A 56,994-nucleotide genomic window follows, 5' to 3' on the forward strand; every position below is an offset into this window, starting at 1 on the left:
GGTTCAGCCGGATCGGGGTAATCACCCGGTACCAGAGGACCAGCGCGGTGACGACGCCGTAGAGCCCGTACCAGAAGGTCTTCGCGGACGGCTCCACGGCGAACTCGTTGCCGGTGGTGATCTGGTGCCAGAACGTCAGGTACATCACCGCGTACGTCAGCAGGTGCACGTGGTACCAGCTGTCGTACGGCAGCCGGCGGCGGACCGGGCCGATCGAGAGGAAGGCGATCAGGAACAGCAGACCCGTGCCGATGGCGGCCTTGCCCATGTCCGGCAGCTGATCGATCGAGGTGATCGTCTGCTGGACGATGTCGCCGAGGCCCTTGCCCGCCTGGAGGGCGTAGCCCCACATGATGAGGAAAACGTGGGCGACGACCAGGCTGACGGTGTAGCGCCCGCTCATCGCGTGCCAGCGGGCGACCCGGTCCGAACCCACCCGGCGCTCCAGCGCGGGCACCCGGGCCATCTGCAGCACGACGAGGGCCATCAGATAGCCGCCCAGCAGACCGGTGATGCGGCCCGCGGCGATGATCCGGCCGGTGGTGTCCGAGATGGACGGTGTGTTGTTCCACCACAACCACAGCACGGCCACCGCGCCCGCCCCCACGGCGAGCAGCAGGGGCACGGCGGGGGAGCGGCGCGGACGGATGCGGCGCATCGTCTGGCGTCGGGCGGCACGTCCGCCTGCGAGCGTGGTGGTCACGGTTCCTCCGTGGGACTTGACCCTTGGCCCACACATACGTGCCGTGAGACGGGAGCGTTCAGCGGTATCCGGAGGTAGAGGGCAGGAAGCGGGGCGGCAGCGTGCGGCCGTCACCCGTCCTGGGGTGTGGAGGCGGGTGTGGAGGCGGGTGTGGAGGAGGGGAACGGGGACGGAGGCAGCGGCAGGGGCAGTCCGGGGAGGCCGTCGAGGCTCGTCGCGACGTGGTCCTTCTTGGTGAAGTACGCGTCCAGCGAGGCGTCGTCCTCGCGTGCGAACCGCTTCCCGTGCAGGTCGCGGTCCGCCTCGTACGCCATGAATGGGGACGGCGTAGCCGCAGGTGTCGCGGATGAGGTCGGCGGTCACGACGACGACCGCGCGCAGGCCGTGGACCGCCGGATCGATGGCGGGGAAGCGGGCGAGCAGTCCCGGAAAACGCGGGTCGTCCCGGAAGACGGGCTCGCCGCGGCCGTGCACGCGCACGATGGCGGGCGGCCCCTGGAAGGCGCACCACATCAGGGTGATGCGGCCGTTCTCCCGCAGATGGGCGATGGTCTCGGCGTTGGAACCGGCGAAGTCGAGGTAGGCCACGGTGAGTTCGTCGAGAACCGCGAAGGACCCCGTGAGGCCCTTGGGCGAGAGGCTGACCGCGCCGTCGACGGACAGGGGTGCGGTCGCGGTGAAGAAGACCGGCTGCGCCTCGATGAACGTGAGCAGACGGCCGTCTATACGCTCATAGATCTTTCCCGTGCCGCCGAGTATGGACCCGGTTCGTTCGCCTGTCTGAGGAAAAGGAAAGCGGTGGAGAGGGAGTCCGGCCGGTGCGGGGAACCCGCCCGTGGCCGCCCCGGCCGGCGTGTGCGGGACGGCCACGGCGCGTGTCACGTCACTTGGTGAGCGTGCAGGCGGCCAGGGAGCCGAGTCCGGCGGGGCGTTCGGCGGTGCGGCCGATGGCGGTGGCGATGCGGTTGATGACGGCGACGCGCTTGTCTTCCAGGGGGCCGAGGACGGCGTTCTGGACGAAGTCGGGTCCGCCCTGGCCGGCGGTGTCGACGAGGCGCCGGTTGGCTTCGTCGATCTGGGCGTCGAGCTGGCCGAGGTTGCGGTCGACCTCGGCCTGGGCGGAGGCAGGGATCGCGGGAAGCTCCGGGGCGACGGAGGGGCAGCTGACCGTGCCCGGTCCCGCGAGTGTCCGGGCGTTCGCCTCGTTGTCGTCGGACGACTCGCCGGCGAGGGCGGATCCGGCGATCACCGCACCGGACAGCGCCACCGCGGCGGCGCCGCCGATGAGACCGACGCGACGCTTGTTGTACTTCGGAAGAGCCCTGGACATGCGCATGCCTCACTCGGTTCGGGTTCGGGGTTGCGTGGGGGAGGGCCGGTTGTGCCGACGCGGCGCCTGCGTCCGGCGGGAGATACGGGAAAGCGATTACCCGTGTTCAACCCTCCGCCGGATCAACCCCGGACTCCGCCCGAAATCGACCCTTCGGATCCGATTCGGGCCCTCCGGGCGGAGCTGGATTGACGAATCATGCGCTCTTCTGCATACTCATGCATGTCAGCGAATGCACTGTAAGGAGAATCCCGTGACCGAGCGCGTCGTACTCGCCTATTCGGGCGGTCTGGACACCTCCGTCGCCATCGGCTGGATCGCCGAGGAGACGGGCGCCGAGGTCATCGCCGTCGCGGTCGACGTCGGCCAGGGCGGCGAGGACCTGGACGTCATCCGCAAGCGCGCGCTCGCCTGCGGTGCCGTCGAGGCCGAGGTCGCGGACGCCAAGGACGAGTTCGCCGACGAGTACTGCCTCCCGGCGATCAAGGCCAACGCCCTCTACATGGACCGCTACCCGCTGGTCTCCGCGCTGTCCCGGCCGACGATCGTCAAGCACCTCGTCGCCGCCGCGCACAAGCACGGCGCCGGCATCGTCGCCCACGGCTGCACCGGCAAGGGCAACGACCAGGTCCGTTTCGAGGCCGGCATCGTCGCCCTCGCCCCCGACCTGAAGTGCATCGCCCCGGTCCGTGACTACGCCATGACCCGCGACAAGGCCATCACCTTCTGCGAGACCAAGGGCCTGCCGATCGCGACCACGAAGAAGTCGCCGTACTCCATCGACCAGAACGTGTTCGGGCGCGCCGTCGAGACCGGCTTCCTCGAGGACATCTGGAACGCGCCGATCGAGGACGTCTACGAGTACACGCAGAACCCCGCCGTGGCGCGCGAGGCCGACGAGGTCGTCATCACCTTCAAGGAGGGCGTGCCGGTCGCCGTCGACGGCAAGCCCGTCACCGTCCTCCAGGCCATCCAGCAGCTCAACGAGCGCGCGGGCGCCCAGGGCGTCGGCCGGATCGACATGGTCGAGGACCGCCTCGTCGGCATCAAGTCACGCGAGGTGTACGAGGCTCCCGGCGCCATCGCGCTGATCACGGCCCACCAGGAGCTGGAGAACGTCACCGTCGAGCGCGAACTCGCCCGCTACAAGCGGCAGGTCGAGCAGCGCTGGGGCGAACTGGTCTACGACGGCCAGTGGTTCTCCCCGCTCAAGCGCGCCCTGGACGGCTTCATCACCGAGGCCAGCCAGCACGTCAACGGTGACGTCCGGATGACGCTGCACGGGGGCCGGGCCGTCGTCACCGGCCGACGCTCCGAGTCGTCCCTGTACGACTTCAACCTCGCCACCTACGACACCGGCGACACGTTCGACCAGGCGGCGGCCAAGGGCTTCATCGACATCTACAGCTTGTCGTCGAAGATCGCCGCCAAGCGCGATCTGGCCTGACCGGCTGACGACCCGTCACGCACTACTCTGGCACCGCCTCCTCACTCTTCTGCGCCCGGGTGAGGAGGCGGTGGCGCATCCATGATGCGGCCCGTCCACGATCTGCCTGTCTTCGAGGAGCAACACAAGTGAGCAGCAACAGCGGTGACGTACGGCTCTGGGGCGGCCGCTTCGCCGACGGTCCCGCCGAGGCCCTGGCCAAGCTGTCCGCGTCCGTCCACTTCGACTGGCGGCTCGCGCCCTACGACATCGCCGGTTCGAGGGCGCACGCGCGCGTGCTGCACAAGGCCGGTCTGCTCACCGAGGACGAGCTCACCCGCATGATCGAGGGCCTCGGCCGGCTGGAGGGGGACGTCGCCGACGGCTCGTTCACCGGCACCATCGCCGACGAGGACGTGCACACCGCCCTGGAGCGCGGCCTGCTGGAGCGCCTCGGCCCCGACCTGGGCGGCAAACTGCGCGCCGGACGGTCGAGGAACGACCAGGTCGCGACCCTGTTCCGGATGTACCTGCGGGACCACGCCCGTACGCTCGGCGGCCTGATCGCCGATCTCCAGGACGCCCTGGTGGGTCTCGCCGAGGCCCACCAGGACGTGGCCATGCCCGGCCGCACCCACCTCCAGCACGCCCAGCCGGTGCTCTTCGCCCACCATGTCCTCGCCCACGTCCAGGGTCTGTCCCGGGACGCCGAACGGCTGCGCCAGTGGGACGAGCGGACCGCGGTGTCGCCGTACGGCTCGGGCGCGCTGGCCGGCAGCAGCCTCGGGCTGGACCCCGAGGCGGTCGCCCGCGACCTGGGTTTCGAGCACGGCAGCGTGGCCAACTCCATCGACGGCACCGCATCCCGGGACTTCGTCGCCGAGTTCGCCTTCATCACCGCGATGATCGGCGTCAACCTCTCCCGGATCGCCGAGGAGGTCATCATCTGGAACACGAAGGAGTTCTCCTTCGTGACCCTGCACGACGCCTTCTCCACCGGCTCGTCGATCATGCCGCAGAAGAAGAACCCGGACATCGCGGAGCTGGCGCGCGGCAAGTCGGGCCGGTTGATCGGCAACCTGACCGGTCTGATGGCCACCCTCAAGGCCCTCCCGCTCGCGTACAACCGCGACCTCCAGGAGGACAAGGAGCCGGTCTTCGACTCCATCGACCAGCTGGAGATCCTGCTTCCGGCCTTCACCGGGATGATGGCCACCCTCACCGTGCATCGCGAACGCATGGAGGAGCTGGCCCCGGCCGGGTTCTCGCTGGCCACCGACATCGCCGAGTGGCTGGTCAAGCAGGGTGTGCCGTTCCGCGTCGCGCACGAGGTGGCCGGCGAGTGCGTCAAGGCCGCCGAGGCCGAGGGCAAGGAACTCGACGAGCTGACCGACGAGCAGTTCGTGAGGATCTCCGCCCACCTCACCCCCGAGGTGCGCACCGTCCTCGACGTCCCCGGCGCCCTCGCCTCCCGGGACGGCCGCGGCGGCACGGCACCGGGCGCGGTCGCCGCCCAGCTCGACGAGGTGAAGGCCGACGTGGCCGCCCAGCACGCCTGGGCCAACGCCAAGAGCAAGCAGGACGCCGAGAAGTAGACCGGTCGCCGGGAGGCCGCCGGTCCGGTTCCGGAAGGGCATCGCGGGTTACGTTGGTCGGGCAGCCGCAAGGAGCCGATCGATCGGAGCCCCGATGCCCTTCGCCAAACTGGCTTCGGCCACCACCCCGACCTGCCACATCGGCCTGGGACTCGCCGCTGTCGGCCGGCCCGGCTACATCAACCTGGGCCGCGACGACGACCTCGGCGGCGACCGCAGCGTCGAGGCCCTGCGCACCCGCACCCACGACCTCCTCGACGCCGCCTACGCCCAGGGCGTCCGCTACTTCGACGCGGCCCGCTCGTACGGCAGGTCGGAGGAGTTCCTCGCGGGCTGGCTGACGAAACGGCCCGACGCCGACGACGTCGTCATCGGCAGCAAATGGGGCTACACGTACACCGCGGACTGGTCCACCGACGCCGAGCACCACGAGAGCAAGGAGCACTCCCTCGCCGCCTACGAGCGGCAGCGCGCCGAGTCCGACGCGCTGCTCGGGGACCGGCTCGACCTCTACCAGATCCACTCGGTGACCCCGGACAGTCCCGCTCTCACCGACAAGGACCTCCACGTCCGGCTCGCCGAGGCGGCGGCCCGGGGCCTCACCGTCGGCTTCTCCACCAGCGGTCCGGCCCAGGCCGACGCCGTCCGCGCCGCGCTCGCCGTCACCGTCGACGGCGAACCCCTCTTCCGCACCGTCCAGTCGACCTACAACGCGCTGGAGACCTCCGTCGAGTCCGCACTGGCCGAGGCCCATGACGCGGGGCTCACGGTGATCGTCAAGGAGGGAATGGCCAACGGGCGGCTGGCCGGGGCCCACGCTCCCGACGCGCTCAGGTCCGTCGCCGAGGAGACCGGTCTGGCGTGCGACGCCGTCGCCCTCGCGCTCGTACTGCGCCGGCCGTGGGCGGGCGTGGTCCTCTCCGGCGCCGCCACCACCGCGCAGCTCGCCTCCAACCTGCACGCGGCGGTCGTCGACCTCGACGACGAGCAGCTCGCCCGCCTCGCCGCGCTGCCCGAGGACCCGCACGCGTACTGGGAGCGGCGCGGACGGCTGGCCTGGCACTGAGGAGCCCACCGCCCCGGTGTTCCTCCGACGACGGGCCGTCGCCAAAGCGGCCCGGTTCCCGCCGCGGGGCCGGGCGCCCGTGTGGTCGCGGCGCCCGGCCCCGCGGAAGTTCCGGGGCGCCGGGCGTCAGGCCGCCTTCGCCTTGCTGGCGTACATGTCCACGTACTCCTGGCCGGACAGGCGCATGACCTCGGTCATCACCGAGTCGGTCACGGCCCGCAGGACGTAGCGGTCGCGGTCCATGCCCTCGTAGCGGGAGAACTCCATCGCCTCGCCGAAGCGGACCGTGACCCTGCCCGGCCGGGGCAGGCCCGCGCCGCCCGGCTGGAGTTTGTCGGTGCCGATCATGGCGAACGGAACGACGGGCGCGCCGGTCATCAGGGTGAGCCGTGCGATACCGGTGCGGCCCCGGTAGAGACGGCCGTCGGGGGAGCGGGTGCCCTCCGGGTAGATGCCGAAGACCTTGCCCTCCTCCAGTACCTGACGGCCGGTCATCAGCGCCGCGACCCCGCCCCGGCCGCCGTCGCGGTCGACCGGGATCATGCCGACGCCGGTGAAGAACCAGGCCATCAGCCGGCCCTTGAGCCCCTTGCCGGTGACGTACTCGTCCTTGCCGATGAAGAAGACCTGACGCCCGCAGACCAGAGGCAGGAACATCGAGTCGATGAAGGTGAGATGGTTGCCCGCCAGGATCACCGGACCGTCACCCGGGATGTGCTCCAGGCCCTCCACCCGTGGGCGGAACATCAGGCGCATGACCGGGCCGAGCATTGCCTTGATGAGCGCGAAGCGGGACAACGGGTCCTCCGGTGTCGGGGATGCGGTATGGGTCTGTGCAGGTAAGGACATTACTCGCGGCGGAGGGGGCCCCGCACGCCGGGTTCACCTGGTATCGCACGATGTCCACGCATGTTCACCTGCGGTGACACGGTGTTGCGCGGCCGTAACACGCGCGCCGGGATGTGAGGCATGTCGCGTCCGCGAAGCCGGCGACGGCGGTCCGGGGAGCGGACCGGGGTGCGGACCGCCGTCGGCCGGGGCACGGGCACGGCCGGATGGAACCACGCGCGTCCCGCGGAGCGCGGGAGGCGCGCCGCCGGCCGCCCGGACCGGCCGGGTGCCCCGGCGCGGCGCTGACGACCCCGACGGAATGTCACACGTTCTGTCCCCTACGTCCTTTCGGGCCGGGGCCGGCCCGCGCGGCACCCCGTACAGCCGTATCCCCCCGTGTGTTCCGGCCGCGGTATCCCGTTCGTCATGTACGCGCCCTTACGATCGCCCCGCACTGACGGTCAACGGCAGGAGGGTCCCCATGGGAACGCATGAGTCGGGCGAGCGGACAGAAACAACGGCGTCCGGCGGAACCGGACGGCGGGCGCTCCTCGGCGCGGCGGTGCTCGGTGCGGGCGGCACGGTCCTCGGGCTGAGCGGCACGGCGGGAGCCGCGGGGCCCCGGCACGGCGGGCGAGGGCTGAAGGGCCTGCCCGTCCCGACGATCATCGGTCACCGGGGAGCCAGCGGCTACCGGCCCGAGCACACCTTCGGCGCCTACGACCTGGCCCTCGACCTGGGCGCAGACATCGTCGAGGCCGGCGACCTGGTGCCCACCAGGGACGGCCACCTCGTCTGCCGCCACGAGCCGGAGATCGGCGGCACCACGGACGTCGCGGATCACCCCGAGTTCGCCGACCGCAAGCGTACGAAGCTGCTCGACGGCGTCTCTGTCACCGGCTGGTTCACCGAGGACTTCACCCTCGCCGAACTGAAGCGGCTCCGCGCCGTCGAGCGCATTCCGGCCAACCGCCCGCACAACACCCTCTACGACGGCCGGTGGGAGATTCCCACCTTCGAAGAGGTGCTCCGCTGGCAGAACGAGCAGACCCGGGGGCGCGGCAAGCAGGTCTGGATCTATCCCGAGCTCAAGCACCCCACCTACTTCCGCAAGCTGGGCCTGGGCACCGAGGAACTCCTCGCCCGACTGCTGCGCAGGCACGGCAAGGACAAGAAGAACTCGCCCGTCGTCATCCAGTCCTTCGAGCCCACCAGCATCCAGCGGATGAGCCGGCTCGTCGGCAACCCGCTCGCCGTGCTGCTCTCCGGTGCGAACAGCCGCCCCTGGGACTTCGCCGAGAACGGTGATCCTCGCACGGTGGCCGACCTCGTCACGCCGAAGGGGCTCAAGGAGATCGCCTCCTACGCGCAGGGCATCGGCCCGACCCTGGACCTGATCATCCCCAAGGACGCGGCAGGAAACCTCACCGAGCCCACCACCCTGGTCCGCGACGCGCACCGGGCCGGCCTGGTCCTGCACCCCTACACGATGCGCAACGAGAACCCCTTCCTGCCCGCGGACTTCCGCAAGGGCAGCGACCCCGACGCATACGGTGACGTCTTCGGCGCCTTCCGGACCTACTTCGCCACCGGCATCGACGGCGTCTTCACCGACCACCCGGACACGGGTCTGCTGGCCCGCGAGGACTTCCGCACCGGCTGAGTTCGAACAGTGCCGGCCCCTGTCGTCAACCGCCGAGCCGTTCCGCCCCGGTTGGGGTGAGTTCCGGCCGCCACGGGCAACCCGGCCCGGGGCGGCCGGCGTCGTTGCGCGTATGACGCACGACCTGGTCACCGTCCTTGGCCCGCTGCTCGCCGCGGAGGCCTCCGCCGAGGCGTACGCGTCCGGCGCCGAACCCGCCGACCTGGAACAGACGGTCTGGCTGCGCCTGCTGGAACGCCTCGACGCGCACGACCCGCCGCACGATCCCCCGGGCTGGCTCCGCCGGACCGTCCGCACCGAGGCCCGGCGCACCCGCCGTGCCACCCGGCACGAGACGCCGTGGGCGGGCGACCCCGCCGACACCGGCGAGGGCGACCCCGAACTCCTGGCCCTCGCCGGCGCCCGCCGTCACGCCCTGCGGGAGGCGGTGCGCAGACTGCCCGGCCGCTGTCCCCGGCTGCTGGAGGCGCTGCTGTCCCCGCACGACCCGACATACCGGGAAATCGCAGGGGAGTTGGGTATCTCACAAGGCAGCCTGGGGCCGGAACGCTCCAGATGTCTGGGATGTCTGCGCCGTTTACTCGCGCCGGAGGTTGCGTCCGGGTGAGGACGGGGATAGGAGTGAGGGACCACAGGTGATCAGGTGAGCGGGAGGCGTGCGCACATGGGCATGAGCGTGACCATCTCTGCGGCGACGGAGCAGGACGCCGAGCAGATCTTCAGGTTGCAGTACCTGTGCTTCCAGAGCGAGGCGGCACTGTACGGCAACTACCGCATTGCGCCGCTCGTCCAGAGTCTGGACTCGGTCCGCGACGAGGTCACCACCGACCTGGTCTTCGTCGCCCGGCTCGGCGACGAGATCGTCGGCTCGGTGCACGGCAGGAGCACCGAGGACGCCGCCGCGGCCATCGGCAAGCTCTGCGTCCACCCCCGCCTCCAGGGCCACGGCATCGGTGCCCGGCTCCTGCGCGCCGCCGAGTCCGCCCTCGCCGGCGAGCGGGGCGCCAGGATGTTCCGCCTCCAGGCCGGGCACCGCAGCGAGAGCAACCTCCAGCTGTACAGCAAGGTCGGCTACCAGCGGGTCGGGACGTCCCGGGGCGCGGACGGCGTGCCAACGATCGTCCTGGAGAAGACGGCGGACTCGTACGTGGCCACCGCCTGACCGGGAAGCGAACCGGCGTGTGACGGGGGCGTCGCCCGTGCGGGAGGCGGCCCGCCGTCCGCCCGGGAGGCGGCCCCGTCACACCGTGCGGGCGTGGGCCTTGCGCAGCCAGTACAGGGCGGTGAGGGGCAGCAGGACCGGGACGAACAGGTAGCCCATCCCGTAGTCCGACCACACGGTCGCGTCGGGGAAGGCGGACGGATCCGCCAGGGTCCAGGTACCGACCGTCAGGACGCCCGCCAACTCGGCCGCGCAGCACACCAGCGCCGCCCGGCGGGCCCTCTCCCCGCCGCGGACCAGGGTGTACGTGATGAATCCGTAGACCACTCCCGCGATCGCCGAGAGCGAGTACGCGAGCGGCGCCCGGTCGAACTCGGTGGCGATCTGGTACGCCGAACGCGACACGGCGCCGACGACCATCACGCCGTACAGCCACACCAGCAGCAGTCCGGGCCCGCCGATCAGCCGGGTGCCGCCCGGTTCCCGATCCGGCTCCCGCTCCGGTTCGTGTTCCGTCGCGGTCATCTCAGCCCTTCCAGATGTCATAGAGCCGCACCTCGAGCACGGCCAGCACGACACCGCTCGCGGCCACCGTGACCGAGCCCCACCGGGTGCGCTCGGCCAGTGACATGAAGCCCGCCGCCGGGACGCACGCGAACGAGCCCAGCAGATAGGCCACGAAGATGACCGTCCCCTGCGCCGGCTCCTCGCCCCGGACCAGCCACACGATCCCGACCGTCAGCTGAACCAGCGTCAGCAGGGTGACCACGGCCATACCGATGAAGTGCCAGTCCTTCGTCGGCTGGTCGCGGTAGGCGGCCCAGCCGCACCACACGGCGAGCAGCAGCGCGGCGAGGCCGGTCGCCAGCGTCAGGGCATCAAGCATGGCAGCGACCCTATTACGCCGTAACGGCCCTGCCGTGCCCGGCCCCGTCGGGGGGTGCGCCCGTGTGCGGTGGGGCCGGGCACGGGGACCGTGGTGGGACCGGGGCACCGTAAGGTCGATGGCATGACCATCCATGCGCAAGCCCTTCTGTTCGACAACGACGGCACCCTCGTCTCCTCCCTCGAGTCCGTGCAGCGCTGCTGGACCCGGTGGGCCGTCGAGTACGGGATCACGGCCGAGCGGTTCGGGCGGATCGAGCTGCACGGCCGCCCGGCCGCCGAGATAGCCGCCGACCTGCTGCCCGCCCATGCCGTGCCCGGGGCCGTCGCACGGATCGAGGACCTGGAGGTGGAGGACGTGCCGAACGGCGGGGCGGTCCTGCTGCCGGGCACCCGGCACCTCCTCGGCGTGCTGCCGGCGGAACGCTGGGCCGTCGTCACCTCCGCGACCCGGCGGCTGGCCGAGGCCCGCCTCGCCGCCGCCGGCATCCTGCCCAAGACCCTCGTCTCCGCCGACGACATCACCCGGGGCAAGCCCGACCCCGAGCCCTACCTGCTGGCCGCCCGCACCCTCGGCGTGGACCCCGCCGACTGCGTCGTCTTCGAGGACGCCCCCGCCGGGCTCCAGGCGGGGCGGGCGGCCGGGATGACGACCGTGGCCTTGGCCACAACCCACCAGGCCCACGAGCTGACCGCCGATCTCGTGGTCGAGGACCTGTCGGCCCTGTCCGTACTGGTCACGGACACCGGTGTGGAGATCGCCGCACATTCCTGACGTGCGACCGCGACTGTCCACGGCTGTCCGGAATGTGGACGGCCGTGTCCGGTCAGGACCGAACATCTGGTTCACTGCTCGCATGACCGCGACGAGCGACCGCATCCCTGCAACCGAGGTGCATGTGCCGCTCGGTTCCGGATGTATGGATCCGCTCCGGATGCGCGCCTTCTAGAGAGCCCCCGCAGCATCTGAGCCTCGCGCCCCGGAGCGAGAGCCGGTCCGTCCCGCACATGGGCCCCCGCGTCCCGCATGTGCGACCGGACCCCGCCCCCCGCGCACCTCTCTCCGCCGCTCCCTTCACGGCGCCCGCGAGAGGACGTGCCGCGTCCGGGCCGTCCCCGGCCCCCGCCCGCCTCACCCCCGAATGCCTCGTGCCCGGCACCCACGACGTGCCGCGCACTCGGCAGTGACGGATACCCACGTGATCACCACCTCGGGCCTCACCAAGGTCTACCGCTCGCGCGGACGCGAGGTCACCGCTCTGGACGGCGTCGACCTGCATGTCCGTGAAGGCGAGGTCTACGGCGTCATCGGTCAGTCCGGCGCCGGAAAGTCCTCGCTGATCCGCTGCGTCAACCTGCTGGAGCGCCCCGCCTCGGGCACCGTGACCGTCGCCGGGCAGGACCTCACCGCCCTGGCCGGACGCGGGCCACGGGCCGGCCGGGAACTGCGGCAGGCGCGCAGCCGTATCGGCATGGTCTTCCAGCACGTCAACCTGCTCTCCTCGCGCACCGTGCAGGACAACGTCGAACTGCCGCTGGAGATCCTCGGCCGGCCGGGCAGGGAGCGTTCCCGCAAGGCGCTGGAACTGCTCGGTCTGGTCGGCCTCGCCGACAAGGCCAGGGCCTACCCCGCCCAGCTCTCCGGCGGCCAGAAGCAGCGCGTCGGCATCGCCCGTGCCCTGGCCGGCGACCCCAAGGTGCTGCTGTCCGACGAGGCCACCAGTGCCCTCGACCCGGAGACCACCCGCTCCATCCTGGCGCTGCTGCGCGACCTCAACCGCCATCTCGGCCTGACCGTCCTGCTCATCACGCACGAGATGGACGTCGTGAAGTCGATCTGCGACTCCGCCGCGCTGATGGAACGCGGCCGTGTCGTCGAGTCCGGCACCGTCACCGATCTCCTGGCGACCCCCGGCTCCGAACTGGCCTCCGCGCTGTTCCCGGTCGCCGGCGAGACCTCGGGCGACCACCGCACCGTCCTGGACATCACCTTCCAGGGCGAGAGCGCGACCCAGCCGGTCATCTCCCAGCTGTCCCGCACCTACAACATCGACATCTCCGTCCTCGGCGCCGCCATCGACACCGCCGGCGGCCTCCAGACGGGCAGGATGCGCGTCGAACTCCCGGGCCGCTACGAGGACAACGTCGTACCGGTCGGCTTCCTGCGCGAACAGGGGCTGCACGTCGAGATCGCGGGCCGGTCGCGGAAGGCCTCCCCGCAACCGCAGGTGAGCAGGGCGGCGCGGGTTTCGTCGGCGCTCGTGAAGGAGGTGGCCAAGCGACCTGGTCCCAGATGCAGCCACTGCTGGTGCAGGCATGTCGGGAAACGTTGGCCATGGTGGGCTGGTCCACCCTGATCGCGGTACTCGTCGGCCTGCCGATCGGCATCCTGCTCGTCCTGACCGACCGGGGCGGACTGCTGCAGAACGCGCCCGTGAGCAAGGTCATCGGGCAGGTCGTGAACGTCGGCCGCTCGATGCCGTTCATCATCCTCATGGTCGCCCTGACGAGCTTCACCCGCTGGATCACCGGGACGTCCATCGGCAGCGAGGCCGCGATCGTGCCGCTCGCCATCAGCGGTATCCCCTTCTTCGCCCGCCTGGTCGAGACGGCCGTACGCGAAGTGGACCACGGGCTCGTCGAGGCCGTGCGGGCCATGGGCGGCAACACCTGGACGATCGTCCGCAAGGTCCTCGTCCCCGAGTCCCTGCCCTCGCTGACCGCCGCCGCCACCACCACGGTCATCGCCCTCATCGGCTACTCGGCCATGGCAGGCGCCGTGGGCGGCGGCGGTCTCGGCGACTTCGCCGTCCGCTACGGCTACCAGCGCTTCGACAGCGAACTGATGTGGATCACCGTCGCGATCCTCGCCGTGGTCATCTCGGTCATCCAGTTCGCCGGCGACCTCGCGGTCCGCTCCCTGCGCCGCCGCGGCCGCTCGGTTGCCGCGCCCAGGCTGTGGCTGCTCAGGGCCAAGGAGCCCGTGACGGCCGACGCCGACAGGGCCGCGTAACCCCTCCGCCCCCCCGTACCACCGAGGCGGGGCCGCACCACCACCGGGAAAGGCACTTTTCGTGCGTAACACCGCCAAGACCGCCACCGCCGTTCTCGCCGCCGGAGCCCTGGCCCTCGGCCTCTCCGCCTGCGGCTCGGACAGCGGATCCGGCTCCGACGCCTCCGGCCCGCTGATCGTCGCGGCGAGCCCCGTGCCGCACGCCGAGATCCTCACCTTCGTCAAGGACAACCTGACCGAGGAGGCCGGCCTCGACCTCGAGGTCAAGGAGTTCACCGACTACGTCACGCCGAACACGGCGACGGAGGACGGCTCGGTCGGTGCGAACTTCTTCCAGACCCAGCCGTACCTCGACGACTTCAACAAGAAGAACGGCACGCACATCGTGCCCCTTGTCGACGTGCACCTGGAGCCGCTCGGCCTGTACTCGTACAAGGTCGAGAAGGCCGGCGAGCTGAAGAACGGCGCGACCGTCGCCGTCCCGAACGACACCGTCAACGAGGGGCGCGCGCTGCAGTTGCTCGCTGCCCACGGCCTGATCACCCTCAAGGAGGGCGTCGGCACCGCGGCGACCCCCGCCGACGTCACCAAGAACCCGAAGAACCTCGAGTTCAAGGAGCTGGAGGCGGCCCAGACGCCGCGCTCCCTCGAGGACGTCGACGCCGCGGTGGTCAACGGAAACTACGCCATCGAGGCCGATCTCAAGCCGTCCGAGGACGCCCTCGTCCTGGAGTCCGCGAAGGGCAACCCGAACCTCAACCTCCTCGCCGTCAAGGAGGGCAACGAGGAGGACCCGCGCGTGAAGCAGCTCGCCGGGCTCCCCACCTCCGACGAGGTCGGGAAGTTCATCGACGACACGTACGCGGGCTCCGTCGTCCCCTCCTTCTGATCCTTCTGAACCGTTCCCCCCGACCGCCCGCACCGCGGTCCGCGCCGCGCCCGGCACCCGTCCGGCACTCTCGGGGTCCACTCCGGTACACGGAGTGGACCCCATGGTGCGGCCCGCTGCTTTCATGCTGCATGCTGGGCAGTTCAGCGGTATCTGACGGTCACGAAGGTTATGGAGCGGCGCATGACGAGCAGCACCTTCCCCAACATCTCCATCAGCACGGAGCGGTTGGTGCTGCGTCCCCTCGACGTGGACGACGTGCCCACCCTGACCGAGATGATGAACGACGAGCAGATCGCCGCCTGGACCGACGTCTCCCAGCCCTTCACCGAGCAGGCCGCCCGCACCTGGATCACCGAGTACGCCCCCACCGAACGCGCGGCCGGACGCGGACTGGACCTCGCCGTCACGGAGTTCCTCACCCAGCGTCTGGTGGGCATCATCCAGCTCACCAAGACCAACTGGCACATCCGGTCCACCGAGCTCTCGTACGCCGTCGCCCCCTGGGCACGCGGCGAGGGCTACGCCTCCGAGGCCGCCATGGCCACTGCCCAGTGGCTCTTCGGCGACCAGAAGCTGGAACGCGTCGAGCTGCGCACCGCCGCCGACAACACCGCCTCGCAGCAGGTCGCCCAGAAGATCGGCTGCATCAGCGAGGGCGTCCTGCGCAACGCCTGTATAGCCCACGTCCGCGGTGACGACGGCGTCTGGACGGACGTGCGCACCGACTTCATCGTATGGAGCCTGCTGCCGGAGGACCTCGAGGGCTCGGCCGAGCACCTCGCCGACACAGGACAGTTCACCGCCTTCACCGACTGGAGCTGAATCCCTCCCGGGGGACGGCCGACGGCAGGTCACCCCGGTCGACGGCCGTACCAGGTACTCTCACCAAGCCTGCCCGCCCGCAGGCGGAGCGGCCCGCCCGCGCCCGCACGCCCAAGACGCCCCGCGCACACCAGGAGACTGACAACGATGGCCGACCGGGTCACGGTGATCGGCTGGGACGGTTCGCCGTTGACCGCAGCGGCCCGCGCCGCACTGGGCGCCGCCACTCTGGTGGCAGGCGCCGCGCACCACCTGGAACTCCCCGAGGTACCCCCCGGCGCCGAACGCATCCGGCTCGGCAGCGCCGCCCTGGCCGCCCGCCGGGTTGCCGGCCACCGCGGCACGGCGGTGGTCCTCGCCGACGGTGACCCCGGCTTCTTCGGCGTCGTACGGACCCTGCGCGCACCCGAGTTCGGCCTGGAGGTCGAGGTCGTCCCCGCGGTCTCCTCCGTCGCCACCGCCTTCGCCCGAGCCGGAATGCCCTGGGACGACGCACACGTGGTCGTCGCACATCCCCGGACCCTGCGACGCGCGGTGAACGTGTGCCGGGCCCACACCAAGGTAGCGGTTCTCACCTCTCCCGGCGCCGGCCCTGCCGAACTGGGCCTGCTCCTGGAGGGCGTCCACCGCACCTTCGTCATCTGCGAGGAGCTCGGCACCACGCGCGAGCAGGTCAGCGTCGTCACCTCCGACAAGGCCGCCGACCACACCTGGCGCGACCCGAACGTCGTCATCGTCATCGGCGGCCAGGCCGCCGCCACCGCGTCCGGCGGCTGGATCGCCGGCCGCGACCCCGCAGCCGGCCCGCGCGGCTGGACGCTGCCGGCCGACGCCTACGGCGGCGACCTCGGCGAGGGCGAACGGGAGCCGCTGCGTGTCTCCCAGCTCGCCCGGCTCGGACCGGTCCCCGGTGACCTCGTATGGGACATCGGCTGCGGAAGCGGCGCCTTCGCCACCGAGGCGGCGCGGGCCGGTGCCGCGGTCATCGCCGTCGACAGCGACCCGCGGGCCTGCGCGCGCACCGATTCCACCGCCCGTCGGCACGGCGTCCAGCTCCAGATCGTGCACGGCACCGCTCCACAGGCGCTGGAGGACCTCCCCGAACCGGACGTCGTCAGGGTCGGCGGCGGGGGAGCGGCCGTGGTCCTGGCGGTCGCCGACCGCCGCCCGCAGCGCATCGTCACGCACGCCGCCACTCGCGACGCCGCCGAACGGATCGGCCGGGAACTGTCCGAGCACGGCTACCGGGCCGAGTGCGCCCTTCTGCAGTCCGTCGAACTCGACACCAGGGCCTGGACGGAGACCGAGCGGAGCATCGCGTTCCTGCTCAGCGGCGTGCTGCCGACGCGTACTCCCTGATCGCGCCGCCCTGTTCCGATACCGTCCCCGCGATCGGATTGTCGTACCGCTCGCGGTAGGCTGACCGATCGTTGTACCGCAACTCGGACGCACGCCGACCCGTCGGCCGATGTCCTGAAAACGCGCCCCTTCCGAGGCGTGTGTGGTACGGCACTACCCAAGGACGCGCAACGTGGCGCAGTCCACAGCGGAACCGCCGCGGATCAAGCTGACGCGGCGGTCGTACGGCAGCGACAATGCCTGTGAATGGCTTTGTCGCCATTTTGGGCAGGCTGTTCGTGCCGCTGGGGACGCACGCTCGTTCTTCAGTGTGGGGCGGTCGGGCGCGCCGTTCCGGGTGAGCTGGTCGTAGGAGCACCAACCGATGGGCGAGGGGTACGCATGACCGACACCGGCCGGGTCCCGGGCGAGGGGCAGCCGGAGAACGCAGGCAGGGTGGAGCAGCCGGGCGTCCCCGCGCCCGACTCGTACACCTACCTCTCCGAGAGTTCCGCCGAGGACGAAGACCTGCTGCTGCCCGGTGCCCGGGGTGCCTGGGGCAACGAGGTCGCACCACCCGCGCCGGAGCCGGTCGTCGAGACCGTGCACGAGCCGGGACCGCACGAGACGGGCGGCCGGGACACCGGCTCGGTCGACCTCGGGGGTGTCCGGCTGCCCGACCCCGGGCAGCCGCAGGCGCCCGGTCCCGCGGTCCCGCACGAGTCGCAGACACCGGCCGCACCGCGTCGTCCACTGCACCTGGGCCCGCCCATCCCCAGCACCACCGCCGGTCCGGTCCGTTCCCTCGCCGACCGCGGCCCGGCCGACGTGCCGGTGCGCCAGGTCGGCCCGTCGACCGTCGGCCCCGAGTACCTCGACGTGCCGCGCACCCGGGAGACGGCCCCGCAGACGGCACAGCCCTGGGGCGTCCGGGCCGCGGTGGGCGCGACCGCCCAAGCGGAAACGGTTGCTCCGCCTCAGCAGTCCATGGGCGCCGCCCAGGCTCTGGTCGCACGCGTCGCGACGGAGGCGGGTGCCGGTCAGCCGCAGAACGCGCCGCGGCCCGCCGTGGCCGCCGTGGCCGCGGTGGACTGGCAGGGCGCCCCGGGGGGGCCCGAGGGCTCCTCCCTCCCGACGGCCGACGCGGCCGGGGCCGATCCGGGTCCGGGTCCGGGTTCGGATGCGGGTGCGGCGGCCGATGGGATCGCCGGGCCGCCCGAGGACCCCGGATACGAAGCCGGACCGGCCGAGGACGCCGTGCCGTCCCTCGTCCCGGGCGAGGGACCGCGTGCCGAGACCATTCCTGCGTCGGCTGCCGAGGCGCAGCCGCAGGCACAGGTGCCCGACGAGGTACAGGCTCCCGAGGCGGACGCCGACCCCGTCGTCGCCATGGAACCGGAGGCCCCGGCCCAGGAGACCGTGGCTGTCCAGGAGCCGGAGGGCGTCACCGCCACCGACGGATCCGACGACATCACCTCCGCCGCGGCCCACGAGCCCCAGGGTCCGTTCACCGACCCGGCAGATCCGCAGGCAGCCGCCGCTGTCGCCCGGAGCGACGGCGACGCCGGGGCGTCCGCCCTCGCACCCGCCGAACCGGACGCACCCGCCGAGGAGGCACGGGCTCCCGAAGCCGCGGTCCTTCGGACGCCCGAGCACGCCGAGGCACCGGAGCACGCCGTCTCAGTCCCGGAAGCAACGCCTGCTCCCGGCATGGAGCCCGCCCTCGGCACGGGGGTGGCACCCGTCGCGGCATCCGAACCCCTTGCCGAGGAGGCGAGCGGTCGGTGCGTCCCGGCCGCGCTCCCGGTCCAGGGGCCCCAGCAGACACCGGCCACCCCCTCCGCCCCACCCGCTCAGGAGGCGTGGACGCCGCTTCCCGTGCCGCCCGCCCCGCCTCGTCCCGAGGCCCCCGTCACCGACGCGACCGCTCCCGCCGTGGCCGTGCCCGCTCCCGACGGCGCCGCCACGCCGCTTCCCGGCAGTGTCTCCCTGGTGGCGGTGCCGGACCAGCCCCTGGGGGAGTTCGCCCCCGCCGAGGGAGTCGTGCCGACCGCCCCGCAGCTCGCGCCGACCCCGACGCAGCCCCTGAGCCCTCCCATCGAGGAACAACCGCAACAGTCCGGGCCGGAGGCCGCCGCTCCGGTTCCCGCACAGCGCCAGGCCGACACCGGCGCCGTCACCGTGGCTCCCGCCCCGGAACCGGCCGCCGAACCGCCGGCCCAGCAGGGACCCGCCGAGAACGCGCAGGCCGAGCACCCGCCCACGGAGCCCGGAGCGGCCCAGCCCGTACTCGCGCAGGACCCCGACGACCTCGACACCCAAGGCGCCGGAGTGGCGGACGCCGCGCCGCCCGTCGGCCCCGCCGCCCCCGGCTATGACGACGCCGAGCGCGCGGCCGTGCAGAAGGTCATGCGGGAGCGCCGGGACATCCGCAACGGCTTCCGTGACGACCCCATCCCGCACGAGGTCCTGCTCCGCGTCCTGGAGGCCGCCCACACCGCGCCCTCCGTGGGGCACTCGCAGCCCTGGGACTTCGTGGTCATCCGCTCCGCCGAGACCCGGCGCAGCATGCACGAACTGGCCGAGCGCCAGCGCGACGCCTACGCACAGTCGCTGCCCAAGGGCCGGGCGAAACAGTTCAAGGAACTGAAGATCGAGGCCATCCTCGACACCCCGGTGAACATCGTCGTCACCGCCGACCCGACCCGCGGCGGCCGGCACACCCTGGGCCGGCACACCCAGCCGCAGATGGCGCCGTACTCCGCCGCCCTGGCGGTCCAGAACCTGTGGCTCGCCGCGCGCGCCGAGGGCCTCGGGGTCGGCTGGGTCAGCTTCTTCGACGAGCGCGAGATGGTCCGCTCGCTGGGCCTGCCCGAGCACCTCGAAGTGGTCGCCTACCTGTGCGTGGGCTACGTCGACGAGTTCCCGGCCGAGCCGGAGCTGATGCAGGCCGGCTGGTCCAAGCGCCGCCCGCTGTCGTGGGTCGTGCACGAGGAGACGTACGGCAGGCGTGTGCTGCCCGGCGAGGAACCGCACGACCTGCTCGCCGAGACCGTCGCGCAGATCCGCCCGCTGGACGCCAAGGCGCTTGGCGAGGCCTGGGAACGGCAGAAGCGGATGACCAAGCCGGCCGGCGCGCTCGGCATGCTGGAGATCATCTCCGCGCAGTTGTCCGGGCTGTCCCGCCAGTGCCCGCCGCCCATCCCGGAGCCCGCGGCCGTCGCGGTCTTCGCGGGCGACCACGGTGTCCACGCCCAGGGCGTCACCCCGTGGCCGCAGGAGGTCACCGCCCAGATGGTGGCCAACTTCCTCGGCGGCGGAGCAGTCTGCAACGCCTTCGCCACCCAGGTGGGCGCCGAGGTCTGCGTGGTCGACGTCGGGGTGGCCTCCGACCTTCCGGCCACCCCGGGACTGCTGCCGCGCAAGGTCCGCGCCGGCACCTCCGACATGACCGCCGGCCCCGCGATGACCCGCGAGGAGGCCAAGCAGGCCATCGAGGTGGGCATCGAGACCGCCCGTGACCTGGTCGCCGCAGGCAACAAGGTACTGCTCACCGGTGAGATGGGCATCGCGAACACCACCGCGTCCGCCGCCCTGATCTCCGTCTTCACCGGCGTGGACCCGGGCGAGGTCACCGGCCGGGGCACCGGCATCAACGACGAGACCCTGGTCCGCAAGACCGACGTCGTGCGCCGCGCCCTCGAACTGCACCAGCCGGACCCGGCCGACCCCATCGGCGTCCTCGCCGCCGTCGGCGGGTTCGAGCACGCGGCCATGGTGGGCCTGCTCCTCGGTGGCGCGTCCCTGCGTACGCCTGTGATCCTGGACGGTGTCAGCGCCGGGGCCGCGGCACTGGTGGCCCGTGCCATCGCCCCCGAGGTGCTGGCCGCCTGCATCGCGGGACACCGCAGCGCCGAGCCCGGCCATGTGGCCGCCCTCAACAAGCTGGGCCTGCGCCCGCTGATCGACCTCGACCTGCGCCTCGGCGAGGGCACGGGCGCGCTGCTCGCCCTGCCGATGGTGCAGAGCACCGCGCGCGTCATGCACGAGGTGGCGACGTTCGACTCGGCCGGCGTCACCGAGAAGTAGAAGCAGGAGCAGAAGGAGCAGGCACCCCGAAGCGGGGTGGGGCGGCGGCAGGTGTTCCGTCGCAGTCGTCCCCCCCGCCGTACGCTGATTCCGCAACCACACACCACACACCACACACCGCACGTCAGGGCCGCTCCAGCGCCGTAGCGCCCCTCGCACGCCCGCCTGTACGAGGAGCCGCAGCCTCATGGCCGAACACCCTGCCTACCCCGTGGGCCTCCGCCTCACCGGCCGCCGAGTCGTCGTGCTCGGCGGTGGCCAGGTCGCCCAGCGTCGGCTGCCCGCCCTCATCGCAGCCGGCGGGGACATCGTCCTGATCTCACCCGGGGCGACGCCTTCCGTGGAGGCGATGGCGGACGCCGGCGAGATCACCTGGGAGCGGCGCCGCTACACCGAGGGCGACCTCGCGGACGCCTGGTACGCGCTGATCGCCACCAGCGACGGCGACGCCAACGCCCTCGCCTCCGCCGAGGCCGAACGCCACCGCGTCTGGTGTGTCCGCTCCGACGACGCGGACCGGGCCACGGCCTGGACCCCGGCCACCGGGCACAGCGAGGGCGTCACGGTCGCCGTTCTCACCACGGACGCCAAGGGCCGCGATCCCCGCCACACCGCCGCGATCCGCGACGCCGTGGTCGAGGGCCTGCGTGACGGCACACTCGTCGCCCCGCACCACCGCACCCGCACCCCGGGCGTCGCCCTCGTCGGAGGCGGCCCCGGCGACCCGGACCTGATCACCGTGCGCGGACGCCGGCTGCTCGCCGAGGCGGACGTCGTCATCGCCGACCGGCTCGGCCCGCGCGACCTGCTGGCCGAACTCCCGCCGCACGTCGAGGTGATCGACGCGGCGAAGATCCCGTACGGCCGGTTCATGGCGCAGGAGGCCATCAACAACGCGCTGATCGAGCACGCCCGGCGGGGCAAGTCGGTCGTCCGGCTCAAGGGCGGCGACCCGTATGTCTTCGGCCGCGGCATGGAGGAGCTCCAGGCGCTCGCCGAGGCGGGCATCCCGTGCACCGTGGTCCCCGGTATCTCCAGCTCCGTCTCGGTCCCGGGCGCCGCCGGGATTCCGGTCACCCACCGCGGCGTGGCCCACGAGTTCACCGTGGTCAGCGGCCACGTCGCGCCCGACGACGAGCGTTCCCTGGTCGACTGGCCGTCCCTGGCGAAGCTGACCGGCACCCTGGTGGTGCTCATGGGCGTCGACAAGATCGGCCGGATCGCCGAGACCCTCGTGGCGCACGGCAGGCCGCCGGACACCCCGGTCGCCCTCGTCCAGGAGGGCACCACGGCCGCCCAGCGCCGCGTCGACGCCACCCTCGCCACGGTCGCCGAGACCGTCCGCGCCGAAGAGGTCAAGCCACCGGCGGTCATCGTCATCGGCGAGGTCGTGTGCGTCGGCCCCCCGGCCGCGCAGGCTGCGAAACCTTCGCGGTCCGCGCAGTCCTCGTAAGCCTGCGCAGTCCTCGCGGACGCCAGGCGACGCATCCGAAAGAAACCCCCGGTAACGCGGCCGGACCCGGCCGTCGGCACCACACCATCCAGGACAAGGCAGTAGCACCCCCGTGGCCGATCTCATCACCGTCGAGGATCCCGACGACCCGCGCCTGCACGACTACACGGGCCTGACCGACGTGGAGCTGCGCCGCACACGCGAACCCGCCGAGGGCCTGTTCATCGCCGAGGGCGAGAAGGTCATCCGACGCGCCAAGGACGCGGGCTACGAGATGCGCTCCATGCTGCTCTCGGCCAAGTGGGTCGACGTCATGCGCGACGTCATCGACGAAGTCCCCGCGCCGGTCTACGCCGTGAGCCCGGAAACCGCCGAACAGGTCACCGGCTACCACGTGCACCGCGGCGCGCTCGCCTCCATGCAGCGCACCCCCCTGCCCACGACGGCCGAACTGCTGCACACCGCCCGCCGGGTGGTGATCATGGAGTCGGTCAACGACCACACCAACATCGGAGCCGTCTTCCGCTCGGCGGCGGCCCTCGGCATGGACGCGGTCCTGCTGTCCCCGGACTGCGCAGACCCGCTCTACCGCCGCAGCGTCAAGGTTTCCATGGGCGCGGTCTTCTCCGTGCCGTACGCCAGGCTGGACAACTGGCCCAGGGGCCTGGAACCGGTCCGGGAGGCGGGCTTCAGGCTCCTGGCCCTGACCCCCGACGAGAAGGCCCGCAGCCTCGACGAGGTCGCCCCGCACCGGATGGACAGGGTCGCCCTCATGCTGGGCGCGGAGGGCGCAGGGCTGACCGGCCGGGCCCTGGCCGCCGCCGACGAACGGGTCCGCATCCCGATGTCCCACGGCGTCGACTCGCTCAACGTGGGCGCGGCGGCCGCGGTCGCCTTCTACGCGGCGGCGACGGGACGGCCGACGGGACAGGAAGCGGTGAGCCCACCGGCGCCGTGAGCACACCGAGGCTGCCGGACCCGCGGGCGGGCAGCCGGGCAGGCGACCGGGACCGGGCAAAGGCCCGGGCGCTGACGCGGGCCGCGCCGACGGCCCCGAGCCGGCCGGCCCCCTGCTCCAGCGGCCGGTGGCCGTTTTGTTCCTGCAGCCGTCGACGAGGCCGCGTGCCGACCCCTGTCAGCCCTGGATCAGGGCGATGCCGGCCGCGACCACCAGCGTCACCACGACGAACACGAACAGTCGCTGCGCGAGCAGCCGCGGATTGGCCGGCCGCAGACCGGTACCCCTCGTCCGGGGCCCGGGACGACGGGAACCGGTGCCCGACCGCGTTGAGTTCCGCGACCCCGACCCCGACCCCGACCCCGACCCCGACCCCGACCCGGACCGGGACCCGGACGCCGACCGGGACCCGGACGCCGACCGTGCCCCGGACGCGGACCGGGAACCCGACCGGGACGGTCTGCCGCCGCTCGAGGCTCCACCGCGCGAGGCACCGCCCCCCCGCGACGACGGCACGCTCCGGTCGCCGCGCCGCGACGGCGCTCCGCCCCCGGCCGGACCGGCACCGCGACCCGCAGCCGCGCCGTGCGGAGAGGGAGCGACCTGCCCTTCGGACGCACTCCGCTGCCCCGTCGTGCGACGCTGCGCACGGTCCGGGTAGGTGTCGGCCAGGCGCCCGGCCCTCCGCTCCGGCTCCGCGCCGCGCGGAGCCGGCGGACGTGCGTCGGTGAATCCCTGCCCCTCCCGCGTGGCGATCTCCTTGAGCCGCAGCGACAGCTGGAGCGTGCTGGGCCGCTCCTCGGGGTCCTTCGCGAGGCATGCGCGTACGAGCGGCGCCAACGCGTCCGGGACATCCCGGAGATGGGCCTCCTCGTGTACCACGCGGTACAGCATCACCTCCGAACTGCCGTGCCCGAAGGGTGAGTCGCCCATCGACGCGTACGCCAGCGTGGCACCCAGCGAGAACACGTCCGTGGCCGGCGTGACGGCCGCGCCGCGCACCTGCTCCGGTGCGAGGAAGCCGGGCGAGCCGACCGCCGTACCGACGTGGGTGAGCGTCGAGGCGCCGGTGGCCCAGGCGATGCCGAAGTCGATGATCCGCGGCCCCTTCGGGGACAGCAGGATGTTGGACGGTTTCAGATCCCGGTGCACGACCCCGGCCTCGTGCACGGCCACCAGCCCTTCCGACAGGGCCGCGCCGACCGCGGCGACCTCGGCCGCGCCGAGCGGCCCCCCGTCGGCGACCCGGTCGTGCAGCGACGGGCCGGGAACGTACTGCGTGGCGAACCACGGCCGGTCCGCGTCGAGGTCGGCGGCCACCAGCCGGGCCGTGCACCCGCCGCGGATGCGGCGCGCCGCGGACACCTCCCGCGCGAACCGTGAACGGAACTCCTGGTCCTCCGCCAGATCGGGCCGGATGACCTTCAGCGCGACCCGCTGCCCCTTCTTGTCGGAGCCGAGATAGACGACGCCCATCCCGCCCGCGCCGAGCCGTCGGTGAAGTCGGAAAGAGCCGACGACGCGCGGGTCCTCGCGCCTCAGGCGCATCATCGCCATGTTCATCCCCGCTGCCCGGTCCTGTGACGTGCCACAGCTTACGTTTCCCCGGGCGCCCCTGCGCAGAGGCCGCGCCCTCTCGAAGCGACGGATTGTCAGTGGCGGGTGGGAGACTTGAAGTGTGGTCAGGGGACGTGCGGGCAGGCCGGGTTCGCACGTCGTGGCGATCCCAACCACTCGACGCCGAAGGGGGATTGGTCAAGTGAAGGGTGACCGGGTGGAGATAGTCGTGGACGCCGGGGACACGACGCGCACGTACGAGGTGGTGGCGAGCAGGGCGGGCCGCAGGGTGGAGACAGCGGTGCGCCGGGGCGTGGTCGAAGTGAGTGAAGTCACGCGTACGGGAACGGCGGTGCGCACGGCCAGGTTCATGGCGAACCGGGTCCTCGCGCTGGTCGAGCACCCGGTGCCGCGGGTGGACGACTCGGAGACATGAGGGACGAGAAGGGGCGGACCGGACGACCCCTCGGGGATGTCCCCGACACGGAGGGGCTCGTCTCCACCCAGGGGAGTACGCCGCAGGTCATGGCTCATCCTCCGGGAGGCCCGGCAATCGGTACGAGGGCATGACGTCCGGGAAGTGCCGGGCCCCTAGATTTGAGGTCAAGCGGCGGGTGCGGTACTCGTCCCCCGAGGTCGGACGTCCGCCGCTGCCAAAGGTTCGCACACAGCGCCCGAGGCATTACGACAACAAGAAACGGCCAGGAGAGGGGTCATGGCCCACACGGCATCGCGGACGGTCGTCCGCACACGGGCACACAAGGCGGGCGCCGCCATGTTCCGCCCGAGCCGCGAGGGCCGTCGCCACCCCGTGGTGGCGACACTCATGGCTCTTCCCCTGGCGGTCCTGCTCCTCCTCGTTTTCGACGGGTGGGAGACCGTGGCCATACAGGCGTCGTCCGTGGGAGAGATGCTGGGGCGCTGAGCGGCGACCCCAGGCCCGGAAGAGCGGTCCGGGCGGGGACATCCACCCATGAAACCCCGTGGGGACGGGGGTGCGGCGGACGGCAGGAATGCCGGCGCAGCTGGGGAGCTGCGCCGGCATCTTTCCGTGCCTGAACCGGCGCGCGCTTTCGCGGGGGTGGTTGCACGCTGTGGGGATTCCCCCATGAGTGGGGGATTTCCAATGAGTGGTTGCGGGTACCTACCGACGTGTTGCGGCCGGCGGTGTCCGTGAGTGCTGCCGGGTCGGCAGCCGCCACCGCCCATCGGTGCACCGTCACTGCGGGCAGTCGTGCCTTTCCCCGCGTGATTGGCCAACACCGGTCACGCTCCCGCGTACCCTCTCCCCAGGCCGCACCCAGGGAGCCCCGTGACAGCCGCCACCCTCCTTCCCGAACTCACCGCCCGGGCCGAAGACGTCGCCCACACCCGTACCCCCACCTGCCCCTGCGGAGCGAGCGGCACCCTCGCCGACCGCCCCGACGGCACCGTCGTCCGGCACGCGGACACCGTCGCGAAGGCCCACGCACCGGACGCCGACGCCGCCGGGCTGACCCGGCGCCTCGCCCTCGCCTCCCACCTCCCGGACGTGTTCCTGCCCCCGCTCGGTCCGGCACCTGCCGACCTGCACGGCAGGCTCGTGACCTTCTGGCCGTACGGCGTCCCGGTCGACCCGGACGACCCGGACGCAGCCCCCTGGGAAGCCGTCGGCACCCTGCTCGCCCTGCTGCACCGCGCACCCGTCCCCGAGTCTGCGCCGGTCATGCGCGGCCCCCTCAAGGCGGCCCGTGCCGTCGCCGGGCTCCGCGCGGTCGGCGCACACCCGGCCGTGGCCCCCGTACGGGCCGCCTGGGCGACCCTGCCCGGCTGGGCGCGCGCCGAGGCGCCCATGCCGCAGCCGGCCACCCTGTGCCACGGCGACCTCCACCTCGGTCAGCTCGTACGGGTATCTGGAGCGCGGGTACCCGAGTCCTGGCGGCTGATCGACGTCGACGACCTGGGGGCGGGCGACCCGGCCTGGGACCTCGGGCGTCCCGCCGCCTGGTTCGCCTGCGGACTGCTGGAGCCGCAGGAGTGGGGGCGGTTCCTCGACGCCTACCGGGCCGCCGGCGGGCCCGCACTCGACGCCGCCGACGACCCCTGGGCCGTCCTGGAGGTCCCGGCCCGCGCCCTCACCGTGCAGACCGCCGCGCGGACGGTCACCAAGGCGGTTGCGGACGGGCGGCCCCTGGACGAGGTGGACCACGCCCTGGTCGACTCCTGCCGACGAATAGCCGCGGTCCCGGCCGAATTGGCGCACGAATCGCCGAAGTAGGGTGCAACCGAGCCCAGTGGGACAGAGTCTGTCCTGGAGATATCCGAAGCAGGTCTGACAGGCGAGGAGTTGTACCGATCATGCAGTGTCCGAAGTGTCGTGCGCCGATGCACACCTACAACCGCAACGGTGTCCAGATCGAACAGTGCAGCGGCTGCCGGGGGATCTTCCTCGACTATGGCGAGCTGGAGTCGCTGACCCGGCTGGAGTCGCAGTGGTCCCAGCAGGCCGCGCCGCCGCCTCCCGCGGCCCCGCAGGCGTACCCGGCGGCGCCCCAGCCCGCGTGGGGCGCCCCGCACGGCGGTCACCACGGGGGCCACCACCACGGACACCACCGGAACAAGGGCTTCGGCCGCATGCTCTTCTCGTCCTGAGCGGGCCCCGACACGACGGAACCCCCGGCCGCCTGAGCGGCCGGGGGTTCCGGGCGATGTGGACGATACTGGGATTGAACCAGTGACCTCTTCCGTGTCAGGGAAGCGCTCTCCCGCTGAGCTAATCGTCCTCCGGCCACGATCACTCCGAGGAGCGGATCGTGGGTGATGCGTGCGCGATACTGGGATTGAACCAGTGACCTCTTCCGTGTCAGGGAAGCGCTCTCCCGCTGAGCTAATCGCGCGGAGGATCCGAAGATCCAGTGGACGATACTGGGATTGAACCAGTGACCTCTTCCGTGTCAGGGAAGCGCTCTCCCGCTGAGCTAATCGTCCATGGAGGTGGAGACGGGATTTGAACCCGTGTAGACGGCTTTGCAGGCCGTTGCCTCGCCTCTCGGCCACTCCACCAGGAGCGCGAGGGCCCGGGAGGCCCCCGATCCTTCGAGCGGACGACGAGGTTCGAACTCGCGACCTCAACCTTGGCAAGGTTGCGCTCTACCAACTGAGCTACGTCCGCCTGTCGCTCCGGCCCGCTTGTGCGTTCCGGCGACGTGGTGAACTCTAGCGGATTCCGGGGCCAGCACAAAAACCCGTTTGTGCAGCGTGCTGCGCTGCGCCTGCTCACGGACACGGCCGGGCCACTCCGACGACCCCCGCCATAGACTCGACGGCGTGCTCGATCTGACACCTCTCGCCCGCTTCGGCAGCCGCGTCGCCACCGGCCTCCTCGACGTCACCGATGACCCGGCCGCCCTGGAGTCGCACGGTTTCTGGGCCGTCTGCGCGGACTTCGAGGGCCGTCTGACCTGTGCGCGCTTCCGCGACGTACGCGAGCAGCAGGTGCCCGCGCCGGTTCCGGGCCGCTGGCGCGGACCGGCCGCCGGTGCCTGGACGTCCTCCCTGGACCACGCCGCGTACGTGGCCGGCGTGCGGCGCGTCCGCGAGCACATAGCCGCCGGCGAGGTGTACCAGGCCAACCTCTGCCGTGTACTCTCCGCCCCCGTCCCGGCCGACGCCGACGTGGACGCCCTGACCGCCCTGTTGGCCCGCGGTAATCCGGCACCGTACGCAGGAACGATTCGCCTGCCGGGGCACGGTGTGGAGATCGCCACCGCGTCGCCCGAGCTCTTCCTGAGCCGTGCGGGGCGTGTCGTGGAGTCCGGGCCGATCAAGGGAACCGGACGTACCGAGGCCGACCTTCTCGGGAAGGACCACGCCGAGAACGTGATGATCGTCGACCTGGTCCGCAACGACCTCGGCCAGGTCTGCGCCACCGGCAGCGTCACCGTGCCCGACCTGTGCGCCGTCGAGAAGCATCCGGGGCTGGTGCACCTGGTGTCGACGGTGCGGGGCGAACTGCGCCCGGGGGCCGGCTGGCCCGAGGTGTTCGCCGCCGCCTTCCCGCCCGGCTCCGTCGCCGGCGCGCCCAAGCCGAGCGCCCTGCGCATCATCGACGCCCTGGAGCCGGTGCCCCGGGGCCCGTACTGCGGGGGCATCGGCTGGGTCGACGCCGACCGGGGCACCGCCGGCCTCGCGGTGGGCATCCGTACCTTCTGGATCGACCGGGAGCCGGACGGCGGCGTGCGGCTCCGGTTCGGCACCGGCGCCGGCATCACCTGGGGCTCCGACCCGGAGGGGGAGTGGCGGGAGACCGAGCTGAAGGCGTCCCGGCTGCTCGCGGTAGCGTCGGGCAGGTACGAGGTGAGTGAAGGGACCCTGGGGTGAAGATCTGGCTCGACGGCGGACTGCAGGACACCGAGTCCGCCCACGTCTCCGTCTTCGACCACGGACTGACCGTGGGCGACGGCATCTTCGAGACGGTGAAGGCCGTGCACGGCAGGCCGTTCGCGCTGACCCGGCATCTCGACCGGCTGGCCCGCTCGGCCCGGGGCCTCGGCCTGCCCGAACCCGACCTCGACGAGGTCCGCCGCGCCTGCGCGGCCGTTCTCGAGGCCAACCCGATGCCGCTCGGCCGGCTGCGCATCACCTTCACCGGCGGTCACGGACCCCTCGGTTCCGACCGGGGCGAGCACGGCCCGACCCTCGTCGTCGCCCTGGGCGGCACCACCCGCCGCCCCGACTCCACCGCCGTGATCACCGTCCCGTGGACCCGTAACGAACGCGGCGCGCTCACCGGACTGAAGACCACCTCCTACGCCGAGAACGTCGTCGCCCTCGCCCGCGCCCGCGAACAGGGCGCCTCCGAGGCGCTGTTCGGCAACACCGTCGGCCGGCTCTGCGAGGGCACGGGGTCCAACGTCTTCGTCGTCCTGGACGGCAAGATCCACACCCCGCCGGTCGCCTCCGGCTGCCTCGCGGGCATCACCCGGGCGCTGGCCGTCGAGTGGACCGGTGCCGCCGAGACCGATCTGCCGATGGACGTCCTCCAGCGGGCCGACGAGATCTTCCTCACCTCCACCCTGCGCGACGTGCAGGCCGTGCAGCGCGTCGACGACCGTGAACTGCCCGGTGCCCCGGGCCCGGTGACGGCCAAGGCCATGCGGATCTTCGACGAGCACGCGGCGACCGGCCTCGACCCGTGACAAGGCCGGGGGTGGGACCGGTGCATGACATGCGGCTGATCCGAGCGGTCGCGTGGGTAGAACACCCATGATGACCACGACCCTGCGGCCGGCCGAGCCGCTCCAGCAGAATCCCGACGGCACGCGCTCCCGCCGCTACCAGGTGTGCGTCAACAGCCGCCCCGTCGGACGCGTACACATCGGTACGCATCCCGTCTTCGGCGACGCCGTGGCCCGGATCATGAGCCTGTGGATCGAGGAGCCGGACCGCAGGCGCGGCCGGGGCACGGTGGCCGCGCTCGCCGCCGAGGAGATCGCGTGCGGCTGGGGCTGCCGCCGCATCGAGGCGAGGGTCCCCGCCGAAGGGGAGGGGACGGGGACGGCTGGGGCCGCCCCCGCCGGGCCCGCGTTGCGCCTCACCACGGCGCTCGGCTACGTCGTGCGCAACTGCACCATGGAGAAGGCGCTGGGGGACGCTTTGCCCGCTCTGCCGGAGGGCAGCCGCGGACGGCCGATGACCGACGCCGAGTACGGTCCGTGGTCGGCCACGAGTGAGGCGGAGTACGCGCGAAGCTGGACCGAGCGCGGTGTGCCGGAGGCCGAGGCGCGGGTCAAGGCGGCCAAGGACCGCGCGGCCCTGCTGCCCGACGGGCGGGATTCGGAGAGCATGATCCTCAGCGTCCTCGAACACGAGGGCACCCCCGTGGGCACGCTGTGGCTCTCGGTACGCGCGGAACAGGCCTTCGTGTTCGACGTCGAGGCCGATGCCGCGTACCGCGGCCGGGGGCACGGACGCTCCCTCATGCTGCTCGCCGAGGCGCAGGCGATCTCCGCGGGGAAGCGTGTCATCGGGCTCAACGTCTTCGCGGGCAACACCCCGGCGGAGCGGCTCTACGCCTCACTCGGCTACGGGACGACGCAGTACACGATGTACAAGCACCTGCTGTAAGGGCCGGGCGGCCGAGCCCCCGGTCAGCCCTCCTGCTCGGTGAGGAGCCGGTCCGCGATCTCCTCGACGCGCTCGCGCAGGCCCTGCTGGCTCTTGCCGCCGTCGAGACGCTCGCCGCCGATGACATAGGTCGGGGTGCCGGTCACCCCGATCGCCTTGCCCTCGGCCTGGTCGGCGTCCACGATCAGGATGTGCCGGCCGTCGACCAGCGCGGTGTCGAACTCCTCGGCGTCCAGACCGAGTTTCCGGGCGACCTCGACCAGGAGGGGTTCGCCCCCACGTTGCAGTTCCTCGGCCCGCCCCAGCACGGCCTCGGCATAGGTCCAGCCCTGTCCCTGCTCGGCCGCCTCCTCGAAGGCCTGTGCGGCGGCGAAGGCGTGCTTGTGCTTCTCCAGCGGGAAGTGCCGCAGGCGCAGCTCCAGACGGTCGCCGTACCGGGCGCGCAGGGCGTGGAGATCGTCGAGGGCGTCACGGCAGTCCGGGCACTGCAGCTCGCACCACACGTCGAGCACGGGGGTGGCGGTACGACCGAAAGGGGAGTCACTCATGACCGACAGTCTTCCAGCCCCGCCCCGCGGCACCCGACCGGACCCGGGGATTGCCGGGCTTGTGGGCCTGTCCCGGCGGTTCTTGTCGAAGAAACCGGCAACGCGGCTGGAGCCACTCCCGCCCGAGGAACTCGGGGGAGTGCGTGCCGGGGGCCCCGCGGGTCCGGCACGGCCCGCCGAAAGCCGCGGGGGAGCACACGGCATCGGCACCTGCGGAGGAGCCGACCCGGAGATGTCCCTGATCTACGGCTGGAGCATGGCCCGGCGGGGCCGGGAAGGTGCAGGATGGAAGGGACGAAGTGCCCGATGCCACCGAACCCCTGCCTGGAGGACCGGATGATTGCCGAGACCGTCTGCTCCGCCGTGTCCGTGGCAGGCCTGGGCATCGCGCTGATCACCGCCTACCGCAAGCGCTTCCTCACCGCGACCCGCATCGCCGCCTATGCGCTCGTTCCCATCGGCCTGGTGATGACCGGTGTGGTCGAGTGGCTGGCCGACACCGCCATCAGCCTCACGGCCTGGGCGGGCTTCGGCGTGCTGGGCCTGTCCTGGGTGCTGTTCATGACCACGCGCGCGGTGGAGCGTCGGCGCGTCGGCACCCGCCAGGAGCGGAAGGAACGCAAACAGCAGAGCCGTACGGCCGGCGCGTCCACGCGGCCCGGAGCAGTGGCACCCACGGCCTCGGCCCCCTCCCTGGGCCCCGGCTCCCGTCAGGCCGAGCCCCGGCCCGCGGCCTCACCCAAGGGTGACGACGACTTCAGCGACATCGAGGCGATCCTCAAGAAGCACGGCATATGAAGGTGGCGCGGACAGGCGCGTCGGCGCCGCACCGCAGGTGACGGGCGTGAAGCGGCAGCGGACGGAAACGGGCCGAAGCGTCACAGGCAATCCCGCGACGTGCGTAAACGATCACAACCCGGACCGTGACCGGCGCAAACGACGCGTGTGCGTTCAGTCCGTGAGTGGCGATCGCATCAGGTGCTCCCGATGCGTCATGATCGCCGCGAGATGCTGGACACTACACAGAGCGAGGCCGCGCCGCCGCAGGACGAGCCGCGCGGATGCCTCTTCGCCCTTTCCCAGCCACCGCTGATGATCTTCCTTGCGGTGATCGGGTGTCTGCTGCTCACGGCTGCCCTGCACGACCTGCTCTGGCTGTGAGCCGTACCCGCGGTACCCGACGCCACCCGTCGGGACCGCGTCGGCACGGCATCAGAAGGTCCTCCGCGGCTGCGCCCGGCATACGAGGCTCAGCCCGCCGCCTCCTTGCGGCGCGCCCGGTAGGCGGCGACGTGCAGGCGGTTGCCGCAGGTCCGGCTGTCGCAGTAGCGGCGTGAGCGGTTGCGGGAGAGGTCGACGAAGGCGTGCCGGCAGTCCGGGGCCTCGCAGCGCCGCAGCCGCTCCTGTTCACCGGCGACCACGAAGAACGCCAACGCCATCCCGCAGTCGGCCGCCAGGTGATCACTGACCGAGGCGCCGGGGGCGAAGTAGTGCACATGCCAGTCGTAGCCGTCGTGGTTGGTGAGCCGGGGCGTGGTGCCCGCGGCCGCGATCAGCTCGTTGATCAGTCTGGCGGCGCTGTGGGCGTCGGGAGCAGCGAAGACCGACGCGAACCGTCCGCGGATCCTGCGTACCGCCGAGAGGTCGAACTCCGTGAGGACCCCGACCTCGCTGACCTCGTGGCCGCGCACGAAGGCCTCGAGAGCCGGGACGTCCGGCAGTCCGTCCGGTGCCGAGCCGTCCTCCGGCGCGGAGTTCACCAGATCCACCACGGTGTCCAGCGCGCACCGGGTGTCGTGGGTGATCAGCACGATTCGCTCCCTGGCCTGACGGTCGGGCGGGCGCCCGCCGATGCTGGCCGATGGTAGTGGCTCACGCGAGCCGGTGAGCGCTCCTCGCCCGCACACGGCTTCGAAAGCTGCCGGGGAACGTCCGTCGGTTCGCCAGGGCCTCCCGCCGGGACGGCGTACAGTGCAACGACGCCGCCCGCGGTGCTCCGCGGCGTCGGCGCCGTTGCAAGCCGTCGTGCGGCTGTCAGGGCCCGAGCCGTCACCCCGAGTCAACGGCGCCGGGCAGTTGGGTGAACCCTCGCCTAGCTTTCCGCCAGAATGTGCGAGAGCTCCTGATCGAGATCGAAGTGCCGGTGCTCCGTACCGGGGGGCACGGCGGCGTCCGTACGCTTCAGGAAGGACTCCAGAGCCCGTGCCGGGGCCTCGAGCAGAGCCTCGCCCTCCGGAGAGCTCAGGGCGATGCAGACGACGCCCTGACCATGACTGCGCGACGGCCAGACGCGGACGTCGCCGGTGCCGGTGGGACGGTGAAGCCCTTCGGCGAGGAGGTCGCGGGCGAACACCCACTCGACGGTTTCCTCGGCTCCGGTGTGGAAGGTGGCGTGCACGGCGTAGGGGTCGGCCGTGGCGTACCGCAGGCCTGCAGGGACAGGCAGGGAGGACTCGCTCGACACAACGAGGCGCAGGTGCAGCTCGCAGCTGACCGTGGTGTTCATAAGCGCCAGGGCCTTTCGCTCAGTGTGCGCTCGGGGATTCGCACGTCGGCGAAATCGACATGCCACCTACGGTGCCGTTGTAAACCCCTCTGGGTGTTTTGCATGGATTTACGTAGCTCAACCGGCCGAGAGATCGTTCGCGAGCTGCGCCCGTTCCGGTGGCGTGACGGGCTCCGGTAGTGTTTGGCTGTATGAACACGGGGAGTGACACACCCGGCGAGGCGGCCATGACGGCGGATCGAGCGGGGACGGACAGGGCCGACCAGGCATCGGACGAGCGGGCGCTTGGCTCCAGGGCACCGGCTTTCGTGAAGGCCCGCCGCACCTTGCATCTGAGCTGGCAGGTGGGCGTCTTCGTCGTGGGGCTCGCGGTCGTGACGGCCGGTGCCGCCATGCTGGTGCTCCCCGGGCCGGGCTGGGTGGTGATCTTCGGTGGCATGGCGATCTGGGCGACCGAGTTCGTCTGGGCCCAGCTGGTGCTCCGGTGGACCAAGCGCAAGGTCACCGAGGCGGCGCAGCGCGCACTCGATCCCCGGGTGCGGCGCCGGAACATCATCCTGACCACCGCCGGGCTCGTCATCGCGGCCGCGATGGCCGGGGTCTACCTGTGGAAGTTCGGCCTCGAGATGCCCTGGAGGATCGAGAACCAGTGAGCCCCGGCGAAGGCGCGGCCACCGGGCCCCGCCCGTCAAGGGCACTCCCTGACATGGGGTAATGTTCTCCCTGCGTCCGGGCGATTAGCTCAGTGGGAGAGCGCTTCGTTCACACCGAAGAGGTCACTGGTTCGAACCCAGTATCGCCCACCGGATCACGCTGCGGCCCGGCTCACTGTCAGTGAGCCGGGCCGCAGCGTGTCTGTGTCCGTGTCCCCGGCCGGCGCGCGAGCGCGCGGTGGGCGCGTTCGTGCGACGCCCCCGTTCGCCCGCGCCGGCCCGGTGGCGGTGCGACCTCCTGCCTGCGTCGCCCTTCACTCAACCGTAACCTTCCGGGCCCCGTGTTCCAGTAGGTCCCGTGGTGTTCGGTCCGTCGGCCGGACCGCGTGGACCTGGGTGTTTGTGTCCGTGACGGCCGCAAGGGTGCGGGCCCTCGCGGACGGTGTCCGGCCGGTTCGCCCACCAATTCCTGTCCGAATCATTGACGCGCCCGTGGGTCCTCCGTACTTTGTGCCAGCAAGCGCTTACTTGAAACGATTCATGAGGCGGACGCGACGTCGTAGGGAGGCTCGTATGCAGCAGGGCGGGAATTCGGAGGGGCGGGTTGCGAGGCAGGCCGGGAGGCGTACGGTCCTCAAGGCGGCGGGGGCCTCGCTGGCCGTCGCGGGGCTGGGTGCCACGGCCACCGCATGCGGCGGCGGAAGCGGATCGGGCGACGGGACGGTGACGCTCCGTTATTCCTGGTGGGGTGCCGAGGACCGGGCCGAGCGCATCAACAAGACCATCGCGCTCTTCGAGAAGAAGCACCCGAAGATCAAGATCAAGACGGACTTCCAGCCGTACCCCGACTTCTGGAAGAAGTTCAATACGCAGGCTTCCGGGGGGAATCCGCCGGACGTTTTCCAGAATGCCATCGGATTCCTGCGTAAATACGACGCGAAGAACGTGCTGCTCGATCTCAGTGGGCAGGTGAAGGCCGGCAACCTCTCCATGGACGGATTCCGGGCCGGCCTGGAGAAGTTCGGCGAGGTGGACGGCAAGCTCCTCGGTGTGCCCGTGGGGTCGAACTCGCTGGCCCTGGTCATCGACAAGCCGGTCTACACCCGAGCCGGCGTCAAGCCCGAACAGGGTTGGACGTGGGACGACTTCGACGACGCGATGGTGAAGATCCGCGACAAGGCCGGGCGTGCCGGGGACAGCGGCATGTACGGCGTCATGTACCTCTACGACCTGTACCTGCGGCAGAACGGCAAGGCGTTCTTCACGGAGGACGGCCTGGGTTTCACCGAGGCGGATCTGACCCGGTGGTGGACCAAGGCCGAGAAGGGTGTCAGGACCGGCCTGCTCGCCGACCCGAAGAAGGTCGCCCAGATCAAGCCCAAGTCGGCGCTCTCCGCCGAACTCGCCGGCAGCGAGTTCACCTGGGACAACTTCACCGTCCGCTACACCTCCGAGGGCAAGAGCGAGTACGGCCTCGCACCCATCCCGACCACGGACGGCAAGAAGACCGGTCAGTACCTCGGCTCCCTGATGCTCAGCGCCTCCAAGCGCACCCAGCACCCCAAGGAGGTCGCCCAGTTCATCGACTTCATGGTGCACGACCCCGAGGTCGCCAAGATCATGGGCTACGACCGCGGTGTGCCCACGACGCAGGCGCAGTACGACGCGTACCAGCCGGCCGACCCGGTCAACAAGGCGATCGCCGCGTACGAGGAGTCCCTCGTCGAGGCGGGTGTCCTGGAACCGATCACCCCGCACCCGAACGGCGCCGACATCTGCGAGGCCGCGTTCCTGCGCATCGCGGAGGAACTCGGCCTGGGCAAGCGCTCCGTACAGGACGCGGTCAAGCAGTTCTTCACCGAGTCGAAGACGGCTCTCACCGGCTGATGGGAAGCGCCGTGACACACGCCCCTGTGACGGAGGGCCCCACCCGGGACTCCGAGCCGTGGCACGGTCCGGTGGAGTCCCCGCGCCCCGCCGCCCTCAAGCGGCGGGGCCGCCGGGAGAACCTGGCCGGCTACCTCTTCGTGTCCCCCTGGATCGCCGGGTTCCTGCTGCTGACGGCGGGCCCGATGGCCGCCTCGCTCTACTTCGCGTTCACCGACTACAACCTGTTCGACGCCCCCCGGTGGATAGGCCTCGGCAACTTCTCCGAGATGTTCGCCGACCCGCGCTGGCGCCACTCGGTGCAGGTCACGCTCTGGTACGTGGTCGTCGGTACGCCGATCAAGCTGATCGCGGCGCTCGGGGTGGCGCTGCTGCTGGCCCAGAAGCGGCGCGGACAGGCCTTTTACCGGGCCGCCTTCTACGCGCCGTCGCTGATCGGGGCGAGCGTCTCCGTCGCCATCGTGTGGAAGGCGATCTTCTCCGACGGCGCGATCGTCGACCGCACGCAGAAGATCTTCGGCGTCGAGGTCGGCGGCTGGACCGGTGACCCGGACCTGATTATCTACAGCCTGGTGGCGCTCACCGTCTGGCAGTTCGGCGCCCCCATGGTGATCTTCCTGGCCGGGCTGAAGCAGGTGCCGCGCGAGCTGTACGAGGCGGCGGACGTCGACGGGGCGGGCAAGCTGCGGCAGTTCTGGAACATCACCCTGCCGATGATCTCCCCGGTCCTCTTCTTCAACGTGCTGCTGGAGACCATCCACTCCTTCCAGATCTTCAGCTCGGCCTACATCGTCGGCGGCGGCGCCGGGGGCAACGCCTGCGGTCCCGCGGACGGAACCATGGTCTATACCTGTTATCTGTACGTCCAGGGCTTCGAGAACAGCCGGATGGGCCTGGCCTCCGCCATGGCGTGGATGCTGCTGGTCGCGGTCGCCCTGGTCACCGCGATGCTCTTCTGGTCCCAGAAGCGCTGGGTGCACTACGAGGAGGGCGGCCGATGAGCTCCCCCGGTCTTTCGGCTTCGCTTGGTCAGGAGACACCCCCGTCGGCCCCCGACGTCACACCGGCCCGGTCCACGAGGGCGGGTGCCTTCCGGCGCCGCCTGCCCGGTTCGCTCGCCTGGCACGTCGGATCACTCGCGATCCTCGCGGTGATCCTCTACCCGGTGGTCTGGGTCATCGGCGGGTCCTTCAAGAACAGCGAGGACATCGTCGGCAGCCTGGACCTCTTCCCGGCCGACCCGATCACCTCGAACTACACGAGCCTCGCCGACGGCATCGCGGACATCCCGATCTCCACGTTCTTCTTCAACTCGCTCTTCCTCGCGGTCGGTTCGGTGATCGGGATCGTGGTGTCCTGCTCGCTGACCGCCTACGCCTTCGCGAAGATCAGGTTCGCCGGCCGCAATCTGCTCTTCACGCTGATGATCGGTACCCTGCTGCTGCCGTACCACGTCCTGCTGATCCCGCAGTACGTGCTTTTCCGTAACATGGACATGATCAACACGTATACCCCGCTCCTGTTGGGGAAGTACCTGGCCACAGAAGCGTTCTTCGTCTTCCTGATGGTGCAGTTCATGCGCAACCTGCCCAGGGAACTCGACGAGGCGGCCCGGCTCGACGGCTGCGGTCACTTCCGCATCTACTGGTCGATCGTGCTCCCGCTGTGCCGGCCGGCCCTGATCACCAGCGCCATCTTCACCTTCATCAACGCCTGGAACGACTTCATGGGCCCGCTGATCTACCTCAATGAGCCCGGCAAATACACCGTTTCGCTCGGGCTGAAGATGTTCGTCGACCAGGAAGCACTGGCGAACTACGGCGGCATGATCGCCATGTCCCTGGTCGCGCTGCTGCCGGTGCTGGCCTTCTTCCTGGCCTTCCAGCGCTATCTCATCGACGGCATGGCCACGTCCGGCCTGAAGGGCTGAGGAGGACCGATCATGACGGAGGCGCACGCCGAGACCCGTGCCGCACGCCGCGAGGCCCGGGCCGCACGTGGCGAGTCACCGCTCGCCGGGAAGTTCGCCCTGTTCGCGGAGTGCCTGCTGACCGGGGTGTGGATCGCGCTGGCCTCGCTCCCGCTGGTCACCTACCCCGCCGCGTTCGCGGCCGGGTCGCGGCACCTCGGGCGGCAGCTCGCCCATGAGCGCGGCGGACTGCGGGAGTTCACGGCCGACTTCCGGTCGGCGCTGCGCGGCGGGTGGCTCGTCGGCCTCGCAGGATGGGCCGCCCTCACCGTGGTCCTGGTGGACGTACGGGTTGTACGGGCCGGGCTGCCGGGCGGTGCACTCGTGGGCGCCGTCGGCGTGCTCGCCCTCATCGCGGCGGTCGTCGCCGGACTGCGCGCGGCGGCTTCCTGGCGGCCCGGGGACTCCTGGTGGTCGCTGCTCGCCGAGGCCGGCCGCCGCACCGTGCTCGACCCGGCCGGATCCTTCCTGATCGTCGGCGGACTGGCCGTGGTGGTCTGCTCCGCCTGGTTCAGCGCGCCGCTCGCCCTTCCCGTCCTCGGAGCGGTCGCGGCGGCGGCCGTCGCCGTGGAGGAGCGCTACCGGCGCCGCTGACGGGCGGTGCCTTCCGCACCAGGGCCGACGCCCCGGCGCTGCGCCTTTGCCTGTCATGCCCTTGACATCAGCTTGCGTCCCGCACGGAAAGGAAAGGCCATGTCCCCCATCCCCCGCAGGTCCCTCCTGAAGGCAGCCACCGTCGCAGGCGCCGCCACCCAGTTCAGCTGGGCCCTCGGCAGCCGAGACGCCGACGCCGCGCCGAGAGCCGAGACCGCCGACGGCGACCCCGTGACCCTGGACTGGCTCGAGGACGGCGGCCTGGGTGCGGCGCCCGGATCCACCGTCGGCGTGCCCTGGCCCAGGGGCGCCCACCAGGGCGACCAGACCTTCGCACTGACCGACGCGGACGGCAGGGCCGTACCCGTACAGTCCTGGCCCCTCGCCCACTGGCCCGACGGCTCCCTGAAGTGGACCGCGCACGCGGTGGGTTCCGGCACCGGCAGGCTCACCCTGTCCACCGGCACCCCCGCGGCCCCCGAGAAGAAGATCACCGTCGACCAGCGCGGCGGCACCATCGGCATCTCCACCGGCGTCATCACCGCGAGGATCGCCAAGTCCGGCACCACCATCGTCAGGTCCGTCACCCGCGGCTCCACCGAGATCGCCCGAAACGGACGCCTCGTCCTGCTGCGCCAGCCCGAGTTCGAGGACGGCGACCAGACCACCGTCAGGACCGAGCGCTTCGACGGCGCCATCGACGACGTCACCGTCGAACAGGAGGGGCCGGTCCGCGCCGTCGTCCGTGTCGACGGCAAACACCGCAAGGGCCGACGCGGTTGGCTGCCCTTCTCCATCCGCCTCTACTTCTACGCGGGCGCCGACTCCTTCCGCATGGTGCACACCATCACCTACGACGGCACGCAGGAACCCGGCAAGGCGAGCGGCGACTTCATCCGCGGCATCGGTGTCCGTTTCACCGTGCCCCTGCGCGACGAGTCCTACGACCGCCACATCCGCATCGGCGGTGAGGGCACGGGACTGCTGCGCGAAGCCGTCAAGGGCATCACCGGACTGCGCCGGGACCCGGGCGCAGCCGTGCAGGCCGCCCAGTTCGCCGGCGAGAAGCTCCCCGACCCCGCCACCTGGGACCAGCGGGTCACCACCCGCCTGCAGTACATCCCCGAATGGGGCGACTACACCCTCTCCCAGCTCTCCGCCGACGGCTTCGCCCTGCGCAAGCGCACCAAGAAGGGGTACGGCTGGATCCCGGCCGGCGGCGGCCGGCGCGCCTCCGGCTTCGGTTACGTCGGCGGAGCCGGCGGCGGACTCTCCTTCGGTCTGCGCGACTTCTGGGAGAAGCACCCCGCCCAGCTCGACATCCGCGACGCCCACACCGACGCGGCCGAGATCACCCTCTGGCTCTGGTCACCAGAGGCGCAGCCCATGGACCTGCGCTTCTACCACCACGGCATGGGCCAGGACACCTTCCCCGAACAGCTCGAAGGCCTCAACATCACCTACGAGGACTACGAGCCCGGGTTCGGCACCCCCTACGGCATCGCCCGTACCTCCGAACTCCTCTTCTGGGCCAACGAGTCGACCCCGAGCGCCGAGAGGCTCGCGCAGCAGGTCGAGGCCGTCCGCGTCCTCCCGCAACTCGCCGCCCCGCCGGAACAACTCATCGACGCCAAGGTGTTCGGCCCCGGCCTGTTCTCCGCACCCGACCGCTCCACCCCGGCCAAGGCGAAGATCGAGGACCACCTCGACTTCCTCTTCACCTACTACAAGGACCAGGTGGAGATGCGCCGCTGGTACGGCTTCTGGGACTACGGCGACATCATGCACACCTACGACACCGCCCGGCACCAGTGGCGCTACGACGTCGGCGGCTACGCCTGGGACAACTCAGAACTCTCGCCGGACCTCTGGCTCTGGTACGCCTACCTGCGCTCCGGCCGCGCCGACATCTTCCGCTTCGCCGAGGCGATGACCCGGCACACCGGCGAGGTCGACGTCTACCACCTGGGCCAGTGGGCCGGCCTCGGCACCCGGCACGGCGTCCAGCACTGGGCCGACAGCGCCAAACAGCAGCGCATCGCCAACACCACCTACCGGCGCTACTACTACTTCCTCACCGCCGACGAACGCGTCGGCGACCTCATGCACGCCAACGTCGACTCCGACGAGACCTTCCTCGTCCTCGACCCCCTCCGCAAGATCCGCACCGAGCCGTACACCCCCGACCGGCACGCCCTGTCCATCGGCTTCGGCACCGACTGGAGCGGCCTGGTCTCGGCCTGGCTCACCGAATGGGAACGCCGGGGTCCGAAGTGGGAGAAGGCCAGGGCGCGCGTCCTGTCGACCATGGAGACCATCGCCGCCCAGCCCAACGGATTCGTCCAGGGCACCGGACTGTACGACCTGGACACCGGGAAGTTCGCGATCGCCGAGGAACCCGTGGTCGGTGTCTCCCATCTCTCGGCCGTCTTCGGCCTGAACGAACTGTGCGCCGAACTCATCGACCTGGTCGACATGCCGGCCTTCAACGAGGCGTACTACGACTACTGCCGCTACTTCAACGCGAGCAAGACGGAACAGGCGGCCCGCTACGGCTCGAACTTCGGCAGCCTGATCCTCTTCCAGGGCCATTCCCGCCTCGACGCCTACGCCGCCGTGCAGACCGGCGACGACCGGCTCGCCGACCGGGCCTGGGACAAGTTCTACAACTCCGACGGCTACAAGGAATCCGCCCCCTGGAAGACCGAGAAGGTGACCGGTCCCACCGCCCTGGTCGCCGGCAGCGAGGCCACCTGGGTGTCCACCAACGACACCGCGCTCTACGGCCTCGCCGCCATCGAGAACCTCGCCCTCCTGGGCGACCGGATGCCGTAGAAGGCGCTGAGAGGCCGTAGGGGACCGTACGCCCCGGGCGCGGGCGGGCAGACTCCCCCCGTGGACCGCAGCCATTACCGCTTCCGCAGTCTGTGGAGCCTGCCCGCGCCCGCCGGAGCGGTGTACCACGCCCTGGAGCGCATCGAGGACTATCCCCGCTGGTGGCCGCAGGTGCAGGAGGTCACCCGGCTCGACGCCACCGGCGGGGCCGTGCGGATCCGTTCCGTGCTGCCCTTCGACCTGAGGACGACCCTGCGCGAGACACGGCGCGATCCCGCGGCCGGAATACTCGAAGTACGCCTGTCCGGGGACCTCGACGGCTGGGCCCGCTGGACCGTCACCCCCGTGGGCCCCGCCGGCGCACTCGCCCGCTACGACCAGGAGGTCGACGTCCGCAAACCCCTCCTGCGCCGCCTCGCCGTGCCCGGACGACCCCTCTTCCGCGCGAACCACGCCCTGATGATGCGCTCCGGTCGGTGCGGCCTGGCCGCCCGCCTCCAAGCGGTTTGAACTGATCCCGTCCGGCCCTGTATCATTCACCGCGTTCCCGGGCGATTAGCTCAGTGGGAGAGCGCTTCGTTCACACCGAAGAGGTCACTGGTTCGAACCCAGTATCGCCCACCGGGAAAGCCGGTCCGCCCCAGGCGGACCGGCTTCTTCGCGTCGTGTCCTGTGGCACAGGCCCCGGCGTCACCTGCCCGGCGCGGTTCCCTCACGCCGCCGCCCGCAGGCTCGGGCGCAGGGGCCAGGCCGGATCGACCACCTCCGGGGTGCCGTTGCGGGCGAACCAGGCCCGGAGGCCCCGGGCCTGGCCCGCGTGCCACACCGCCTGCAGGGCGTGCAGCTCGCCGGGGGACAGGCCCTCCAGGCGGGACGCGGAGCGGCGGCCCACCGCACGGGTGACCTCCAGTGCCGCCGCCGCGTCGTGGGCGCCCCCCTCCAGGCCGACGCCGTAGTGCGCGCACAGGTCGGTGGGTGTGCGGCGGCCCTTGCGGTAGCGGTCCAGATGCTTGTCGAGGACCCGCGGATCCAGTACCAGCAGCGGCGCCCGCTCGAACCAGCGGCTCAGCGGCATCGCCCGATGCCGGCGCAACTCCCGCTCCAGCACGGTGAGATCGAGCGGCGCGTTCATCATCATCATCATCATCATCATCATCACCACCACCAGCGGCCGGCCCGCCCGCGCCTGCTCGGCCAGCTCCTGCGCCACCTCGTACATCACCGGTGCCGGCCAACGGCCGTGCAGCCCGAAACGATCATCCGTCAGCCTGTGCATCTCCGACGCCGTGGCGGGCACCGGCACCCCCGGATTCACCAGCCAGCGGCCGACCCGAGGCCGGGTGCCCGGCGCGTCCTGCACGACGACGGCGGCCGACAGATCCGGTCGGTCTCCACGTCCACCCCCGTCGTCTCCGTGTCGAAGGCGGCCAGCGGCCCCTCGCACCAGCACGTCATCCCCACCAACCCCTCGTTCACCATTGGCAGTCGACATCTCGTCGGCTGCCCGCTCCGGTGATACCCGGGCCGTTTGCGCCGTACGCCGGACGGAGACAACAGAACTACGGGTCTTCGCAGCTCAGCAGCCCGGTACGGGGACACACTTGTTCTGGAATGCTGTCGGCCGTGGCCATCGCGCAGCCCGAACGGGGCGGGCTCCTGCCCGAGTGCACAGCACCCCCTCGCGGCTCTCTCGCCACCACCGCCTGCATGGAGACCCTGCAGGTCGGCTATCTGCACGCCGTCGCCGTCGCGGCGGGCTGTTCACTGTCCCGGCCCTTTCCGGACAACGGCATCGACTGGCACGTCAGCCACAGCGCACCCGGGCACACCGTCGACGACGAGATCACCGTCAAGGTGCAGTTGAAGGCCACCCACCAGATCCCGCCCCGCCCGCCCGGCCCCTCCTTCTCCTTCACTCTCGACAACGCGCACCTGACGAAGCTCGCCCGCACCCCGGTCTCGGTGCACAAGACGCTCGTCGTCACGCTCGTCTCTCGCTCGCAGAACGACTGGCTGCGCGCCGGACACGACCGGCTCGACCTGAGGCGCTGCTGTTACTGGATCAACCTCGCCGGACAGCCGGTCACCGGACTGCGCCGCACCACCGTGCGCATTCCCACTGCACGCATCTTCGACGACCGGGCACTGCGCGAGATCATGGCCCGGGTCGGGACGGGAGGAACACCGTGACGCACCGCCCGACCGGAGAACGCCCGCACCCCACCGAAGACGCCCGGCACGGCCGGCCGCCGGAGACCGCCGGCATCGACCCCGCCGTCCTCGGTGCCCTGCTGCACCGGCACGGCTGGCAGCGGCGCGGCGGCGCCGCCGGACGCTACGGGCGCTGGACCACGCCCGGACCCGGCACCGGACCCGGCACCGGGACCAGCCTGCTGTTCCCAAAGGGCCGCGCCTTCCCCGACAGCGACGACCTGCTCGCCGAGGCGCTCGCCGCGCTGTCCCGCAGCGACACCCCGGCCGCCCGCGAGGTTCTCGTCTCCCTCGCCCTGCCCAGTGACGAGATCCGCTGGTGGCGCGACGCATCCGGCGGCCCCGGCGGCGCGACCGCCTGGGCCGCCGAGGAACACCTGCGGACCGCCGCCCGCCGGACGCTCCTCGCCGCCGCCCGCGCCACCCGCGCACGCGTCGGCCACCACGGCATCCGGCCCCGCCGACGGCGGCCACCGGCTCACCGCCTTCGCGCCCGTCACCACCGCCCGCCCCCTCGCCGTGCGCCTCCACCAGGCCCCGTACGCGGCCCGCGAGGCCATCGACTACCGGCGGGCCACCGGCGGCATGGAGGCCTTCGACGCAGCCGTCGAGTCGGGCGTCAGCCACGAGCTCACCGACGCCCTCGTCCCCCTCGTCCAGGGCGCACAGGGAGCCCGCGTCGCCGTCGCGTGGGCTCTTGCGGCCGGTGTACCCGACGGCTGCGCGACCTCGCCCGAACCCGTCGAGTTCTCCCCCGGCGACCTGACCGTCCTGCGTGAGGCGGGCACCCGCCTCCGGTGTGCGGAACCCTCCGTACCGGTCCGGATCGCCGGCGCCGTGGTCCGGATACGCAGGTCGGGACCGTGTGACGTGGGCACCGTACGGCTGCGGGTGCTCGCCGGCGCCGAACTCGGGTACGTACGCGGCACTCTCGACGAGGACGCCTACCGCGTCGCCGTCCACGCCCACCTGGTCGGACTGCCGGTGCGGGTGAGCGGCCGGCTGGAGAGCAGGGGTGGCTTCCGCCGGCTCACCGGGGTCGGCCGGGCGGCGCCGGTGCAGGTCGACGAGGCCGAGTGGGACCGGCTGATGAAGGCACTCCAGGAGAACGCGGAAACCGCAGCCCTCTTCGGCGAGGCCTGCGGCGCCGACGGCGACTGCCCCGACGAGGAGAGGGGCGGCGGCTGACCGGGGCGGAGACGGCGGCGGGCAATGATTTCGACCCGCACCGGTCCGGGTCGGTACGATCGCACCCGTGCGTGCGCTCAGGTATGGCGCCGCAGCCCAGCCTTCAGTCAGGAGAGACCGGTGTCAGACGTCCGTGTGATCATCCAACGCGATTCCGAGCGGGAAGAACGCGTGGTGGCGACGGGCACCACGGCCGCCGACCTCTTCGCCGGTGAGCGCTCGGTCGTCGCCGCGCGCGTGGCCGGTGAGCTCAAGGACCTCGCCCACGAGGTCGGGGACGGCGACACCGTCGAAGCCGTCGAGATCTCCTCCCCGGACGGTCTCGACATCCTGCGCCACTCCACCGCGCACGTCATGGCCCAGGCCGTGCAGGACCTGTTCCCCGAGGCCAAGCTGGGCATCGGTCCGCCGGTCAAGGACGGCTTCTACTACGACTTCGACGTGGAGAAGCCGTTCACGCCCGAGGATCTCAAGGCCATCGAGAAGCGCATGCAGGAGATCCAGAAGCGCGGCCAGCGCTTCTCGCGCCGCGTGGTGACCGACGACGCCGCCCGTGAGGAGCTCTCCGGCGAGCCGTACAAGCTCGAGCTGATCGGCCTCAAGGGCTCCGCGTCGCACGACGACGGCGCGGACGTCGAGGTCGGCGCGGGCGAGCTGACGATCTACGACAACCTCGACGCCAAGACCGGCGAGCTGTGCTGGCGGGATCTCTGCCGCGGCCCGCACCTGCCGACCACCCGGAACATCCCGGCGTTCAAGCTGATGCGTAACGCCGCCGCCTACTGGCGCGGCAGTGAGAAGAACCCGATGCTCCAGCGCATCTACGGCACCGCCTGGCCGACCAAGGACGAGCTGAAGGCGCACCTGGAGTTCCTCGCCGAGGCCGAGAAGCGCGACCACCGCAAGCTCGGCAGCGAGCTCGACCTGTTCTCCGTCCCGGAGCAGATCGGCTCCGGCCTCGCCGTCTTCCACCCCAAGGGCGGCATCATCCGCCGGGTCATGGAGGACTACTCGCGGCGCAAGCACGAGGAGGCCGGTTACGAGTTCGTCTACACCCCGCACGCGACGAAGGGGAAGCTCTTCGAGACCTCGGGCCACCTGGACTGGTACGCCGACGGCATGTACCCGCCCATGCAGCTCGACGAGGGCGTGGACTACTACCTCAAGCCCATGAACTGCCCGATGCACAACCTGATCTTCGACGCGCGCGGCCGGTCGTACCGTGAACTGCCCTTGAGGCTCTTTGAGTTCGGCACGGTCTACCGCTACGAGAAGTCGGGTGTCGTGCACGGTCTGACTCGCGCCCGCGGATTCACCCAGGACGACGCGCACATCTACTGCAGCCGCGAACAGATGGCGGACGAACTCGACAAGACGCTCACCTTCGTGCTCGGCCTGCTGCGCGACTACGGTCTGACCGACTTCTACCTGGAGCTGTCCACCAAGGATCCGGAGAAGTTCGTCGGCAGCGACGGGGCCTGGGAGGAGGCGACCGAGACGCTGCGCCAGGTTGCCGAGAAGCAGGGCCTGGAGCTTGTCGCGGACCCGGGGGGCGCGGCCTTCTACGGCCCGAAGATCTCCGTCCAGACCCGGGACGCGATCGGCCGCACCTGGCAGATGTCGACCATTCAGCTCGACTTCAATCTGCCGGAGCGCTTCAACCTGGAGTACACGGCCGCGGACGGTTCCAAGACCCGCCCGGTCATGATCCACCGCGCGCTGTTCGGCTCCATCGAGCGGTTCTTCGCGGTGCTCCTCGAGCACTATGCGGGCGCCTTCCCGGTGTGGCTGGCGCCGGTGCAGGCGGTGGGTATCCCGGTGGGCGACGCCCACGTGGAGTACCTGGAGAGGTTCGCCGCGGACGCGAAGAAGCAGGGCCTGCGGGTCGAGGTGGACTCCTCCTCGGACCGCATGCAGAAGAAGATCAGAAACGCCCAGAAGCAGAAGGTGCCGTTCATGGTGATCGTCGGCGACGACGACATGAACGCAGGCACGGTCTCGTTCCGCTATCGCGACGGGTCGCAGAAGAACGGCATTCCCCGTGACGAAGCGATCGCCGAGATCGTTGACGTGGGGGAGCGTCGGGTTCAGGTCTGATGTGATCGCCGCCGGCGCGGGGATGGCCCGTCGTAGCCCTCGTCCTCGTGACGTCGGCGCGAGCGCTCCCCGCGCAGGCGGGGAGCGGCCCTCGGGGGGACCCCCGGCGGCCTTTGCCGCACCCCCACAGTGACGCCATATGCTGCACGCATGACGAGTGAGCCGGAGCAGCAGATCGGAGTGGGCACGCAGGACGCGTTCCAGCGTCTGTGGACGCCCCACCGGATGGCCTACATCCAGGGCGAGAACAAGCCGAGCGGCCCGGGCGCCGACGACGGCTGTCCCTTCTGCTCCATTCCGGCCAAGTCCGACGAGGACGGGCTGATCATCCAGCGCGGCGAGCTGGTCTACGCGGTGCTCAATCTCTACCCCTACACCGGTGGTCACTGCATGGTGGTGCCGTACCGCCACGTCGCCGACTACACGGATCTGACGGCGGCGGAGACGGCGGAGCTCGCCGGGTTCACCAAGCACGCGATGAGCGCTCTGCGCACCGCCTCCGGTGCGCACGGCTTCAACATCGGCATGAACCAGGGCGCGGTCGCGGGTGCCGGTATCGCCGCGCACCTGCATCAGCACGTCGTACCCCGCTGGGGCGGCGACACCAATTTCATGCCCGTGGTGGGCCACACGAAGGTCCTGCCGCAACTGCTGGGTGACACCCGCAAGATGCTGGCGGAGGCCTGGCCTTCCTGAGCCGCGGCGGGGTGCCCCCGGCCGGGGGCACCCCTCACGCGTCGTACACGTCGGCCTTCTTGGGAGCCGCGTCCTGGACCGCTCCGCTGAGGGACGAGGACCGGGCACCGAACTTCTCCGTGTCCACGCCGTTCTCCTTCAGCACCTTGATCGCCGCCGAGTGCACCGCCCGCAGGACCGGCGTGGCCGCGCGCAGCGCGTCGTCGGCCATGAAACGGTGCCGCCACGGCTTGTCCGCCCAGGCGTGCCGCAGGCCGAAGGGCTCGGGCAGCGAGAGCTTGCCGCCCAGCCAGTAGAGCAGCGGCGGATACCAGGTCAGCGGCGCGCGGGCGGCCAGGCGCACCACCTCGTCGGTGTCGACCAGCGGGAGCTTGACCGTCCTGGTCTCCCAGAACCTGACCGACTTCTGGACCGACTTCTCCTTGGCCGCCGGCTTGCTCGTGAACAGGGGGTGCACCGGGCCCAACGCATGACCGGTGACCTCGATGCGCAGCGTCTCGTGCAGCACCGTCACCGTGATCAGCATGGTGAGGACCAACTGACCGTCCCACAGCGTCCACTGCACGCCCAGGTAGTGCCGGTCACCCGCGCCGAACTGCTGGTTGTTGCAGATCTCCTGTATGGCGTGCGACTTGATCTGGTACGCCTCGACGTCGGTGCCGTCGGGCCGGGACACCGCTCCCGCGTTCTCCCCGATGGGGGTGACGATCCAGTGCCGCACCGTCGGCTTGGGGAAGCCCCCGGTGTGCAGCGGGCCGCGCTCCAGCATGCGCAGCCGGTCGTGAACGGCCTTGATGACGTCCCAGCTGCGGAACGGGTTGATCTCCCGGTCCGGGTCGACCGGGACCAGCTCCTCGGCGAGCTGCCAGCTGCCCCAGCGCGTGCCCATGCCGAGTATCCCCTTGGGCCCGGCGTAGAACACGGAGTTGGACTGCTGCTCGGCGCTGAGCCGGGCCAGCGACTGACGCAACTGCTCGGCGGCCGTCTCACCGGGGCTGCTCGGTACCGCCTCGGGCACCTTGGCGCCCACACTGCCGCCGGAGAGCAGGCTGCTCCAGCGCTCCCTGAGGTCATGGGCCGTGCGCTCGCAGATCCGCTTGGCCCAGAACCAGCCGACCACCGGGGCGACGACACAGGCACGCGCGTACCAGCCCCAGAATCCGTCGAAGGGCATCCGGAGCAGGAAGAGTGCGGCGAGGAGTCCTATCGCGACCAGCAGGACGGTGGCGAGCGCGCCGGCCCGCCTGTCCTCGCGCCTGGCGATGGTGGTGCGGATCTGGAAGACCAGCAGCCAGACCAGCAGGCCGGGCAGGAACAGCAGGCCGCACAGGACCATCACGGCACTCAGCCAGTTGTCCCGCTCCCTGCGGATGCGGTGTGCCGCGAGGCTGTGCTCCACGACCACCTGCGGCTGGGTGCCGAAGGACTGGATGAGCGGTGCCCGCCCGGAACCCAGCATCCGGTCGATGATCGCCCGGGAGAACGCCTCGCCCAGATTCGGCCGGAACAGCGCGATCCGGGGCTCGCCGACGGACGACTTGTGCCACTCGCTGTTGGCCTTGAGTATCTCGTCGGCCTCGTTGTCCCGGTAGGCGGCCGAGGCCAGCGCGAACGTCGGGGTCTGCCCGTCGTCGCCGGTGCTCGGCACCTGCGGACCGAAGAACTCCGCGTAACCGCCTTCAACGGCCATTCCCGCCCCCGATCGCCGCCACTGTCGTCCTGCGGCCTTCCCGACTTCCCTGCCGCGCACACCTGTTGGACTGGTCTTCAGGGTATCCGCAGCCACCGGTGTCCGTCGGTTGACGGCCGAAAGCCGCCCGCCGGTACGAAGCGCGGCCTCTCCACGGGCGCATTCCGCGGCTGCCGGGTGCGTGTCCGGGCGCGGTGATGCGCGGGCGCCCGCGGGGCTGCAGGAGCCGGCCGGCGGGCTCCCGGTGCCTCGTCCGGGCCATGAGGAGGCACCGGCCGCCGTCGGCCGCCCGCTGTCCGCCACCTGCCGTCAGGCGCTGAGCACCCCCGCCCGGACCCGCTCGGCGACCTGCGCCGGCATCGGCTCGTGCCGCACGTACCGGCGGCTGAAGCGCGCGGTGCCGTGCGAGAGCGACCGCAGGGCGACGCCGTACCGGCCGATCTCCATCTCCGGGACCTCCGCCCGGACGAGGGTGCGGCCTCCCGGCGACTGCTCGGTGCCGAGTACCCGGCCGCGCCGGCCGGACAGATCGCTCATCACCGGGCCCACGTAGTCGTCACCGACCAGCACGCTCACCTCGGCCACCGGCTCCAGGAGATGGATCCGCGCGTCCGCAGCCGCCTCCCGCAACGCCAGCGCGCCGGCCGTCTGGAAGGCCGCGTCCGAGGAGTCCACCGAGTGGGCCTTGCCGTCCCGCAGCGTCACCCGTACGTCGGTCAGCGGGTGACCGGCCGCGACTCCTCTGGCGGCCTGCGCCCGTACGCCCTTCTCGACGGACGGGACGAACTGCCGCGGCACCGCGCCGCCGACGACCTTGTCCACGAACTCGACGCCCGAACCGCCCGGGAGCGGCTCCACGTCGATCTCACAGATGGCGAACTGCCCGTGCCCGCCGGACTGCTTGACGTGCCGTCCGCGCCCCGAGGCCCTGGAGCCGAACGTCTCGCGCAGCGGTACCCGGTGGGCCACGACGTCCACCTGGACGCCGTACCGGCCGCGCAGCCGCTCCAGGGCCACGTCCGCGTGGGCCTCGCCCAGACACCACAGGACCACCTGGTGGGTGTCCTGGTTGTGCTCCAGGCGCGTCGTGGGGTCCTCCGCGACGAGGCGGGCCAGTCCCTGCGAGAGCTTGTCCTCGTCCGGCTTGCTGCGCGCCCGGATGGCCAGGGGCAGCAGTGGGTCGGGCATCTCCCAGGGTTCCATCAGGAGGGGGTCGTCCTTGTCGGACAGGGTGTCCCCGGTCTCCGCGCGGCCCAGCTTCGCCACGCACGCGAGATCCCCCGCGATGACGTGGGACACCGGGCGCTGCTGCTTGCCGAACGGTGTGGACAGGGCACCGATCCGTTCGTCGACATCGTGGTCCTCGTGGCCCCGGTCGGCCAGTCCGCGCCCCGAGACGTGCACCGTCTGGTCGGCGCGCAGGGTGCCGGAGAACAGCCGGATCAGCGAGAGCCGTCCGACGTACGGGTCGGACGAGGTCTTGACGACCTCGGCGACCAACGGGGCGTCGGGGTCGCACGGCTTCAGCTCACGCGGTGCGCCGCCGACCGTGGTCACACGCGGTGCGCTGTGTTCCAGCGGGGTCGGGAAGCCGCCGGTGACCAGCCCGAGCAGTTCGACCGTGCCGAGGCCCTGGCGGGCGCCCCCGGCCGCGGGGGCGGCGGCCAGGACGGGGAAGAACACACCGCGCGCGACGGCCTTCTCCAGGTCCTCGATCAGGGTTCCGACGTCGCACGGCTCGCCGCCGAGGTAGCGGTCCATGAGGGTCTCGTCCTCGCTCTCCGCGATGATCCCCTCGATCAGCCGGTTGCGGGCCTCCTCGATCAGGGGCAGCCGGTCCGGGTCGGGCTCGTGCTCCTCGCGTTCGCCGGAGGAGTAGTCGAACAGCTTCTGCGTCAGCAGCCCGATCAGACCCGTCACGGGCGCGTGTCCGTCGGGCCCCTCCGGGCCGTGCAGCGGCAGGTACAACGGCAGCACGGCATCGGGGTCGTCCCCGCCGAACGTCTGCGCGCACACGCGCGTCATCTCGGTGAAGTCCGCGCGGGCCGCTTCCAGGTGCGTGACGACGATGGCCCGCGGCATGCCCACGGCCGCGCACTCGTCCCACACCATGCGGGTCGAACCGTCCACCCCGTCGGAGGCCGAGACGACGAAAAGGGCCGCGTCCGCCGCTCGCAGACCGGCCCTGAGCTCACCGACGAAGTCGGCGTACCCGGGAGTGTCCAACAGATTGATCTTGATGCCGTCCCATTCGAGGGGCACCAGGGAGAGCTGTACCGAGCGCTGCTGCCGGTGCTCGATGTCGTCGTAGTCGGAGACGGTGCCGCCGTCCTCCACCCGGCCCGCCCGGTTCACCGCTCCCGCGGTCAGCGCGAGAGCCTCCACCAAGGTCGTCTTGCCCGATCCGGAGTGGCCGACCAGCACCACGTTCCGTACGGACGCGGGGTGGTCGGCCGCCTGTGCCCTTCCGGCGGCTCCGGGGTGTGTGCGTGCCTTGTCGCCCATGGTCCTGCCTCCCGTGCACGGTGAGGTCACTGTGGGCGCGGACTCGCGGAATCCTCCCCGGGGCCGGCCCGGGGCACCCCGAGCGGTGACGGCTCCGGCGACGCCCGCGGTCCTTCGAGCTTTCCACTCCCGTCACGGTGCGTCCATACGAAGGACGCGATCCCCCTCCCGGCGCCGCTTCGGGACGGGGATCCGCACGCCGGCCGTCCCCCGTGCCGGATCCTCGGGTGCCCGGCGCCGGTCGTCCGCGCGCGTGACTACGATGGGCCAGCCGGTGGCCAGTGGGGCCACGCGGCCACACCGACCGTCGGGAAGGCCATGCTGAACAAGTACGCGCGTGCATTCTTCACGCGTGTCCTCACACCGTTCGCCGCGTTTCTCATCCGGCGGGGGGTCAGCCCGGACACGGTCACGCTCATCGGCACCGCCGGTGTGGTCGCGGGCGCGCTGGTCTTCTACCCCATGGGCGAGTTCTTCTGGGGCACGGTCGTCATCACGCTGTTCGTGTTCTCCGACCTCGTCGACGGCAACATGGCCCGCCAGCTGGGCCGCTCCAGCCGCTGGGGTGCCTTCCTCGACTCCACCCTCGACCGGGTCGCCGACGGGGCCGTCTTCGGCGGCTTCGCCCTGTGGTACGCGGGCGGCGGCGACGACCTCGTCCTGTGCGCCGTGTCGATCTTCTGCCTGGCAAGTGGCCAGGTGGTGTCGTACACCAAGGCGCGCGGCGAGTCGATCGGACTGCCGGTGGCCGTGAACGGGCTGATCGAGCGGGCCGAGCGGCTCGTCGTCTCCCTGGTCGCGGCCGGCCTGGCGGGCCTGCACGCCTTCGGCGTGCCCGGCATCCAGTACCTGCTGCCGGTCGCCCTGTGGATCGTCGCCGTCGGCAGCCTGATCACGCTGATCCAGCGGGTCGTCACGGTGCGCCGGGAGTCCGCCGAGGCGGAGGCCGCCCAGGGACAGGAGGCCGCCGGGGAGCAGGAGGCCCGCGGGAGCGGGGCCGCGAAGTGAGTGTGCGGGACCGCCTGAGCGACGCCCTGTACGGTGCCGGCTGGGCCACCGTCAAGAAGCTGCCCGAACCCGTCGCCGTGCGGCTCGGCCGGACCATCGCCGACATCGTCTGGAAACGGCGCGGCCAGGGCGTGCTGCGACTGGAGAGCAACTACGCGCGCGTGGTGCCGGGCGCGAGCCCCGAGCGGCTCGCCGAACTGTCCCGCGCGGGCATGCGTTCGTACCTGCGGTACTGGATGGAGTCCTTCCGGCTGCCCGCCTGGAGCCCGGAGCACATCGCGAACGGCATCGACATCAAGGACATCCACCACGTGACCGACGGCATGGCGGCCGGCAAGGGCGTCGTCCTCGCGCTGCCGCACCTCGCCAACTGGGATCTCGCGGGAGCCTGGGCCACCACCGGGCTCGGCATCCCGTTCACCACCGTCGCCGAGCGCCTGAAGCCGGAGACGCTGTACGACCGGTTCGTCGCCTACCGTGAGGGCCTCGGCATGGAGGTGCTCCCGCACAGCGGCGGCAGCGCGTTCGGCACGCTGGCCCGACGGCTGCGTGACGGGGGACTGGTCTGCCTGGTCGCCGACCGCGATCTGTCGGCCTCCGGCGTGGAGGTCGAGTTCTTCGGCGAGACCGCGCGGATGCCGGGCGGCCCCGCCCTGCTCGCCCAGCACACAGGGGCGCTGCTGCTGCCGGCGACGCTCTGGTACGACGACTCGCCCGTGATGCGGGGCCGGGTCCATCCGGCGGTCCCGGTTCCGACGTCAGGTACGCGGGCCGAGAAGACGTCCGTCATGACACAGGCGCTGGCCGACGCCTTCGCCACGGGCATCGCCGACCACCCGGAGGACTGGCACATGCTGCAGCGCTTGTGGCTCAAGGATCTCGGTCCCGCGCGGGACCCCGACGAGGACGCCCGGAAGGGGACCCCGTGAGGATCGGCATCGTCTGCCCGTACTCCTGGGACGTGCCGGGCGGCGTCCAGTTCCACATCCGGGACCTGGCCGAGTACTTCATCCGCCAGGGTCACGAGGTGTCCGTCCTCGCCCCGGCCGACGAGGACACCCCGCTGCCGCCGTACGTCGTCTCGGCCGGCCGCGCGGTGCCGGTGCCGTACAACGGCTCGGTGGCCCGGCTCAACTTCGGCTTCCTGTCGGCGGCCCGGGTGCGGCGCTGGCTGCACGAGGGCGCCTTCGACGTGATCCACATCCACGAGCCGACCTCCCCCTCGCTCGGCCTGCTGGCCTGCTGGGCGGCCCGGGGGCCCATCGTCGCGACCTTCCACACGTCCAACCCGCGCTCCAGGGCCATGGTCGCCGCGTACTCCATCCTGCAGGCGGCACTGGAGAAGATCAGCGCGCGGATCGCGGTGAGCGAGTACGCCCGCCGCACGCTCGTCGAACACCTCGGCGGCGACGCCGTGGTGATCCCGAACGGAGTGGACGTCGACTTCTTCGCCCGCGCCGAGCCCGAGCCGAACTGGCAGGGCGGCACGATCGGCTTCATCGGCCGCATCGACGAGCCCCGCAAGGGCCTGCCGGTGCTGATGCGCGCCCTGCCGAAAATCCTCGCCGCCCGCCCGCAGACACGGCTGCTGGTCGCGGGACGCGGCGACGAGAAGGAGGCGGTGCGCACCCTGCCCGCCGAACTCCGTTCCCGGGTCGAGTTCCTCGGCGTGGTCAGCGACGAGGACAAGGCCCGCTTCCTGCGCAGCGTCGACCTGTACGTGGCACCCAACACCGGCGGCGAGAGCTTCGGCATCATCCTGGTCGAGGCGATGTCCGCGGGCGCGCCGGTACTCGCCTCCGACCTGGACGCCTTCGCCCAGGTCCTCGACCGGGGCGCAGCCGGCGAACTGTTCCCCAACGAGGACGCCGACGGGCTCGCCGAGGCCGCGGTACGCCTCCTGGGGGACCCGGAACGGCGCGCGAAGCTGTGCGAGCGGGGCAGCGCCCACGTCCGCCGTTTCGACTGGTCGACCGTCGGCGCGGACATCATGTCCGTCTACGAGACGGTGACCGCCGGGGCCGCGGCGGTGGCGGCCGACGAGCGGACGACGGGGCTGTGGTCGCGCTTCGGGCCGGCGCGGGACTGACGGCGCAGCCCGCGAAGACGGCACCGGTGAACGGCACTTCACCGGTGCCGTCGTCCGCGCCCGGATACCCGGCGAACCCCGGCGGAGCGCCCCGGTAGCCTTGCCGCCCGTGACCGCAACCCTGATCTGGATCCTTGTCGCCCTCGTCGTGATCGGCCTCTACCTGAGCTGGACGGCGGGACGGCTGGACCGGCTGCACGCCCGGATCGACGCCGCCCGTGCCGCACTGGACGCGCAGTTGCTGCGCCGTGCCTCCGTGGCCCAGGAACTGGCCACGTCGGGGGTGCTCGACCCGGCCGCCTCGATCGTGCTCTACGAGGCCGCGCACGCCGCGCGGCAGACGGCGGAGGAACAGCGGGAGGTCGCCGAGAGCGAACTGAGCCAGGCGCTGCGGGCGGTATTCGCCGAGTCGCAGCAGGTGGACGTGGTCAGGGAAGCGCCCGGAGGGGAGGACGCGGCCCTGGAACTCGCCGAGGCGGTCCGCAGGGTGCCCATGGCCCGCCGCTTCCACAACGACGCCGTACGGGCCGCACGCGCCCTGCGCCGGCACCGCAAGGTGCGCTGGTTTCGGCTGGCGGGCCACGCGCCGTTCCCGATGGCGTTCGAAATGGACGACGAACCTCCGGCCGCCCTGGTCGAACGCGCGACCTGATCGGCAGCACTCACCGGCAGCACTCACCGGCAGCACTCACCGGGAGTCCGCGCCGGACGCCCGCGCCGGAGCCGGACCGGGAGCTCCGCCCAAAAGGATCCACCGCCCCTGCATTGGCTCTTGCTGTGGACTGGTGCGTTCGCGTTTCCTCAGTGCTGCAGAAACCCCCTCTTCGCCGTCAGTGAGGTCACTCGTGTCCAGCACGCTCTCCGAAAACCAGGGTCCCGAGACCGGCACCGCCCGCGTGAAGCGCGGCATGGCCGAGCAGCTCAAGGGCGGCGTGATCATGGACGTCGTCACGCCGGAGCAGGCCAGGATCGCCGAGGACGCGGGCGCCGTCGCCGTCATGGCCCTGGAGCGCGTCCCCGCCGACATCCGCAAGGACGGCGGCGTGGCCCGGATGTCCGACCCGGAGATGATCGAGGGAATCATCGAGGCCGTCTCCATCCCGGTCATGGCCAAGTCCCGCATCGGCCACTTCGTCGAGGCGCAGGTGCTGCAGTCGCTCGGCGTCGACTACATCGACGAGTCCGAGGTCCTCACCCCCGCCGACGAGGTCAACCACTCCGACAAGTGGTCGTTCACCACCCCCTTCGTCTGCGGTGCCACCAACCTCGGTGAGGCCCTGCGCCGTATCACCGAGGGCGCCGCGATGATCCGCTCCAAGGGCGAGGCCGGCACCGGAAACGTCGTCGAGGCGGTCCGCCACCTGCGTCAGATCAAGAACGAGATCGCCCGGCTGCGCGGCTTCGACAACCACGAGCTGTACGCCGCCGCCAAGGAACTGCGCGCCCCCCACGAACTGGTCAGGGAGGTCGCCGAACTGGGCAAGCTGCCGGTCGTGCTGTTCTCCGCCGGCGGTGTCGCCACTCCTGCCGACGCCGCTCTGATGCGTCAGCTCGGTGCCGAGGGCGTCTTTGTCGGCTCCGGCATCTTCAAGTCGGGCGACCCGGCCAAGCGGGCGGCCGCCATCGTCAG

General features: G+C 71.4%; 47 protein-coding genes, 7 tRNA genes and 6 pseudogenes (2 of these 60 running past the window's edge). 42 read left to right on the top strand and 18 right to left on the bottom strand.

Annotation, left to right across the window (positions count from 1 at the left end):
• The 3 genes and pseudogenes from HUV60_RS28225 to HUV60_RS28235 all read right to left on the bottom strand — a co-directional run.
• A protein-coding gene (locus HUV60_RS28225) for a ferredoxin reductase family protein (RefSeq protein WP_257849996.1) crosses the window boundary here: on the bottom strand, positions 1-703 show its 5' portion. Its footprint begins 680 nt before the window's first position; 703 of the gene's 1,383 nt are visible here — the first part of the coding sequence; the start codon lies at positions 701-703; its stop codon lies beyond the left edge, outside the window.
• A 110-nt stretch (positions 704-813) separates the two neighbouring features.
• Positions 814-1,462, bottom strand: a pseudogene (locus HUV60_RS28230) (pyridoxamine 5'-phosphate oxidase family protein).
• Between the two features lie 124 nt (positions 1,463-1,586).
• A complete protein-coding gene (locus HUV60_RS28235) occupies positions 1,587-2,033 on the bottom strand; it encodes a hypothetical protein (protein ID WP_257849997.1) in 447 nt (148 codons plus the stop codon).
• Between the two features lie 253 nt (positions 2,034-2,286).
• On the opposite strand from HUV60_RS28235, the gene HUV60_RS28240 reads away from it, so the two are divergent.
• From HUV60_RS28240 to HUV60_RS28250, 3 genes are all read left to right on the top strand, one after another.
• The gene (locus HUV60_RS28240; RefSeq protein ID WP_257849998.1) at positions 2,287-3,480 is read left to right on the top strand and encodes an argininosuccinate synthase; all 1,194 of its coding nucleotides are present in this window, start codon (positions 2,287-2,289) and stop codon (positions 3,478-3,480) included.
• A gap of 128 nt (positions 3,481-3,608) precedes the next feature.
• Positions 3,609-5,054: an argininosuccinate lyase gene (gene argH, locus HUV60_RS28245; RefSeq protein WP_257849999.1), complete on the top strand. Its 1,446-nt coding sequence runs from the start codon at positions 3,609-3,611 to the stop codon at positions 5,052-5,054.
• Between the two features lie 94 nt (positions 5,055-5,148).
• Positions 5,149-6,120 (top strand): aldo/keto reductase, encoded by a 972-nt coding sequence (locus HUV60_RS28250; protein WP_257850000.1) that lies wholly within the window; start codon positions 5,149-5,151, stop codon positions 6,118-6,120.
• A 126-nt stretch (positions 6,121-6,246) separates the two neighbouring features.
• Here the strand turns inward: HUV60_RS28250 and HUV60_RS28255 are convergent, their stop codons facing one another.
• Positions 6,247-6,918 carry a lysophospholipid acyltransferase family protein gene (locus tag HUV60_RS28255; RefSeq protein WP_257850001.1) on the bottom strand — a complete coding sequence of 224 codons (672 nt, stop codon included), beginning with the start codon at positions 6,916-6,918 and terminating at the stop codon, positions 6,247-6,249.
• 514 nt (positions 6,919-7,432) lie between these two features.
• Between HUV60_RS28255 and HUV60_RS28260 the strand changes: the two genes are divergently transcribed.
• The 3 genes from HUV60_RS28260 (at position 7,433) to HUV60_RS28270 (ending at position 9,776) form a co-directional block, all read left to right on the top strand.
• Complete coding sequence (locus HUV60_RS28260; RefSeq protein ID WP_257850002.1) at positions 7,433-8,614, top strand: glycerophosphodiester phosphodiesterase; 1,182 nt, start codon at positions 7,433-7,435, stop codon at positions 8,612-8,614.
• Positions 8,615-8,726: 112 nt separating this feature from the next.
• Positions 8,727-9,221 (top strand): RNA polymerase sigma factor, encoded by a 495-nt coding sequence (locus tag HUV60_RS28265; RefSeq protein WP_257850004.1) that lies wholly within the window; start codon positions 8,727-8,729, stop codon positions 9,219-9,221.
• Between the two features lie 57 nt (positions 9,222-9,278).
• A complete protein-coding gene (locus HUV60_RS28270) occupies positions 9,279-9,776 on the top strand; it encodes a GNAT family N-acetyltransferase (RefSeq protein WP_257850297.1) in 498 nt (165 codons plus the stop codon).
• A 78-nt stretch (positions 9,777-9,854) separates the two neighbouring features.
• On the opposite strand, the gene HUV60_RS28275 is transcribed toward HUV60_RS28270, so the two are convergent.
• Positions 9,855-10,301 (bottom strand): hypothetical protein, encoded by a 447-nt coding sequence (locus HUV60_RS28275; protein WP_257850005.1) that lies wholly within the window; start codon positions 10,299-10,301, stop codon positions 9,855-9,857.
• Between the two features lies 1 nt (position 10,302).
• Positions 10,303-10,662, bottom strand: a complete 360-nt coding sequence (locus tag HUV60_RS28280) for a hypothetical protein (protein WP_257850006.1) — start codon at positions 10,660-10,662, stop codon at positions 10,303-10,305.
• 123 nt (positions 10,663-10,785) lie between these two features.
• On the opposite strand from HUV60_RS28280, the gene HUV60_RS28285 reads away from it, so the two are divergent.
• The 9 genes and pseudogenes from HUV60_RS28285 (at position 10,786) to HUV60_RS28325 (ending at position 23,226) form a co-directional block, all read left to right on the top strand.
• Positions 10,786-11,436, top strand: coding sequence for an HAD-IA family hydrolase (locus tag HUV60_RS28285; RefSeq protein WP_257850007.1), 651 nt, complete (start codon positions 10,786-10,788; stop codon positions 11,434-11,436).
• Between the two features lie 424 nt (positions 11,437-11,860).
• A pseudogene (locus HUV60_RS28290) lies at positions 11,861-12,859 on the top strand (methionine ABC transporter ATP-binding protein); the annotation flags it as partial.
• A gap of 95 nt (positions 12,860-12,954) precedes the next feature.
• On the top strand, positions 12,955-13,674 hold the full coding sequence (locus tag HUV60_RS28295; RefSeq protein ID WP_257850008.1) for a methionine ABC transporter permease: 720 nt from the start codon (positions 12,955-12,957) through the stop codon (positions 13,672-13,674).
• 61 nt (positions 13,675-13,735) lie between these two features.
• Complete coding sequence (locus tag HUV60_RS28300; protein ID WP_257850009.1) at positions 13,736-14,563, top strand: MetQ/NlpA family ABC transporter substrate-binding protein; 828 nt, start codon at positions 13,736-13,738, stop codon at positions 14,561-14,563.
• A 183-nt stretch (positions 14,564-14,746) separates the two neighbouring features.
• Complete coding sequence (locus HUV60_RS28305; protein WP_257850010.1) at positions 14,747-15,388, top strand: GNAT family N-acetyltransferase; 642 nt, start codon at positions 14,747-14,749, stop codon at positions 15,386-15,388.
• A gap of 147 nt (positions 15,389-15,535) precedes the next feature.
• The gene (cbiE, locus tag HUV60_RS28310; protein WP_257850011.1) at positions 15,536-16,747 is read left to right on the top strand and encodes a precorrin-6y C5,15-methyltransferase (decarboxylating) subunit CbiE; all 1,212 of its coding nucleotides are present in this window, start codon (positions 15,536-15,538) and stop codon (positions 16,745-16,747) included.
• A gap of 381 nt (positions 16,748-17,128) precedes the next feature.
• The gene (gene cobT, locus HUV60_RS28315; protein ID WP_257850012.1) at positions 17,129-20,815 is read left to right on the top strand and encodes a nicotinate-nucleotide--dimethylbenzimidazole phosphoribosyltransferase; all 3,687 of its coding nucleotides are present in this window, start codon (positions 17,129-17,131) and stop codon (positions 20,813-20,815) included.
• 187 nt (positions 20,816-21,002) lie between these two features.
• On the top strand, positions 21,003-22,268 hold the full coding sequence (gene cobA, locus HUV60_RS28320; protein WP_257850013.1) for a uroporphyrinogen-III C-methyltransferase: 1,266 nt from the start codon (positions 21,003-21,005) through the stop codon (positions 22,266-22,268).
• Positions 22,269-22,380: 112 nt separating this feature from the next.
• Positions 22,381-23,226: a TrmH family RNA methyltransferase gene (locus HUV60_RS28325; RefSeq protein WP_257850014.1), complete on the top strand. Its 846-nt coding sequence runs from the start codon at positions 22,381-22,383 to the stop codon at positions 23,224-23,226.
• Between the two features lie 180 nt (positions 23,227-23,406).
• Here HUV60_RS28325 and HUV60_RS28330 read toward each other — a convergent pair.
• Positions 23,407-24,789: pseudogene (locus HUV60_RS28330) on the bottom strand (serine/threonine-protein kinase); the annotation flags it as partial.
• Between the two features lie 196 nt (positions 24,790-24,985).
• Between HUV60_RS28330 and HUV60_RS28335 the strand changes: the two are divergent.
• The 4 genes from HUV60_RS28335 to HUV60_RS28350 all read left to right on the top strand — a co-directional run bounded on the left by HUV60_RS28335 (position 24,986) and on the right by HUV60_RS28350 (position 27,414).
• On the top strand, positions 24,986-25,219 hold the full coding sequence (locus tag HUV60_RS28335) for a hypothetical protein (RefSeq protein WP_042174947.1): 234 nt from the start codon (positions 24,986-24,988) through the stop codon (positions 25,217-25,219).
• Positions 25,220-25,498: 279 nt separating this feature from the next.
• Complete coding sequence (locus tag HUV60_RS28340) at positions 25,499-25,708, top strand: hypothetical protein (RefSeq protein WP_257850016.1); 210 nt, start codon at positions 25,499-25,501, stop codon at positions 25,706-25,708.
• Between the two features lie 387 nt (positions 25,709-26,095).
• Positions 26,096-27,040 carry a phosphotransferase family protein gene (locus tag HUV60_RS28345; protein ID WP_257850017.1) on the top strand — a complete coding sequence of 315 codons (945 nt, stop codon included), beginning with the start codon at positions 26,096-26,098 and terminating at the stop codon, positions 27,038-27,040.
• Between the two features lie 80 nt (positions 27,041-27,120).
• Positions 27,121-27,414, top strand: coding sequence for a TFIIB-type zinc ribbon-containing protein (locus HUV60_RS28350; protein WP_257850018.1), 294 nt, complete (start codon positions 27,121-27,123; stop codon positions 27,412-27,414).
• A 59-nt stretch (positions 27,415-27,473) separates the two neighbouring features.
• On the opposite strand, the gene HUV60_RS28355 is transcribed toward HUV60_RS28350, so the two are convergent.
• The 5 genes from HUV60_RS28355 to HUV60_RS28375 all read right to left on the bottom strand — a co-directional run bounded on the left by HUV60_RS28355 (position 27,474) and on the right by HUV60_RS28375 (position 27,934).
• A tRNA-Val gene (locus tag HUV60_RS28355) sits at positions 27,474-27,545 on the bottom strand.
• A 42-nt stretch (positions 27,546-27,587) separates the two neighbouring features.
• Positions 27,588-27,659: transfer RNA gene (locus tag HUV60_RS28360), tRNA-Val, on the bottom strand.
• Positions 27,660-27,678: 19 nt separating this feature from the next.
• A tRNA-Val gene (locus HUV60_RS28365) sits at positions 27,679-27,750 on the bottom strand.
• 1 nt (position 27,751) lies between these two features.
• Positions 27,752-27,825: transfer RNA gene (locus HUV60_RS28370), tRNA-Cys, on the bottom strand.
• A gap of 36 nt (positions 27,826-27,861) precedes the next feature.
• Positions 27,862-27,934: transfer RNA gene (locus HUV60_RS28375), tRNA-Gly, on the bottom strand.
• A gap of 155 nt (positions 27,935-28,089) precedes the next feature.
• Between HUV60_RS28375 and HUV60_RS28380 the strand changes: the two genes are divergently transcribed.
• The 3 genes from HUV60_RS28380 (at position 28,090) to HUV60_RS28390 (ending at position 30,888) form a co-directional block, all read left to right on the top strand.
• Positions 28,090-29,142 (top strand): chorismate-binding protein, encoded by a 1,053-nt coding sequence (locus tag HUV60_RS28380; RefSeq protein ID WP_257850019.1) that lies wholly within the window; start codon positions 28,090-28,092, stop codon positions 29,140-29,142.
• Complete coding sequence (locus tag HUV60_RS28385) at positions 29,139-29,960, top strand: aminotransferase class IV (protein ID WP_257850020.1); 822 nt, start codon at positions 29,139-29,141, stop codon at positions 29,958-29,960. Before HUV60_RS28380 ends, HUV60_RS28385 begins: the two co-directional genes overlap by 4 nt.
• A 70-nt stretch (positions 29,961-30,030) precedes the next feature.
• Positions 30,031-30,888 carry a GNAT family N-acetyltransferase gene (locus HUV60_RS28390; protein WP_257850021.1) on the top strand — a complete coding sequence of 286 codons (858 nt, stop codon included), beginning with the start codon at positions 30,031-30,033 and terminating at the stop codon, positions 30,886-30,888.
• 23 nt (positions 30,889-30,911) lie between these two features.
• Here HUV60_RS28390 and HUV60_RS28395 read toward each other — a convergent pair whose 3' ends face one another.
• Entirely contained in the window at positions 30,912-31,436 is a 525-nt protein-coding gene (locus tag HUV60_RS28395; protein WP_257850022.1) for a DsbA family protein, read from the bottom strand.
• Positions 31,437-31,742: 306 nt separating this feature from the next.
• Between HUV60_RS28395 and HUV60_RS28400 the strand changes: the two genes are divergently transcribed.
• Positions 31,743-32,234 (top strand): hypothetical protein, encoded by a 492-nt coding sequence (locus HUV60_RS28400; protein ID WP_257850023.1) that lies wholly within the window; start codon positions 31,743-31,745, stop codon positions 32,232-32,234.
• Between the two features lie 189 nt (positions 32,235-32,423).
• A complete protein-coding gene (locus HUV60_RS28405; protein ID WP_257850312.1) occupies positions 32,424-32,597 on the top strand; it encodes a hypothetical protein in 174 nt (57 codons plus the stop codon).
• A gap of 89 nt (positions 32,598-32,686) precedes the next feature.
• Here the strand turns inward: HUV60_RS28405 and HUV60_RS28410 are convergent, their stop codons facing one another.
• Together HUV60_RS28410 and HUV60_RS28415 are read right to left on the bottom strand one after the other, a co-directional pair.
• On the bottom strand, positions 32,687-33,247 hold the full coding sequence (locus tag HUV60_RS28410) for a CGNR zinc finger domain-containing protein (RefSeq protein ID WP_257850024.1): 561 nt from the start codon (positions 33,245-33,247) through the stop codon (positions 32,687-32,689).
• A gap of 281 nt (positions 33,248-33,528) precedes the next feature.
• A complete protein-coding gene (locus HUV60_RS28415) occupies positions 33,529-33,942 on the bottom strand; it encodes an SsgA family sporulation/cell division regulator (protein WP_257850025.1) in 414 nt (137 codons plus the stop codon).
• 191 nt (positions 33,943-34,133) lie between these two features.
• Here HUV60_RS28415 and HUV60_RS28420 point away from each other — a divergent pair, with 191 nt between their 5' ends.
• The 9 genes from HUV60_RS28420 to HUV60_RS28460 all read left to right on the top strand — a co-directional run bounded on the left by HUV60_RS28420 (position 34,134) and on the right by HUV60_RS28460 (position 42,501).
• On the top strand, positions 34,134-34,595 hold the full coding sequence (locus HUV60_RS28420) for a TIGR02611 family protein (RefSeq protein ID WP_257850026.1): 462 nt from the start codon (positions 34,134-34,136) through the stop codon (positions 34,593-34,595).
• A 78-nt stretch (positions 34,596-34,673) separates the two neighbouring features.
• Positions 34,674-34,745: transfer RNA gene (locus HUV60_RS28425), tRNA-Val, on the top strand.
• Between the two features lie 423 nt (positions 34,746-35,168).
• Positions 35,169-36,482: an ABC transporter substrate-binding protein gene (locus HUV60_RS28430; RefSeq protein WP_257850027.1), complete on the top strand. Its 1,314-nt coding sequence runs from the start codon at positions 35,169-35,171 to the stop codon at positions 36,480-36,482.
• A complete protein-coding gene (locus HUV60_RS28435) occupies positions 36,482-37,483 on the top strand; it encodes a carbohydrate ABC transporter permease (RefSeq protein WP_257850028.1) in 1,002 nt (333 codons plus the stop codon). Before HUV60_RS28430 ends, HUV60_RS28435 begins: the two co-directional genes overlap by 1 nt.
• A complete protein-coding gene (locus tag HUV60_RS28440; RefSeq protein ID WP_257850029.1) occupies positions 37,480-38,412 on the top strand; it encodes a carbohydrate ABC transporter permease in 933 nt (310 codons plus the stop codon). The genes HUV60_RS28435 and HUV60_RS28440 overlap by 4 nt, the downstream gene beginning before the upstream one ends.
• Before the next feature lie 12 nt (positions 38,413-38,424).
• Positions 38,425-39,045 carry a hypothetical protein gene (locus tag HUV60_RS28445; RefSeq protein ID WP_257850030.1) on the top strand — a complete coding sequence of 207 codons (621 nt, stop codon included), beginning with the start codon at positions 38,425-38,427 and terminating at the stop codon, positions 39,043-39,045.
• A gap of 99 nt (positions 39,046-39,144) precedes the next feature.
• Positions 39,145-41,880: an exo-rhamnogalacturonan lyase family protein gene (locus HUV60_RS28450; protein WP_257850031.1), complete on the top strand. Its 2,736-nt coding sequence runs from the start codon at positions 39,145-39,147 to the stop codon at positions 41,878-41,880.
• Between the two features lie 60 nt (positions 41,881-41,940).
• Positions 41,941-42,390 (top strand): SRPBCC family protein, encoded by a 450-nt coding sequence (locus tag HUV60_RS28455; protein ID WP_257850032.1) that lies wholly within the window; start codon positions 41,941-41,943, stop codon positions 42,388-42,390.
• Between the two features lie 39 nt (positions 42,391-42,429).
• Positions 42,430-42,501, top strand: a tRNA-Val gene (locus HUV60_RS28460).
• 91 nt (positions 42,502-42,592) lie between these two features.
• Here HUV60_RS28460 and HUV60_RS28465 read toward each other — a convergent pair.
• Positions 42,593-43,335: pseudogene (locus HUV60_RS28465) on the bottom strand (exonuclease domain-containing protein).
• 168 nt (positions 43,336-43,503) lie between these two features.
• On the opposite strand from HUV60_RS28465, the gene HUV60_RS28470 reads away from it, so the two are divergent.
• The 4 genes and pseudogenes from HUV60_RS28470 (at position 43,504) to HUV60_RS28485 (ending at position 48,072) form a co-directional block, all read left to right on the top strand.
• The gene (locus HUV60_RS28470; protein ID WP_257850033.1) at positions 43,504-44,070 is read left to right on the top strand and encodes a DUF4365 domain-containing protein; all 567 of its coding nucleotides are present in this window, start codon (positions 43,504-43,506) and stop codon (positions 44,068-44,070) included.
• Positions 44,067-45,279: pseudogene (locus HUV60_RS28475) on the top strand (hypothetical protein). Before HUV60_RS28470 ends, HUV60_RS28475 begins: the two are co-directional and overlap by 4 nt.
• Positions 45,280-45,399: 120 nt before the next feature.
• Positions 45,400-47,376, top strand: a complete 1,977-nt coding sequence (gene thrS, locus HUV60_RS28480) for a threonine--tRNA ligase (RefSeq protein ID WP_257850034.1) — start codon at positions 45,400-45,402, stop codon at positions 47,374-47,376.
• Between the two features lie 150 nt (positions 47,377-47,526).
• Positions 47,527-48,072: an HIT family protein gene (locus tag HUV60_RS28485; protein ID WP_257850035.1), complete on the top strand. Its 546-nt coding sequence runs from the start codon at positions 47,527-47,529 to the stop codon at positions 48,070-48,072.
• Between the two features lie 34 nt (positions 48,073-48,106).
• Here the strand turns inward: HUV60_RS28485 and HUV60_RS28490 are convergent, their stop codons facing one another.
• Positions 48,107-49,762, bottom strand: coding sequence for a hypothetical protein (locus HUV60_RS28490; protein ID WP_257850036.1), 1,656 nt, complete (start codon positions 49,760-49,762; stop codon positions 48,107-48,109).
• Between the two features lie 309 nt (positions 49,763-50,071).
• A complete protein-coding gene (locus HUV60_RS28495) occupies positions 50,072-52,267 on the bottom strand; it encodes an elongation factor G-like protein EF-G2 (protein ID WP_257850037.1) in 2,196 nt (731 codons plus the stop codon).
• 262 nt (positions 52,268-52,529) lie between these two features.
• Between HUV60_RS28495 and pgsA the strand changes: the two are divergent.
• From pgsA to pdxS, 5 genes and pseudogenes are all read left to right on the top strand, one after another.
• Positions 52,530-53,275: pseudogene (pgsA, locus tag HUV60_RS28500) on the top strand (phosphatidylinositol phosphate synthase).
• A complete protein-coding gene (locus tag HUV60_RS28505; protein ID WP_257850038.1) occupies positions 53,272-54,204 on the top strand; it encodes a phosphatidylinositol mannoside acyltransferase in 933 nt (310 codons plus the stop codon). The pseudogene pgsA and the gene HUV60_RS28505 overlap by 4 nt, the downstream one beginning before the upstream one ends.
• Positions 54,201-55,364, top strand: coding sequence for a glycosyltransferase family 4 protein (locus HUV60_RS28510; protein WP_257850039.1), 1,164 nt, complete (start codon positions 54,201-54,203; stop codon positions 55,362-55,364). The genes HUV60_RS28505 and HUV60_RS28510 overlap by 4 nt, the downstream gene beginning before the upstream one ends.
• A gap of 109 nt (positions 55,365-55,473) precedes the next feature.
• The gene (locus HUV60_RS28515) at positions 55,474-56,016 is read left to right on the top strand and encodes a hypothetical protein (RefSeq protein WP_257850040.1); all 543 of its coding nucleotides are present in this window, start codon (positions 55,474-55,476) and stop codon (positions 56,014-56,016) included.
• A gap of 193 nt (positions 56,017-56,209) precedes the next feature.
• Positions 56,210-56,994, top strand: partial view of a pyridoxal 5'-phosphate synthase lyase subunit PdxS gene (gene pdxS / locus HUV60_RS28520; protein ID WP_257850041.1) — the 5' portion only. It continues 127 nt past the right edge of the window; only the first 785 of its 912 coding nucleotides appear in the window; its start codon is at positions 56,210-56,212; its stop codon lies off the right edge, out of view.

Source organism: Streptomyces sp. KMM 9044 (genome assembly GCF_024701375.2).
Classification (GTDB): Bacteria; Actinomycetota; Actinomycetes; order Streptomycetales; family Streptomycetaceae; genus Streptomyces.

What these genes read in the sequence shown, in the direction of transcription:
- HUV60_RS28260 (WP_257850002.1), top strand. Translation starts at nt 7,433, where the DNA reads ATGGGAACGCATGAGTCGGGCGAGCGGACAGAAACAACGGCGTCCGGC.
- HUV60_RS28430 (WP_257850027.1), top strand. Translation starts at nt 35,169, where the DNA reads ATGCAGCAGGGCGGGAATTCGGAGGGGCGGGTTGCGAGGCAGGCCGGG.
- HUV60_RS28495 (WP_257850037.1), bottom strand. Translation starts at nt 52,267, where the DNA reads ATGGGCGACAAGGCACGCACACACCCCGGAGCCGCCGGAAGGGCACAG.
- HUV60_RS28285 (WP_257850007.1), top strand. Translation starts at nt 10,786, where the DNA reads ATGACCATCCATGCGCAAGCCCTTCTGTTCGACAACGACGGCACCCTC.
- cobT (WP_257850012.1), top strand. Translation starts at nt 17,129, where the DNA reads ATGACCGACACCGGCCGGGTCCCGGGCGAGGGGCAGCCGGAGAACGCA.
- HUV60_RS28445 (WP_257850030.1), top strand. Translation starts at nt 38,425, where the DNA reads ATGACGGAGGCGCACGCCGAGACCCGTGCCGCACGCCGCGAGGCCCGG.
- HUV60_RS28235 (WP_257849997.1), bottom strand. Translation starts at nt 2,033, where the DNA reads ATGTCCAGGGCTCTTCCGAAGTACAACAAGCGTCGCGTCGGTCTCATC.
- HUV60_RS28390 (WP_257850021.1), top strand. Translation starts at nt 30,031, where the DNA reads ATGACCACGACCCTGCGGCCGGCCGAGCCGCTCCAGCAGAATCCCGAC.
- HUV60_RS28395 (WP_257850022.1), bottom strand. Translation starts at nt 31,436, where the DNA reads ATGAGTGACTCCCCTTTCGGTCGTACCGCCACCCCCGTGCTCGACGTG.
- HUV60_RS28420 (WP_257850026.1), top strand. Translation starts at nt 34,134, where the DNA reads ATGAACACGGGGAGTGACACACCCGGCGAGGCGGCCATGACGGCGGAT.
- cobA (WP_257850013.1), top strand. Translation starts at nt 21,003, where the DNA reads ATGGCCGAACACCCTGCCTACCCCGTGGGCCTCCGCCTCACCGGCCGC.
- HUV60_RS28490 (WP_257850036.1), bottom strand. Translation starts at nt 49,762, where the DNA reads ATGGCCGTTGAAGGCGGTTACGCGGAGTTCTTCGGTCCGCAGGTGCCG.
- HUV60_RS28295 (WP_257850008.1), top strand. Translation starts at nt 12,955, where the DNA reads ATGCAGCCACTGCTGGTGCAGGCATGTCGGGAAACGTTGGCCATGGTG.
- cbiE (WP_257850011.1), top strand. Translation starts at nt 15,536, where the DNA reads ATGGCCGACCGGGTCACGGTGATCGGCTGGGACGGTTCGCCGTTGACC.
- HUV60_RS28405 (WP_257850312.1), top strand. Translation starts at nt 32,424, where the DNA reads ATGCGTCATGATCGCCGCGAGATGCTGGACACTACACAGAGCGAGGCC.
- HUV60_RS28450 (WP_257850031.1), top strand. Translation starts at nt 39,145, where the DNA reads ATGTCCCCCATCCCCCGCAGGTCCCTCCTGAAGGCAGCCACCGTCGCA.
- HUV60_RS28270 (WP_257850297.1), top strand. Translation starts at nt 9,279, where the DNA reads ATGGGCATGAGCGTGACCATCTCTGCGGCGACGGAGCAGGACGCCGAG.
- HUV60_RS28415 (WP_257850025.1), bottom strand. Translation starts at nt 33,942, where the DNA reads ATGAACACCACGGTCAGCTGCGAGCTGCACCTGCGCCTCGTTGTGTCG.
- HUV60_RS28280 (WP_257850006.1), bottom strand. Translation starts at nt 10,662, where the DNA reads ATGCTTGATGCCCTGACGCTGGCGACCGGCCTCGCCGCGCTGCTGCTC.
- HUV60_RS28305 (WP_257850010.1), top strand. Translation starts at nt 14,747, where the DNA reads ATGACGAGCAGCACCTTCCCCAACATCTCCATCAGCACGGAGCGGTTG.
- HUV60_RS28275 (WP_257850005.1), bottom strand. Translation starts at nt 10,301, where the DNA reads ATGACCGCGACGGAACACGAACCGGAGCGGGAGCCGGATCGGGAACCG.
- HUV60_RS28265 (WP_257850004.1), top strand. Translation starts at nt 8,727, where the DNA reads ATGACGCACGACCTGGTCACCGTCCTTGGCCCGCTGCTCGCCGCGGAG.
- HUV60_RS28400 (WP_257850023.1), top strand. Translation starts at nt 31,743, where the DNA reads ATGCCACCGAACCCCTGCCTGGAGGACCGGATGATTGCCGAGACCGTC.
- HUV60_RS28440 (WP_257850029.1), top strand. Translation starts at nt 37,480, where the DNA reads ATGAGCTCCCCCGGTCTTTCGGCTTCGCTTGGTCAGGAGACACCCCCG.
- HUV60_RS28485 (WP_257850035.1), top strand. Translation starts at nt 47,527, where the DNA reads ATGACGAGTGAGCCGGAGCAGCAGATCGGAGTGGGCACGCAGGACGCG.
- HUV60_RS28250 (WP_257850000.1), top strand. Translation starts at nt 5,149, where the DNA reads ATGCCCTTCGCCAAACTGGCTTCGGCCACCACCCCGACCTGCCACATC.
- HUV60_RS28435 (WP_257850028.1), top strand. Translation starts at nt 36,482, where the DNA reads ATGGGAAGCGCCGTGACACACGCCCCTGTGACGGAGGGCCCCACCCGG.
- HUV60_RS28350 (WP_257850018.1), top strand. Translation starts at nt 27,121, where the DNA reads ATGCAGTGTCCGAAGTGTCGTGCGCCGATGCACACCTACAACCGCAAC.
- HUV60_RS28340 (WP_257850016.1), top strand. Translation starts at nt 25,499, where the DNA reads ATGGCCCACACGGCATCGCGGACGGTCGTCCGCACACGGGCACACAAG.